This window comes from Photobacterium galatheae, assembly GCF_000695255.1.
In the GTDB taxonomy this organism is placed as follows: Bacteria; Pseudomonadota; Gammaproteobacteria; order Enterobacterales; family Vibrionaceae; genus Photobacterium; species Photobacterium galatheae.
The window spans coordinates 1-57,671 of sequence record NZ_JMIB01000038.1; the positions used below are offsets into that span (position 1 = coordinate 1).

The 57,671-nt window shown below is 46.3% G+C and carries 48 protein-coding genes and 2 pseudogenes (1 of these 50 running past the window's edge); 30 read left to right on the forward strand and 20 right to left on the reverse strand.

What is annotated here, in order from left to right; genetic code table 11:
• The 14 genes and pseudogenes from EA58_RS22065 to EA58_RS17930 form a co-directional block, all read left to right on the forward strand.
• A partial coding sequence (locus EA58_RS22065; RefSeq protein ID WP_036756070.1) for a hypothetical protein occupies positions 1-243 on the forward strand: 243 nt, incomplete at its 5' end.
• Positions 244-484: 241 nt separating this feature from the next.
• Positions 485-1,984, forward strand: coding sequence for a class I tRNA ligase family protein (locus EA58_RS17875; RefSeq protein ID WP_036756073.1), 1,500 nt, complete (start codon positions 485-487; stop codon positions 1,982-1,984).
• Positions 1,977-2,939 carry an LD-carboxypeptidase gene (locus EA58_RS17880; RefSeq protein ID WP_250684727.1) on the forward strand — a complete coding sequence of 321 codons (963 nt, stop codon included), beginning with the start codon at positions 1,977-1,979 and terminating at the stop codon, positions 2,937-2,939. Before EA58_RS17875 ends, EA58_RS17880 begins: the two co-directional genes overlap by 8 nt.
• 16 nt (positions 2,940-2,955) lie before the next feature.
• A complete protein-coding gene (gene moeB / locus EA58_RS17885; RefSeq protein WP_036756076.1) occupies positions 2,956-4,113 on the forward strand; it encodes a molybdopterin-synthase adenylyltransferase MoeB in 1,158 nt (385 codons plus the stop codon).
• A gap of 26 nt (positions 4,114-4,139) precedes the next feature.
• Positions 4,140-4,412: a MoaD/ThiS family protein gene (locus EA58_RS17890; protein WP_036756080.1), complete on the forward strand. Its 273-nt coding sequence runs from the start codon at positions 4,140-4,142 to the stop codon at positions 4,410-4,412.
• Positions 4,413-4,431: 19 nt separating this feature from the next.
• Positions 4,432-4,578 (forward strand): hypothetical protein, encoded by a 147-nt coding sequence (locus EA58_RS21745; protein ID WP_161781074.1) that lies wholly within the window; start codon positions 4,432-4,434, stop codon positions 4,576-4,578.
• Between the two features lies 1 nt (position 4,579).
• On the forward strand, positions 4,580-5,242 hold the full coding sequence (locus EA58_RS17895; protein WP_051642190.1) for a TfuA-like protein: 663 nt from the start codon (positions 4,580-4,582) through the stop codon (positions 5,240-5,242).
• A gap of 8 nt (positions 5,243-5,250) precedes the next feature.
• Positions 5,251-6,291, forward strand: a complete 1,041-nt coding sequence (locus EA58_RS17900) for an asparagine synthetase A (protein ID WP_051642191.1) — start codon at positions 5,251-5,253, stop codon at positions 6,289-6,291.
• Positions 6,292-6,310: 19 nt separating this feature from the next.
• On the forward strand, positions 6,311-8,452 hold the full coding sequence (locus EA58_RS17905) for a hypothetical protein (protein ID WP_036756083.1): 2,142 nt from the start codon (positions 6,311-6,313) through the stop codon (positions 8,450-8,452).
• Between the two features lie 6 nt (positions 8,453-8,458).
• The gene (locus EA58_RS17910; protein ID WP_036756086.1) at positions 8,459-9,775 is read left to right on the forward strand and encodes a YcaO-like family protein; all 1,317 of its coding nucleotides are present in this window, start codon (positions 8,459-8,461) and stop codon (positions 9,773-9,775) included.
• Between the two features lie 27 nt (positions 9,776-9,802).
• On the forward strand, positions 9,803-10,675 hold the full coding sequence (locus EA58_RS17915) for a class I SAM-dependent methyltransferase (RefSeq protein ID WP_051642192.1): 873 nt from the start codon (positions 9,803-9,805) through the stop codon (positions 10,673-10,675).
• 147 nt (positions 10,676-10,822) lie between these two features.
• Positions 10,823-12,532: pseudogene (gene metG, locus EA58_RS17920) on the forward strand (methionine--tRNA ligase); the annotation flags it as partial.
• Positions 12,529-13,539 carry a phosphotransferase family protein gene (locus tag EA58_RS17925; RefSeq protein WP_036756092.1) on the forward strand — a complete coding sequence of 337 codons (1,011 nt, stop codon included), beginning with the start codon at positions 12,529-12,531 and terminating at the stop codon, positions 13,537-13,539. The pseudogene metG and the gene EA58_RS17925, both read left to right, overlap by 4 nt.
• A gap of 24 nt (positions 13,540-13,563) precedes the next feature.
• The gene (locus EA58_RS17930) at positions 13,564-14,976 is read left to right on the forward strand and encodes an MATE family efflux transporter (protein WP_036756095.1); all 1,413 of its coding nucleotides are present in this window, start codon (positions 13,564-13,566) and stop codon (positions 14,974-14,976) included.
• A 327-nt stretch (positions 14,977-15,303) separates the two neighbouring features.
• Here the strand turns inward: EA58_RS17930 and EA58_RS17935 are convergent, their stop codons facing one another.
• From EA58_RS17935 to EA58_RS21750, 7 genes are all read right to left on the reverse strand, one after another.
• Positions 15,304-19,068, reverse strand: coding sequence for a cellulose synthase subunit BcsC-related outer membrane protein (locus EA58_RS17935; RefSeq protein ID WP_081819755.1), 3,765 nt, complete (start codon positions 19,066-19,068; stop codon positions 15,304-15,306).
• Positions 19,059-20,168, reverse strand: a complete 1,110-nt coding sequence (bcsZ, locus tag EA58_RS17940) for a cellulose synthase complex periplasmic endoglucanase BcsZ (protein ID WP_036756098.1) — start codon at positions 20,166-20,168, stop codon at positions 19,059-19,061. Before bcsZ ends, EA58_RS17935 begins: the two co-directional genes overlap by 10 nt.
• Entirely contained in the window at positions 20,165-22,444 is a 2,280-nt protein-coding gene (gene bcsB / locus EA58_RS17945) for a cellulose biosynthesis cyclic di-GMP-binding regulatory protein BcsB (RefSeq protein ID WP_036756100.1), read from the reverse strand. The genes bcsZ and bcsB overlap by 4 nt, the downstream gene beginning before the upstream one ends.
• Before the next feature lie 4 nt (positions 22,445-22,448).
• The gene (gene bcsA, locus EA58_RS17950; protein ID WP_036756103.1) at positions 22,449-25,070 is read right to left on the reverse strand and encodes a UDP-forming cellulose synthase catalytic subunit; all 2,622 of its coding nucleotides are present in this window, start codon (positions 25,068-25,070) and stop codon (positions 22,449-22,451) included.
• 22 nt (positions 25,071-25,092) lie between these two features.
• Positions 25,093-25,866, reverse strand: a complete 774-nt coding sequence (gene bcsQ / locus EA58_RS17955) for a cellulose biosynthesis protein BcsQ (protein WP_051642193.1) — start codon at positions 25,864-25,866, stop codon at positions 25,093-25,095.
• Positions 25,863-26,093: a hypothetical protein gene (locus EA58_RS17960; RefSeq protein WP_036756105.1), complete on the reverse strand. Its 231-nt coding sequence runs from the start codon at positions 26,091-26,093 to the stop codon at positions 25,863-25,865. The genes bcsQ and EA58_RS17960 overlap by 4 nt, the downstream gene beginning before the upstream one ends.
• A gap of 105 nt (positions 26,094-26,198) precedes the next feature.
• The gene (locus tag EA58_RS21750; protein WP_161781075.1) at positions 26,199-26,519 is read right to left on the reverse strand and encodes a hypothetical protein; all 321 of its coding nucleotides are present in this window, start codon (positions 26,517-26,519) and stop codon (positions 26,199-26,201) included.
• A 190-nt stretch (positions 26,520-26,709) separates the two neighbouring features.
• On the opposite strand from EA58_RS21750, the gene bcsE reads away from it, so the two are divergent.
• From bcsE to bcsG, 3 genes are read left to right on the forward strand one after another with little or no spacing between them, the layout of a single operon-like run.
• Entirely contained in the window at positions 26,710-28,161 is a 1,452-nt protein-coding gene (gene bcsE, locus EA58_RS17965; protein WP_161781076.1) for a cellulose biosynthesis protein BcsE, read from the forward strand.
• Entirely contained in the window at positions 28,158-28,304 is a 147-nt protein-coding gene (locus EA58_RS21905) for a hypothetical protein (protein WP_200872202.1), read from the forward strand. Before bcsE ends, EA58_RS21905 begins: the two co-directional genes overlap by 4 nt.
• 25 nt (positions 28,305-28,329) lie before the next feature.
• Entirely contained in the window at positions 28,330-29,949 is a 1,620-nt protein-coding gene (gene bcsG / locus EA58_RS17970) for a cellulose biosynthesis protein BcsG (protein WP_036756108.1), read from the forward strand.
• Positions 29,950-30,814: 865 nt separating this feature from the next.
• Here the strand turns inward: bcsG and EA58_RS21115 are convergent.
• From EA58_RS21115 to EA58_RS17990, 4 genes are all read right to left on the reverse strand, one after another.
• Positions 30,815-32,206, reverse strand: a complete 1,392-nt coding sequence (locus EA58_RS21115; RefSeq protein ID WP_051642195.1) for a S41 family peptidase — start codon at positions 32,204-32,206, stop codon at positions 30,815-30,817.
• 159 nt (positions 32,207-32,365) lie between these two features.
• Entirely contained in the window at positions 32,366-33,361 is a 996-nt protein-coding gene (locus EA58_RS17980) for a DUF2860 family protein (RefSeq protein WP_051642196.1), read from the reverse strand.
• A gap of 105 nt (positions 33,362-33,466) precedes the next feature.
• Positions 33,467-35,104, reverse strand: coding sequence for an ATP-binding protein (locus EA58_RS17985; RefSeq protein WP_036756111.1), 1,638 nt, complete (start codon positions 35,102-35,104; stop codon positions 33,467-33,469).
• A 17-nt stretch (positions 35,105-35,121) separates the two neighbouring features.
• On the reverse strand, positions 35,122-35,859 hold the full coding sequence (locus tag EA58_RS17990) for a response regulator transcription factor (protein WP_235199646.1): 738 nt from the start codon (positions 35,857-35,859) through the stop codon (positions 35,122-35,124).
• A 549-nt stretch (positions 35,860-36,408) separates the two neighbouring features.
• On the opposite strand from EA58_RS17990, the gene EA58_RS17995 reads away from it, so the two are divergent.
• The 9 genes from EA58_RS17995 (at position 36,409) to EA58_RS18035 (ending at position 46,879) form a co-directional block, all read left to right on the forward strand.
• Complete coding sequence (locus EA58_RS17995; protein ID WP_036756114.1) at positions 36,409-37,569, forward strand: MFS transporter; 1,161 nt, start codon at positions 36,409-36,411, stop codon at positions 37,567-37,569.
• A complete protein-coding gene (locus EA58_RS18000) occupies positions 37,550-39,037 on the forward strand; it encodes a non-ribosomal peptide synthetase (protein WP_036756115.1) in 1,488 nt (495 codons plus the stop codon). The genes EA58_RS17995 and EA58_RS18000 overlap by 20 nt, the downstream gene beginning before the upstream one ends.
• A 1-nt stretch (position 39,038) precedes the next feature.
• The gene (locus tag EA58_RS18005) at positions 39,039-40,184 is read left to right on the forward strand and encodes a glycosyltransferase family protein (RefSeq protein ID WP_036756117.1); all 1,146 of its coding nucleotides are present in this window, start codon (positions 39,039-39,041) and stop codon (positions 40,182-40,184) included.
• Between the two features lie 14 nt (positions 40,185-40,198).
• Complete coding sequence (locus EA58_RS18010) at positions 40,199-40,669, forward strand: AAA family ATPase (RefSeq protein ID WP_036756119.1); 471 nt, start codon at positions 40,199-40,201, stop codon at positions 40,667-40,669.
• Between the two features lie 4 nt (positions 40,670-40,673).
• Positions 40,674-41,939: a chorismate-binding protein gene (locus tag EA58_RS21120; RefSeq protein ID WP_051642197.1), complete on the forward strand. Its 1,266-nt coding sequence runs from the start codon at positions 40,674-40,676 to the stop codon at positions 41,937-41,939.
• Entirely contained in the window at positions 41,939-43,096 is a 1,158-nt protein-coding gene (locus EA58_RS21125) for a hypothetical protein (protein WP_051642198.1), read from the forward strand. The genes EA58_RS21120 and EA58_RS21125 overlap by 1 nt, the downstream gene beginning before the upstream one ends.
• 22 nt (positions 43,097-43,118) lie before the next feature.
• Positions 43,119-43,928, forward strand: a complete 810-nt coding sequence (locus EA58_RS18025) for a glycosyltransferase (protein ID WP_036756120.1) — start codon at positions 43,119-43,121, stop codon at positions 43,926-43,928.
• Positions 43,929-43,930: 2 nt separating this feature from the next.
• Positions 43,931-45,421, forward strand: a complete 1,491-nt coding sequence (locus EA58_RS18030; protein WP_036756121.1) for an AMP-binding protein — start codon at positions 43,931-43,933, stop codon at positions 45,419-45,421.
• Between the two features lie 75 nt (positions 45,422-45,496).
• Entirely contained in the window at positions 45,497-46,879 is a 1,383-nt protein-coding gene (locus EA58_RS18035) for an alkaline phosphatase (RefSeq protein ID WP_036756122.1), read from the forward strand.
• A gap of 73 nt (positions 46,880-46,952) precedes the next feature.
• Here EA58_RS18035 and EA58_RS21130 read toward each other — a convergent pair whose 3' ends face one another.
• On the reverse strand, positions 46,953-47,204 hold the full coding sequence (locus EA58_RS21130; protein ID WP_051642199.1) for a hypothetical protein: 252 nt from the start codon (positions 47,202-47,204) through the stop codon (positions 46,953-46,955).
• 282 nt (positions 47,205-47,486) lie between these two features.
• On the opposite strand from EA58_RS21130, the pseudogene EA58_RS18045 reads away from it, so the two are divergent.
• From EA58_RS18045 to EA58_RS18070, 4 genes and pseudogenes are all read left to right on the forward strand, one after another.
• Positions 47,487-47,949: pseudogene (locus tag EA58_RS18045) on the forward strand (DUF417 family protein).
• Between the two features lie 253 nt (positions 47,950-48,202).
• Positions 48,203-48,460, forward strand: coding sequence for a hypothetical protein (locus EA58_RS18050; protein ID WP_036756123.1), 258 nt, complete (start codon positions 48,203-48,205; stop codon positions 48,458-48,460).
• Positions 48,461-48,677: 217 nt separating this feature from the next.
• Entirely contained in the window at positions 48,678-48,926 is a 249-nt protein-coding gene (locus EA58_RS18060; protein WP_036756126.1) for a nicotinamide mononucleotide transporter, read from the forward strand.
• A gap of 435 nt (positions 48,927-49,361) precedes the next feature.
• Positions 49,362-50,048: a DNA-methyltransferase gene (locus EA58_RS18070; RefSeq protein WP_036756129.1), complete on the forward strand. Its 687-nt coding sequence runs from the start codon at positions 49,362-49,364 to the stop codon at positions 50,046-50,048.
• Between the two features lie 49 nt (positions 50,049-50,097).
• Here EA58_RS18070 and EA58_RS18075 read toward each other — a convergent pair whose 3' ends face one another.
• From EA58_RS18075 to EA58_RS18110, 8 genes are all read right to left on the reverse strand, one after another.
• Positions 50,098-51,105 carry a substrate-binding domain-containing protein gene (locus EA58_RS18075; RefSeq protein ID WP_036756130.1) on the reverse strand — a complete coding sequence of 336 codons (1,008 nt, stop codon included), beginning with the start codon at positions 51,103-51,105 and terminating at the stop codon, positions 50,098-50,100.
• 23 nt (positions 51,106-51,128) lie between these two features.
• Positions 51,129-52,061, reverse strand: a complete 933-nt coding sequence (rbsK, locus tag EA58_RS18080; RefSeq protein ID WP_036756132.1) for a ribokinase — start codon at positions 52,059-52,061, stop codon at positions 51,129-51,131.
• Positions 52,062-52,544: 483 nt separating this feature from the next.
• Entirely contained in the window at positions 52,545-53,426 is an 882-nt protein-coding gene (gene rbsB, locus EA58_RS18085; RefSeq protein ID WP_036756133.1) for a ribose ABC transporter substrate-binding protein RbsB, read from the reverse strand.
• A 16-nt stretch (positions 53,427-53,442) separates the two neighbouring features.
• Complete coding sequence (locus EA58_RS21755; RefSeq protein ID WP_161781077.1) at positions 53,443-53,616, reverse strand: hypothetical protein; 174 nt, start codon at positions 53,614-53,616, stop codon at positions 53,443-53,445.
• Between the two features lie 57 nt (positions 53,617-53,673).
• Positions 53,674-54,657: a ribose ABC transporter permease gene (rbsC, locus tag EA58_RS18090; RefSeq protein ID WP_036756135.1), complete on the reverse strand. Its 984-nt coding sequence runs from the start codon at positions 54,655-54,657 to the stop codon at positions 53,674-53,676.
• Positions 54,654-56,159 carry a ribose ABC transporter ATP-binding protein RbsA gene (rbsA, locus tag EA58_RS18095; RefSeq protein WP_036756137.1) on the reverse strand — a complete coding sequence of 502 codons (1,506 nt, stop codon included), beginning with the start codon at positions 56,157-56,159 and terminating at the stop codon, positions 54,654-54,656. Before rbsA ends, rbsC begins: the two co-directional genes overlap by 4 nt.
• Positions 56,160-56,189: 30 nt before the next feature.
• Positions 56,190-56,609 carry a D-ribose pyranase gene (rbsD, locus tag EA58_RS18100; protein ID WP_036756140.1) on the reverse strand — a complete coding sequence of 140 codons (420 nt, stop codon included), beginning with the start codon at positions 56,607-56,609 and terminating at the stop codon, positions 56,190-56,192.
• 446 nt (positions 56,610-57,055) lie between these two features.
• Positions 57,056-57,671, reverse strand: partial view of an alkene reductase gene (locus tag EA58_RS18110; RefSeq protein ID WP_036756147.1) — the 3' portion only. Its footprint extends 458 nt past the window's final position; 616 of the gene's 1,074 nt are visible here — the last part of the coding sequence; its start codon lies off the right edge, out of view — the gene reads right to left on this strand; the stop codon is at positions 57,056-57,058.

Below are 57,671 nucleotides of genomic sequence, written 5' to 3' on the forward strand. Positions count from 1 at the left end.
GAAATGTTCTTTGATGGTATCGATATTCATGGCCACTCCTCAAAAGAGGAGCATAAGATCACAATTGGTTCGTCTGGTCAATTTTCACCTAGCATTGAGCAAAAAATGTTCATGATCTTGCCCTGGTTTGAATGTCATCTGTCTGTTTCGTTTTCTCAATGCGGCCAGAGCTATAGGGTTTCCTTAACACATCGATGTCCAATCCAACTTTTTAAAGTAAAAAATTTTGTGACAAACCTCTGAAATAGGGAGTTTCATTCTATGCAGAATCCTACGAGAAGGGTAAGTTTCAACCTCCATATGCATTTAATTTTATACAAACATGATTCATAATTGTGCGACCCGCTGTAACTTTAAAGCCTAAAATGTGGATGGCACCATTAAAGAATAAAGTTGATGAAACCAAAACAAAACTTAAAAAAGTTCATAGAAAGAGAACTTGAAGTTTGCATTACAGATATTTTCTCCTGGGTGATTTATTGAGATGAATACGAATAAACAGACAGTTGTTACCGCAGCATTTCCGTTTATACCTGCAGAGCTTTGTATCGCCCATATAGCGAGTACTTATTTACCCGCAGATATCTTCCATCGCTTCGAGTGCCTTCGAGGTGTTAACAGCATTCTCGTTTCTGCCACAGATGTACATGGCCTCTTGGCAAAAAAAGAATTGTCTCAGGCTCAAATGTCGAGTCAGGAATTAATGCAAAGCTGGCATCGTCGCTATATTAACGAGTTTAGCATGCTAGGCATTGAGTTCTCACATTACGGTCGAACAGACGCCAAGGCATTAAAAGAATTAGTTTATCAGTCGCTCCATACACTCAAAGAAAAAGGCCTAATAACACAACGTGAAGCCTTTGATTACATGTGTAGCGATTGTGGTGAGATGTTACCTAGGCGCTATCGGTTAGCTGTGAAAGAGATGGCAGCAACAGGCAAAGAAAAGATCGCATATGACGACTTGGACAATGATAACTTACAATGCCGTTTTTGTGGCAGTAGAAACGTAACTAAAAGTAGTAAGCCGCATTGGTTTCTCGATTTACAGAAAGGATTACCCGCAATTCAAGAAAATATTGACAAACAGAAAAATAACCAAGTCAGCACACAGTTAAAAGCAGCTATCTCTGATGGGTTAGCTGATTGGAATATCAGCCGTGATAATTACATGGGCACAAAATTACCCTTTTCTGATGAACAAAGCCTTTACCTCTGGTATGAATCTCTAATAGGTTATTTATATCTCGCTGAGTGTGAAAATAAATACAGTAATTTTGAATTCAAGCACTTTATCGGAAAGAATATTATTTACTATCATGGTGTAGTATGGCCTTATCTATTACACTGCGGTGCCGAACGAAATGATAGTGAAATTCAAATATCAGCTCGCGGGTTTCTAGATATGGAGAAAACTGATAGCACATTAATTGATATCCAATCGATTACGTCAAATTACGATAGAGACTATATTCGATTTTATCTGGCATATCGCACACCGGACTCGCTGTCTGATTATTATTTTAATCAAGAAGACTTTTCGAACACAATAAATCAAATCTTCTGTAATCAATTTGGTTCCTTCTTTCGACGCTGTATTTCCATCTTGAAAAAAAATCAGGTGGAACAAGTTTTGCCGACCGAACTTACAAACACACCTTGGGAAACGCACTGGCCACTGATTGAGAATGCGTTATCTCAAATGCTGGTGCGGTCAGCATTATTACATATACAATCGTATATCAAAGCCTGCGGAACCGTCATAGAAGACATGTCAATCTACCGCACCCCGACCAAAGCATCCTTAGGGCTATTAAGCGATCTCTTCATTAAAGCTTTATTCTTATTGACTCCAATTTGTCCTACCCGAGTCCAGGATTTCAATATTATCAACGGGCTCGATCTGTCACGCTTACGCTCTCACGAAGATTGCGTCGGCCTGCCGCTTAGAAACTCAATGGCAAGGTGGGAAAAAATTGACTAGAACAATACACATCATTGCCCCTGCAAACCCCATGCACAAACTGTCTGGGGAAATGCTTGAGATCGGTAAGCGGCAACTTAATACACTTGGCTTTAATGTACAATACGCCACCAATGCTTTTGCCCATGCTGGCCACACCGCGGGCACCATTGAGCAGCGTGTTGAAGACATTCATGAAGGGCTAAGCGATGAAAACGTCATAGCGCTTATGGCTGTTTTTGGCGGATATAATTCCAATCAATTGCTACCTCACCTAGATTATAACCTAATACGTTCGGCAAATAAGCCTATCATTGGCTACAGCGACATCACATCCTTGATGGTGGGGATTTATAGTCAAACAGGAATCGCTTCCATTCATGGTCCAGGATTTGCCAGCTTTTGTGACCCGAATATTTTTCCAGAAGCATTAATAAGTTTTACTCAGCTTCTACTCGGAAATAACCAGATACAACTACAGCAGCCTACATTTGCCGCGGATGACTTGTGGTATCTCAAGCCCGAATTTGGTCCCCGCGATACTTATGAGCACCCTAACTGGCAAGCTGTCAGACCTGGTAGCGCAACAGGAATTTTGCTCGGTGGGAATCTCGAGACACTCTTAAGTTTAGCGGGAACGGTTTATTTTCCTGACATGCAAGATAAGCTTTTGCTTATCGAGTCCAATCCAGATGAAAAACCAGGGAAATTCGAACGCGAGTTATCTCAGCTTCAACAGCTGGGTGTGCTTTCTGTCGTCAATGGAATTCTGATTGGGCAATTCAAGAAAGACTCCGCATTAACTTCACTTCAACTCATGACCGAAATTTTCGAGCGAGTCATGCCCGATAGTAAAGTTCCGGTTTGGATGAATATTAGTGCCTCCCATGTGGATCCGATTTTATCCTTACCAATAGGTAAAGAAGTATTAATTTCGGATGAGAAATCAGTCTGCTCATTATATATTTCACCATGAACATAAGGTCAGTTCTATGCCATTCAGCCAAAAAGAGTTGTTGAGATATAGCCGACATCTAGCTTTACCGGAGGTAGGTCTAGATGGACAAAGAGCGTTAAAAGAAGCGAAAGTCTTAGTCGTTGGAACCGGTGGATTAGGAAGCCCTATACTGTTGTACTTAGCGGCTTCAGGTGTCGGTACTATCGGACTCATTGACTTTGATACGGTGGATGAAACAAACCTACAGCGACAAGTTCTCTTTGATATGAACAGTGTGGGAAAAAGCAAATCTAGTGTCGCTAAAAATAAACTTGCTGCACTCAATCCCTATATCACAGTCAATGAATACAATACTGCAATAAATTCAGACAATGCCTTAGAGATAATCAAGTCTTACGACATTGTCGTCGATGGCACTGATAACTTTACGACTCGATATTTGGTCAACGATGCATGCGTACTTTTAGGCAAGCCGTATGTCTATGGCTCTGTCTTTCGCTTTGAAGGACAAACTGCCATATTAAATGCTCCCATGGAAGATGGCAGACGAGGCCCCTGCTATCGCTGTCTGTTCCCCGAACCACCTCCTGCTGATTTAGTACCAAACTGCTCAGAGGGTGGTGTACTCGGTGTCTTACCGGCCATGATCGGCAGTTTACAGGCAACTGAAACTATCAAGCAAATTTGCAGCATTGGTAAACCTCTATCACGTCAGCTGATGCTCTACAGTGCCCTCGACTTAGATTTCAAAAAGGTCAATATGGTGAAGGATGCGTCCTGTGCGATTTGCAGTGAACATCCAGTGATTACAGATCTACAGCCTATTAACCTGAGTTGCCAGGTTGAGACTGAAGATGAAACAGTATCTTTGATTACAGGTTCAGCATTACGAAAACTGTTAGAGAAAGGACAGCCAGTTCAGTTGTTAGATGTTCGAAACGACGATGAACGGAAGATGATGCACATTGGCGGCCGACATATCCCTCTCGATAAACTCGAGATGATGACAGCGGCAGATTTAAAATATTTTGATAAACAAGCTCCGCTGATCGTCTATTGCACCGCTGGTGCAAGGAGTAAAAAAGCCATCATCCAGCTCCAAAAGCTAGATATCTTCTCAGAATTATACTCATTGCAAGGTGGCTTGTTGAGATGGATATCAGACGTAGACTCAGCCCTGAGTACCAGTTAATAAAATCGAAAGAAGAGGAATAGATTATGGCAATAATCCGTATACCTACAACGATGCAAAAATATACCCATCATGCAGTTACTGTCGAAGTTCAAGGTGAAACAGTACAGGCTGCTCTGGAGCAACTTGTTACAATTCATCCTGAGCTTAAACAAATAATTTTTTCAGATAACAACCAACTAAAAGGCTATCTCAACATTTTCATTAATGAAAAAAATATTCGAGAAGCAGAGTATCTGAAAACTAAAATTTCAGATGATTTAGAATTACTTTTATTACCTGCGGTAGTCGGTGGATAATAATTTAAGGAGAACTTCGATGATTGAGAAAAATAAGAAACAAGAGCACGTAGAATCTGAAGATCAGGCGTCACATATTGATGAAAACACGCAGGTGGCTGAAGAACAAGATGATACTTTCTCTCCGCTAGAAAGCGGGCCAGAGACAGCACTATTCTGGCAATAAAATGACTATTTTTTTTATTGGCCCAAGTTTACCTAACCATAAAATAAAGGAGTTGGTCAATGAAGACGTTGACATTAGACCACCGATTCAAAGAGGAGATTTGGATGGAATAGAAGTCTCAGATGGTCCGGTTTGTATCATTGATGGCGTTTTTCATAATTCGTTAGCAATAACCGCCCGTGAGATAGCCAAAGCATTACAGAAGGGAGTCAAGATCTACGGCTCGTCCAGTATGGGAGCACTACGAGCAGCAGAGTGTGCTCCAATTGGGATGAAAGGGGTTGGCCAAATCTTCGAACAATACCAATCAGGAGAATGCCAATCTGATGCAGATGTTGCGCTGACTTTTGATCCAATCAGTTACGAGAACATCACTAATCCGTTGGTCAACGTAAGATATGGATTCACACAAGCACAACAAGCTGGCGTGATTAATCCCAATCAACTGGTTCAACTCATTCGATTGGCAAAGGGGATTCATTTTACTGAATTAACCTATGAGCGAGTGTTCGAATTAGCCTCTCTTTATTGTGATGCGCAGAACATAGAGTATTTGAAAAAATTTATTCAGGAAAATCAGTTAGCGCTAGATCTTAAAAGAAAAGATGCTTTGCAATTAATTGCGATTATTAATAGTGAAATTAACTTTTCAGTAAATAGTTAGGGTAATATATGTTATTAAGTAATCATCTACATGACAGCAATCATCAACCACCACAGACTTGGAAATGTCCTCAAACTCATTACCTTGCAGCCTTTGATAAACGATGGTATTCGCAACTATTGCATATACAGTCTGAGATCAACTTCCTAACGCACTCCTTTTACCGCGAACAGAAAATGACCAGTGTGATGTTACCAATCACGACCGGTTCTATCTCCAGCCCAATGGGGCTTGGAAGCGATTCACTCCCCGTTCAAGTGGAAATTGCAGGTAGGCCGACATACCTCGCCGATTCCATGCAGTTCATGTTGGAGTATGCTTTACGCTACTGCCCAAATGGCGTCTTCTATATGATGCCTTCCTTCAGAGGCGAAAATGCTGATCAGCGCCACCTATGCCAGTTTTATCATTCAGAGGCAGAAATTTGTGGCTCGCTCTCCGATGTCATGGGCCTCGTAAACTCTTACTTACACTACCTCGTTGAAGGAATCAGCCCATTAATCAAGCAGTTTGGCCAAGAAAATGGGTTTGATACTAGTCATCTGGATCATTTCATTGCTCTCTCAAAAAATATTCCTTCCATACGTTTTTCAGAGGCCGTACGCCAACTCAACTACGCCCCCGAGTTTGTTGAAAAGCATGAGGCAGGCTTCTACATCCTCACCAATGCGGGTGAGCGGCAACTGATTACAGACTTCAAAGGCCCTGTCTGGGTCACGCACATGCCCTCGTTGTCCGTGCCATTCTATCAAGCTGATGACCTTGATGATGAGTATTCTCTGTCTGCGGATCTCTTAATGGGTATCGGTGAGACTGTAGGCTGCGGCCAACGCCATGACTCTGCCGAGCATGTCCTAAATGCCATGGCACGCCGTGAAGTGGCGGCTGAGGATTATGAGTGGTATGTGGAAATGCGCAAAGTAAGACCGTTACAAACCAGTGGGTTTGGTATGGGAATAGAGCGATTCATTCTATGGTTGATGAATCATAATGACATTCGTGATTGCCAACTGGTTCCACGGTTCAACCAAGTGAACTTTTTACCCTAATCGGAAGGAGTTCACGAACATGGTACGACAAGCGGCAATCATCTTGATTGTAGAGCAGCCTTCAGAGGTAGGCTTAGCCTACCTACTCGCTGCACTATCTCACCAGACCCAAAAAAGCAAGTTGGTTCTGCCAGTGATGCATGAAAGGACAAACAAGTTGCTACAACGCAACTTGGATTTTATGAAACTCGAATATACCGAGATGAAACTAGCATCATTTCTTGCGTCAGAGACGGTTCCAAAGAACTTGAAGGAACGTACTGAGCACTTGGATGCGGCAAATCAAGGCGACCAAATAAGACAGGCGTATGAAATTGCCTTTAACCGGAAGTTGGCGACTGATGCAGTGGGTACAGACCAACCGGTATGTGTCGGTGTTGGTGAAAGCGGGCTGCGCTCTGCACTACAGTATGCCTTATTGACTGAGCGTATCGTATGTCACGTACCCGATTATAACGCGCTGACCAGTGACTGGTTCGCTCGTATCGCTTCTGCGCAAAGTCTATTTATTTTTCCAACAGAGACGTTTTCCATTAAGCACCTGCATCAATTGATGGCTGCAAAAGAGCAGAGCGCGCCAAACTGTCCGATTAGTTTTGCCTATCCCTTTGGAGGGTTACAACAGGACGCCATGCAACTAAAGATGGTTGTCGCAATGTCGTGTGAGTTACCGGCCAATAGATACGTTCATACCCTGTTGCCGTTATCATCACGACGGCAGTCTGTCGAAATTGGTAAGTACAGGATCTCTTCAGGGCATGGAGAGCCTAAAGAAACTGAATGGCTACAACAAGCGACGAGAGCCTTGATCACCATGCCGCACTCCAATGGCGTGAATATGTCTCTTGGCCACGCCGTATTATGCGCCAGAAAAAAACGCGAAGTGAATAAAAAAGCTATCGCGGTACACCCTTGTTTCAAGAGCGAACTATGTAATCGCGACAAGCCAGGGGCCATACACTTGTCGCCGACTGAAATTCCGGCGTCACTCGTGATGAGCTACACCTGCTGGGGAGTAGTTTTAGCAGGGGGAACGTATGACACAGACTATACGTTAGCCGCTCAGTTTGCCCTATCACCGTATACGTCGGTCTTGATCACTACCTACACAACAATCAAACTAGACTCAGAAGCCCCCCTTCAATTCTTACAGGATTATGAATCGGGGAATAAAATTGGCGACACTGTTTTAAGGTTTAATCAGCGTCATTACGCGTCTTATCGGGATGTCTTGTCCGCATTGATAATATTTGGAGATCCCGAATACTCACAAGCCGGCTCAGTCAACCAGGAAGATCTCGCGCAAGCGGTTACCGCTGTCAAAAACGTTCTGCAGCTTGACCAGCACTCCAGCACACCTCTTATGCCTCATTTATTTTCAACGACGCACCTCGACTATAGCCGGGCTGTCGGGCAGTTGACTCATGCCATTCCTATAAAAGCAGTATCCTATTCAGCTACTGCTTTACAACAGGCAACCGAAAGTTATTGGGCTGCAGCAAAGTGCTTAGCCGCACGTGCCACAACCCAGCAGAGTCAACCTCGCGATATCAAACCAGTTGAAAACTATGCACGCGAAGCGTTATTGAATTTTCATGCGGCATGGTGTGATCTTTACCTTGCCATGATTCATCATCTCGGTGGATACCTACGCCTTCAAACCGACAAGGTCTATGTTTATGCAGGCAGTGGTGAAGGTACAAGTATTTGTCCTTACTGCAAGGGAACCCTGAATGTCAATCGAGTGCATTTGGCAAATGAGCCACAACAGATGCGCCTCTTACACGAATGCCCAAATTGTGCGACGGTGTTGGATGCTGTCGGGGAATGTATTTCAGCTGAAATACAAGGCCATAGCCACTGCTCTGTCAAAAGCCCATATGATATGGCATTAACCCTGCAGCTGAGGAATAAAAAATCAGGTAAAAAACAACTCACCTGTATCGCGGTAATAGAACCTTTCATCAAGAATGGTCAAAGTGAACTTGCAGTTAGCAAAGCGCAAACGACTCTGCACGAAGAACGCCTGAGTTACCAGATTAGCTTGCCTGAACTTATCCTACCCTCTCATTACGTATGTGGCCTTCATACGCTCAATGTGTTGGTGTTAGTAGAAGACGAAGTAGTGTTGCTACGTAGACCTATTTACTTAATAGATTAAATCATTATGACGAAGCAAGTAATATCCACGAAGACGCGCATTACAGCGCAAGACCTCCTGGCCAACTTTACTCACTTGGCAAAGGAGAACGGGAAAAAGTGTAATCCTGCGGCACATTATCGTACCGTACCATTTCATGAAACCATCACGCGTCTAAGACCATTTATGCCTTTGGCTGGCATCACACGCGTTGCAGATATTACTGAACTGGATAAATCTGGCATACCCGTTTTTCAGTGCGTACGTCCGTTAGCGATGGAAGATCAAGACACTTTTACTGTGTTCTCGGGCAAAGGCATTGACAAAGCACAATGTGAAGTATCTGCCATCTCTGAGGGCATTGAACGATATTGCGCGGAAAGCCAGAATTATCCTCAATCAAAGTTCCAGTTTTCCAGTTATAACACGCTGAAAAAAAAGTTTAAGGTTATCCATCCTGCGCAATTTCATTGCCCGGAATCAGCAAAATTTGATCCCGATGAAACACTGGAGTGGGTGTCGGTTTCCAACTTAATGACCGGAGAATCAGTTTACGTAACAGCAAATGTCGTGTTCTATCCGTACCAACCTAAACAAGGACGGGCTCTCTTTCGCTATTTCACGACGGGGCTTGCAACGGGAAATAACTATCATGAGGCTATCATACATGGTCTTTATGAAGTGATTGAGCGTGATGCGGCAGCACTAAATAAAATTCTTAGACAATATCCTGTGGTGCCTAACGAGTCGATAGAGAATCCTGACGCACAGCGGATCATCTCTGAGCTCGCCGAAAACGATGTTGATGTCATTATCCGTTATATTACACAAGAAGATATACAAGTACCTGTCTTCGCTGTCATCTGTGAAGATAAAAAAGCCTTCGACCCACTCTTTATTAACGGCGGATATGGATCAAATCTAAATAAAGATATTGCCTTGCTCAGCGCACTCAATGAAGCCGTTGCCTCTCGTCTGGGAGCCATCAGTGGCGCACGAGAAGACCTCGAAAAATTCGAAAAAAATCGCGAGTTTCAATATCAACAATTTAAACAGAAATACGCATATTGGTTTGATAAAAATTCGCGAGTAATTCACTACCAAGACATACCTTCCGTACAGTACAAAAACTGCTTAGAAGATATGACACATTTAATGAATGTGTTATCACTTGCTGGTTTTCAGGACATCCTATTAGCAGACCTGAATCATGCAGGCTTTCCGCAGCCAGTCGTGAAGATGCTCATCCCGGGCGTGGAACGATACTCCTTCAAGATGGAATGTATAGGTCAACGAGCCAAAGATAACTATTACAAAATCTATGGCAAACAACTCATTTCTTAAGTCATGACATAAAACATGAGGTTCAGCATGATCACAACAAACAAACCAGTTTATACCAAAGCAGAAATCGACGAGATGACTTATTTCGATCTGATCGGCGTTGTAAGAGAGACCAATCGCCCGCCAGGTGGTGCTCATAGTATTAGGCGAATCGCTCAAAGTGCAATGCTTAATCCACAAAGTAAAGTCCTTGAGGTAGGCACCAGCACCGGTTTTACCGCGATTGAACTGGCACGAATTTCAGGGTGCCATGTTTATGCTATAGATATTAATGAAGAAAGCCTCGCAGAAGCTCGTATACGTGCTAAACAATACGGTGTAGAAGATAAAGTCACATTCTGTAAGCAAGATGCAACAGCAATGGCGTTCGAACATGAAAGCTTCGACATGGTCTTCTGTGGCAACGTCACCTCTTACATGGATAATAAAGAAAAAGTCATCAGTGAATATTGCCGAGTATTAAAACCAAACGGTTACGTTGCGGCTATCCCGATGTATTACATCGATACTCCGACCACTGAGTTTGTTCATCGAGTTGGGAAAGCCATCGGAGTCAACCTAACACCAAACTATCGACAAAATTGTTTAGATTACTATCAAGTCGAGCCGCTAGACATTTGTTGGCTAGAAGATTACCAGTTCGACAACATTGAAGAATCTCAGGTTACCAAATATGTTGATGAGCTAACACAACGAGAGCATTTATCCGCACTGGATATGCCAGCCTCAGAGGCGCTGACTAACAAATATTCTGAATACATGCACTTGTTCAGAGAAAATCTGGCAATGATGGGTTTTACTCTGATCCTACTGAGAAAAGAACCAGTAAAGATAGATAAAGAATTATTTACTTCTACGATGATTGTGCAACCGACAGCACGCAAATCGAGCGGAAAGTAATAAGTCGCGAGGCGCACCTAATGCGCCTCGTACATCCAAGGCAAGTCAGTCATTGAATTGAATCACGACCAACAATTGAAATGTAAACCAACTCAGAAATTGAGGTAATACCCCAGCTCTGACGGAGGATACTCACATGAAAAGGAAAAGAACGCTATGCCACGATTCCTCATAACAAGTGCACTCCCCTATATCAATGGAATAAAACATCTGGGTAACTTAGTTGGTTCCTTATTACCTGCTGATGTCTACGCGCGTTACTTGAGACAACAACAACAGCAAGTCTTGTATATCTGTGGTACCGATGAGCATGGCACACCTGCCGAGCTTGCAGCGACAGAGCATGGTTTGTCGACAGAAGACTATTGTAATAAATTGCACGACCTTCAACGCGATATTTATCAACGCTTTCATATTTCATTCGATTACTTTGGTCGTACATCGTCCAAAGCAAATCACGAGATTACTCAATCCATCTACCGGGATTTAGAGCAGCGCGGCTTCATCAAACAAAAAGCAATAGAACAAGTCTACTCAATTGAAGATAAACGATTTTTACCTGATCGTTATGTCGAAGGGACATGCCCTCATTGCAGCGATGAAAAAGCGCGCGGCGATCAATGCGATGGCTGTGGTCAACTGCTTGAACCATATGAGTTAATCGACCCTCATTCGGCCATCACGGGCAGCAAAGATCTCATCATCAAGCAAAGTAATCACTATTTCCTTTGTCTTTCCAAATTACAGCAAGATGTCGGCGCTTGGGTAGACAGACACAAACATTGGTCGCCTCTGACTCAAGGTATCGCCAAGAAATGGTTGCAAGAGGGGCTACAAGACCGCTGCATCTCACGCGATTTAAATTGGGGCATCCCTTTACCTACAGACAACAACGAAAAAAAAGTGTTTTATGTCTGGTTTGATGCGCCAAATGGCTATATCAGCATGACCAAAGAGTGGGCAGAAAAACATGCTCCCGATTCCTCTGCCTGGAAAGATTGGTGGACCGAGTCCGACGATGTGCACTATACCCAATTCATGGCGAAAGATAACGTTCCATTTCACACTATTTTTTGGCCAGCGGTACTCATGGGAGCAGAAAGTAACTATAAACTCGTCGATAACATTAAAGCCTTTAATTGGCTATTGTATGAGGGTGGAAAATTTTCGACTTCACAAAAACTTGGTGTCTTTATGGATGATGCTCTGGAGCTGTTTCCGGCGGATTATTGGCGCTATTACCTCTTGAGCAACGCACCTGAAAATTCCGATTCAAGTTTCACTTTTCAACATTTTTCTAAAGTCATCAATAAAGATCTCGCTGACAACTTAGGGAACTTTGTGTCTCGGGTTTCAGCGCTGGTCTCGAAATATTTTTCCGGTCAAATCCCAAAAGAGCAGCTCGCAGCTTACACATTCCCTGTGGAGATGAAGGTGCAAGTTAAAGAACTACTGAAAGACATCAACGACAATTATCAACAATGTAACTTTCGACACCTCATCAACTGCTTAAAAAAACTCTACGCCTTGGGCAATGAATATATTACAAAGGCTGAACCCTGGAAAATATTAAAAAATGATGAAAAGGCAGGAGCAGACATCTTGAGCACATGTCTGATCCTCATTCGAATCATGGCGGTTGCTAGTGCTGCCGTGATACCTACAACAAGTGAAAAACTTTTTGCTGTGTTGCAGCTTACCCAACGTCCTGATGCTCTAACCATTCAGGATGAGTCGCTCTTCGCGACCGTTGACACCTCAATTAAAACCGACAAAGCATTGAAGTTGTTTGAAAAAATCACTGATAAACAAGTCGAAGATCTTACTCAACGTTTTGGAGCAAAGAAATCATCATGAAATGTACCTTCCTAACCTCAGCAATATTTAAACAAGCCATGCCAGATTGGCAGATAAAAGAAATGATCAGACTAGATATAGAGTCAGTGAATGACAACTATCGAGTATTAGCCAAATCAAAGACGAGTGAACAGCAATTTTTCATGAAGTTAATCGCTGATACTGAACGAGCGACTCCCTCGTTCGAACCCTTTATGCATGAGCTATTGGATGGCAAAGTACGCCATATCATCCCAATGACATGTGCGGGAGAGGCAAGTGGTCAGCACTATTTCATCACTGAATATATCCCAGATACCACAGAGTTACTCCATGCGCTAGAGCCAAATGACCATGCCGCTCATTGGACGAATTGGTCTGAGAAAATTGTCACATTTATCGAAGACTGCGCGACACTGACGCTGCCGTCGGGTTACGGTTTTATTGCTCAGGAGGCACGAGTTGGCGCATTAGCCAATTGGCAAACTTTCTTAAACAAAAACTTGGAAGGTGTGGGTGCCAAAATTAGCGAAATCATTACAAAACATGGCGATAGAATCGCACCTTATTTAAGAACGCTACATGCCCAAATGACACATGCGGTTGCTGAAAACTCAGACCACTGGCTTAGCGTGAAGCGATGTTTTGTCCCCATCGATCTCAACTTAAAAAACTTCCTCGTGCGAGGGGAGCAATTGTACGCCATTGATCTCGAATCATTCGTTATCGGTGACCCGTTGTTAGCCTATGGGGAATTTATGGGGCACACGCACAAGACACCTTTCGCTGAAGCCTTCGCGGCAGCACAGCCACCGTGGACACCTGAACAAGAGAAACAAATTCACTTCTATGCATTACTCGCAAATCTGAATGTATTTTGCTTCGTTGCCTCAAGCTTGGATAAAGGTGCTGACTTAAACAACATCAAACCTTGGGGAAACCCCAACTCATTTATCACGCTTATGCAAGAGCATTATCAAACTTGTTTTGGTGAACCGTTGCCCGAAATAGTGCAGTCCATCGCATAATCTGTTCTTAACCAGAGAGTACCAATGAGACCATCGACGACGTTCCGAGTTCGCGCTGCCCTAAAAGAGTTGTCATTTACTGGTAACTACGTCTCGGCGCGTCTATTTGATATGTTCCATATCATCTGCGAAGGAATCATCGTCGCCCAGATTAGCAACCATGCTGTGGCTGCAATGGCAGTAGCCACCTCTTTAACCCGCCTATTACGCGCGCTTAGTTACGGAGCATTCAGCGGAACCAGCCTACAAATCGCGGAGGGGATTGGCCGAAAAGATAACCAGACAATTTCAACGGCCCTAATTCAGGGAGTAATTATCACCTTGTTTGTGTCCCTCGCTTGTGGCGTGGTCTGCTTGCAAAGCGACACGCTGTTCATGCTCATGGGAATTGAGGTGGAGATCGCCCATTCGCTCCGCGACTATCTCTTCTATTACGCTTTCAGTATCCCATTCTTCTATCTCAGCTTAATCGGCCTGCAATTGTTTTTGGCCTTTCGTGATACGCATAGCGTTATGATCGTCAATGTGGTTTACCACGCAATCTGCATCTTCCTGCAAGCGGTTCTAGCACTGGGTTTGTTCGGCTTCCCTGAGTGGGGGATGTTAGGCATGGGACTAAGCTACCTCTGTGCATCGGTGATTGTTTTTTTCATCACCGGGTTGATTTTAACGCACGGACACCTTTATCAAGATATTCAGCTGCTCACCGTCACTCGGAAAAGAGCAACCCAAAACATGCTCAGCCATGTACTCACCGGAAGCAAACTCTCCTTAGCGGGCATCATTGAGTGGATTTCTCAATTATCTCTCACGCTACTGGCAGGGCTAAACGGCGCTTACGCCATGATCGCACAACAAGTCGCCTTACAGAGCAGTATGGTGATTATCGTACTTTGTGTCGGATTTACCAATGGACTGTCGGTATTATTGCGTAAGCTCCTATCTCAGGACGAGGCCGGAGAAGAGCCCGATAAGCACGCGAGATACACAAGAGATGTTGCAAATGTAGCGATTGCCGTCGTGGCAGGGAGCACGGTATTGGCGAGTTTGAGCTATATCTTTGTTCCTAAGGTCTTCATTGATTTGTTCGCTCACAAGTCAGTTCAACATGATCCGAATCTCATGCAACTCTTGGTGAACGTCATGTTGATCACCAGCTCTAAGCTTTTCTTCGATATGCTAAGAACCATTATCGGAAATGGCGTCTTAAGGGGTTACAACGACCTATCGATACCGCCACTCATTACTTTGGGCTATTTTGCGGTGATAGGCGTAGGGCTCGGTGGGTTATTAACATGTGTCTTGGACTATGCTGTTGAAACCTTATTTATTATGCAATCGATTGCATTTTTGGCGATTGCCCTACATCTATTCATGCGCTGGCTTAGGCTAGCCCCAGCGCACGTATTTACAACCTACCATCAATCACAACATTAGGTGAGGATAAAACTTCAGAAAAATCCCTTGCATAGCAGAATCGATTAACACGTGACAACGACACATGTCGTGATACAAAAACCAGATGAGCGATGGCTCTTTTTCCCGCAGTTCCAGATTGTCGTTGATGCAGTCCGTCAGTCTTATTGACGTGAAAGTTGGGCTATATCTTTACTCGGTCTGATTCAGCCCCAATGACAGACGAATCTCCAGCAACGGGTATTGCTCATCAAAGTTCAGAGTTTCTTTGCAATATCTCCAAGGCGGTCATCCGTGATAAATCACAGACCAAAAGAGCGCTTTCGCGCTCTTTTGGTTCTTTTCTTCTCAGTCGAAGTCACTGTACAACTGCGGCACCGCCGGCGGGTATTCAATCGGCTGCCAGCGATCGCTGAAGGTGTATTTCATGTAAAGCATCAAATGATTCGGTTCGTAAAAATCTGAACGTTGCAGATCCAAAGATGCGCCCAGATACCAGCGTTCGCTGATCCGCTGCTCGATGGCACCTTCCAGTGAATACCCAAAACCACCGCCGGTACTGGCTTCTCCGGCCGATGCATACGGCGCATCTTCTTTTGACCAGGAGTGAGAGAGGGAACCACCGACCCGATAAGACAGGCTGTTGCCGTAGCGACCGTAATAATTCACAGGCAGAGACAACGAGACATAACGCTGCGGACTGTAATACCCGCCGCTGCCCAGCGTATATTCCCCCAGATTTTTATCGTAATGGAAATACAGCAGGTTGGTGCCGAGACTCAGGCGCTGATCATCTGTGGCAATCAGCTTATAGTATGCGCCTCCCAGCACCGCCAGACGGGTATTATCCATGACATTTTCACCCGTCATCTGATGATACTGAAGGCTGTTCCAGAAGCCATATGGCCCGCCGGTATCCCAGCTTGAACTGAGTTTGATCCCGGTACGGACCACACCCCCCCATGCCGTCCCTGCCGGATCGCTGACTCCATCCGGAACCTGCATCCCGGCATAAGACAACACAGTGCTGGTTTCAGGACGCCGGGATGCCGTGACTGAAACACCAAAATCTCCCAGCTCGTTGTCAACCGTCACCCCGCCAACCCAGGTGCTGTGATCAAAACCCAGCGGCGTGGTACCGATATCCGCCGTCCAGTTTTCAGCCTGCCAGCCCAAGGCCAAAGCCATGCCGGATGCCTGGCTGCGAAAGGCATCGGAATCGACCGAGCGGCCCGTCTGCTTCTCAAAATAATCCAGATGGTCGGAATCAACATGGACATAATCTGCCCGCAGCAATAAATGCCCGTTCCAGTCTTCCATCGGAATTCGCGCTTCTATCGGGATCTGACTGGATGTGTTCTTACCATCTCTGGCACTGTAATCCCAGCCGATGATCACATGACCATCGCTGCGATCACGCAGACGATCGATATCCGCCTTCACATTCCGGGTCAGCCAGTTATCATCCGCATCCTGATACAAGTCGCGCAATTCGGGGGATGCCTTGCCTGCCGCCGCATCCGGACTTTTTTCGATCCGGTCAGCATTGAGCGCCTGATAGCCCCGCTGCTCTGCAAGCGCCCACTGCTTGTTCTCCATGGCGATTGCCATAGCATTGCGATAATCCATTGCATCGGCATCGGCGCGCAAATCCAGTTCCAGATTCAGGGCATCTGCTCTGGCTGTTTCTCCCTGTGCATTCATCACCGGGGCAACGGCCATCAACTGCCGGGCCGACAAGGTGGCTCGTTTGACAAACAAACGTTGAGAGGCCCGCTGATAAGCCTCGCCATGACCGGAAAGCGCTGCGGCCTGTAAAACACCCGCCTCCGCTTCGGTCTGAAACGGTTCTGGTTTCCCCAGAATTTGCTGATACAAGGTCAGTGCTGTGTCGTGTTGTCCCTGAGCCAGCCTGAGGTCGGCTTCCGCCAGCACTCGACGGGAATGCAGTTCGTCCAGCCCAGCGAGCCATGACGCATCCAGTTCACCTGCCAGCCGTTGCTGGCCTTTTTCTGCCAGCCACGGATCAAAATCGCTGAATTTCGCCAGCGTGATCATCAGTCCGCCATAACTGAGCTGGGCCGATTCAGACCACTGCGCGTCCGGCGTCATACTACGATACATTGTTTCAGCCCGCTGCCGCTCGCCCAAATCTGCCCAGACCACTGCCAGACGGGTCAGTACCTCGGGCTGATCTGCATATTGCTGACTCAGCGCATTAAGCTGCGAGCGCACCACTTCCGGATGCGTCTGATAGCGATCAGCGATATCAGACAGCGACTGGTTCAGTTGCAACCGGGTCAGATTTCGTTGCATCGCGTCTGTTCGCTGAGAAATCGGGACACGAGAGAGCACAGTGACCGCTTCCGAAAGTTGGTCCGCCTGCGCTAAATACAGCGCATAAGCGAACTGCATCTCCGGATCTGTCGTCGCGGCTGACCAGTGACGCATCAGCCTATCTGCCTGCGCCCGTTTCCCGACCGCGACCAGCGCATCAGCAATATCCCGGCGCTGCCAGGCCGAGGTTGGATTCAGGGTCAGCAATTCATTCGCATAACGTTCCGCAGCGGGTAAATCCTGACTGACGAGCGCCTGATTGAGCTGCTGTACGGCAAGCTGAGTTTTCATCTCTGACAATCGCTCTGACAGCAGATGGCGCTGGCGCGGAGACAACCCCTCAACAAAGGCAATCGCCGCACGCAGGCCACCCTGTGCCTCGCGCACATTCACCCGGCCTCGCAGTGCGGTTTCATTCCCGGCATCACGCTGAAGTGCCTGCTGATAGGCCTGATCGGCCGCTTCGAATTTTTGCTGCGCCAGTAACAGCGCGGCCAGTTTGTGATAGGCATAGGGCGCACGGTCATCTGCCGCGATGGCTTTCCTGTAGGCCCGATCGGCCTGAGCCATCTGGCCGTTGTCTTGATGAGCATCGCCATCATCCAGATAAGCCCAGTAAGAAGCCGTTTCGATCAGCGACTGCCATTTCCTGACGTGATCCGGATCATTATCCAGCGCTTGCGCCTGCTGAAAAAAGCGCAATGCTTTTTTCTGCTGGCCCTGACGCAGATACACCATGCCCAGACCGCCCAGAATTTCCGGATCCTTGGGTCGTGTCGTCAGCGCATACGTCAACTGACGCTTCGCCTGTTGATCCTGACCATTCTCCAGCAATGCCAGGCCCCGTCGTTTGGCCTGATAGGTGGGATCTTTCCGTAATTCCTGCTCCGTTTTCCAGCGTACCTGTGCGTCCTGACTGGCACGCTGAATCGCCATATCCGACGGATAATAACTGGCGACGATAGCATACTGATCGGCCACGGCCTGAGAAATCGGCAGTTGCTTCAGCGCTCGCAACCAGGCTTCAGCCGCGACAGGACCAATATCCGACCGCAGCGCCAGCTGGCGGTAGGTATTCAGCATCCAGGGATCGGCCGGGTCACGTCGCCGGATATGATTCGCCAGCGCCAATTGAAAGCCAGGCACGCCCGGGTACGCTGCATTCAGTTGCTCCAGCCCTTGCTTTACTGCGTTCCAGCGCTCCCTGAGATTGCCTTCCACCTGAAGATATTCAAGCTGCAGTTCCGCCGAAGGCATGCCGTTGGGGAAAAGCTGACGATATGCTTTCAGCGCTTCAGGATAGCGTCCGGCATGAGCCAGCAGGCGCGCCTGCTGTAACGCGGCTTTTTGAGGGCCATGAATCGCGATCAGATCGTTCAGTGCCGCCCGTTGCGACGAACCGACTTTCAGTTGATTCACGATGGCCTGGGCCTGATCCGGCTGTTGCTGCTTCAGAAACAGCCGCGCCTGATAATACAGACCTTCCGGCTGCTGGCTGTCGATGGCAAACAGGCGCTCCAGGGCACTGACCACAATGTCGTCCCGGTTCAGCGCCGTTGCCAGCGCAATCTGTTCCACCAGAAACGCCACCGAGTCGACGCCAACCAGCGATGTCGAAAGACGAACCGGTGTGACCGGCTGATAAACCTGCTTCAGTTGCGCCGGTGTCAGTGGCGTGTCCGGTACAATGCCCGCCAGTGCCATCTGGCTGACAAACAGCGACCCGATGCTCAGAGTCACCAGCCGGTGTTGACCCGGAAATCGGTTTACTGACATTGATTCGTCCATGCCGGCTCCAGTTCCCCGTTCAAACCAAAACGGTAACGCTGCTGATGCCAGCCCAGCCCGAACATCGCCAGTACATTATCGTAATAGTGATCATCGGTTTTACTGACGCGCTGTTCAGATGCGCGCTTGGCCTGCTCAGCCAGCAACACAGGTTCATTTGAGACGGCCAGCAACGGCAGCAATGCTGCCGAGAAACCCGCACTGCCAGCACTCTGATAACGTCCGTTTTGCGCATTCACTTCGCGGGGTGGCGCCGAGAGCTTTGCGGTCGCGGCAACCATCGGCTGCATGGCTTTCACTAATTTGGCTTTGTCGTTCGAGTCGTCATTCAGCATCCCCGCCCACAGGTAAGTCCGGATCGCGTTATAGCTGCCTGTCGTCCCGGTCTGTTGATCGACTGAAAACTGGCTCTGACTCAGCGTCGCCCAGTCCGGGCTGAAACCGACGGGCATGGTCTTCAGAATCATCGCCAGACTGGTTTGATACATCGACGACCAAGCATGGTGCGGATAGAGATCCCCCATGCGCTGGATCAACTGAAGCGGGACATAACTCGGATTGACTTTGTAACTGTCATCACCAAGTTCAAACCCGGCAACACCGGGTAACAGCACCGTGCCCATACCTTCGATGTCCACGGTTTCTTCCCGCAGGATCCGGATTGCCATCAGGTAAGCCAGCGACTGATAGTAATGGTTGTCCCACAGACGTCCGGCTTCAGCCAGCGTGTAGGCAATCCAGAGATCAGAGTCCGACGCCGGATTGGCGTCCAGCACACCAAAACGTCCCGAGGGCTGACGCCCCCAGAGCCAGGCCGGTAAACGGGCCGTCAGATCCCCTTCCGCCAGTTGGTTCTGCGTCCAGTTCAGTAAAGTCGCGAACGTGCGCTGATCGTTGGCGACCAGCGCAAAAAACAGTCCGTATGACTGACCTTCAGATGTGGTGATCTGACGCGCATCGCTGCCGTCAATCACCCGGCCATTTACAATGTAAATTGACTTGAACTCTTGCCATGCCGGCCAGTCGCACGTGGCTGCCCAGCTTGTTCCCTGAAACATCAGGCACAGGAGAATCATCAGCTTTTTCATTCGTTTCCTTCTCCTTTTGCCAAACGTCTGGCCGCAATTTTACGCAATATCCGCCACAGGAAGATGGTCACAATCACCACCAGCAAAGCCGCCAGACTGGCCACCCACACCGGATGGTTTGAGAAGTGATACCAGACCAACTGCCACACCGGCAGCTTTCCGACATAATAGCGTTCACCCACATTGTAGCTGGCGACTTCCTGATTTCGCAGGATCACCACAGAACCCGACATGAACTCAACTTTTCCGGCATCAATCAATGCCTGATCGACCAATTTCAAAGCCTGAGGACTTACGGCCATCACAGTCACCAGACTGCGTTTTTTCGTAAACGGTGACGCCATCCCCGTTATCGCAGCAAACGCACCGCCAGCCTCAACAGAGACCAACTCCGCCGCAGCCTGATTGCCTGTCGGTGCAGCCAGCCAATTCATACCCAGAGATTGTTCATTTCTGCCCGGCAAACGGATCTGACGTTCCCCGGCCTTCACCACCAGATTGACCTGATCCCGGTCCAGCGCAGCACGGCTCAGTTCAGGCACAACACCGATACTGAGAATATCTTTGTCCTTCAGTCGCTGACTGTCCCACTGCTGGGTCAGTGTCACATTGATTCCGGGATATCCGGCATCGGCACCCAAACGTCCCATCACATTCAGGAAAGTCTGCAATGCTTCACGGGAAGGCGATGCCGATAAGACCACAGCCGTATCCGCCAGATCGGCCATCCGGGTAAACGGGAAACCAGATGTGGCAAAGGCACGCATGTTCGGCATTTCGATGTAATGCGGGAATCCACTGAAATCAATGGTCGAGCTGCCATCGATCACCGCATATTGTTTGCTGGGCTGAGTGACCTGACAGTTGCCTTCGGTCACAGAAGCGAAACCGAATTCAAACTCAATTTTATTTTTGCTGCCGACCTTAAACGCAGGGATCCGAACCCGATCGCTACCGCTCAGGATGCCATCGTCCAGCAAAGGTACCCGGATGCGTTTGGATTCGCCTCCTTTTCCTTCCGTCGTCAGATTAAACGCCTCAACAAATTCATCGTTGATTTTCAGGCTTAAACGGGAACCTGAGTTATCTGTCATCGGCGGAGAATAGCGGTAACTGAGATCCATCGGGATCCCCCGACTCTGCCAGGTGAACAGATCCGGGGCCAATTGTAAATTCAGGTTGATCGGTGCCGGAGCACGCCCTTCCACCTGAAGCTGATTGCGCTGTGCCACCAGCTCAGAAAACGCAACCGGACGCGAGGTATCCACCCAGTTTGGCGCATCATAAGGTACTCTGGGTCTGACCTGCTTCACTGCATTGATTTTCGCCATCGGGCCCGTGAGCAATTGGGTGCCCAGCGCCAGCCCCTGTACGGCTGTATTCAGATCCTGACTGTCCCGGCCAATCACCAAAAGTAGCTTGGCAAAAGGATGGGTGGGATGGGTGATCATTTGCAGTCGCGGGCCATCGGTATCCGGAAAATCGCGCAGAAACTCAGGCTTGTTGTCGTTGGTCACGAACACAACCGCATGCTGCCCGGGCAAGGTGTCAAAAGACAATGGAAACTGGGCGCCACGCCACTGAGACAGCGCGCCAAAATGAGATGCCAGCACCCCGGCTGCTTTGATTTGGGCCAGATCAAAGTGCTCCCCCATCACCACGGGCAGATTCAGTCGCGTGAAATCACGCGGGTCAAAAAATGGCGCTGGCAACAGACTCAAATCACTCTGAACCCGGGTTTTCTGAACCATCAACTCGACATGACTGCTCTGGCTGATTTCAGCCCAGATACTGGCATCATTCGGATTGGAGCAGGTTTTGTGGGTATTGCCGATCAGTTCAAACCGAATCTGGTTATAGTTACTGAAATAACGGGCATCCAGCGGCATTGCAATCGACATCTTCTTGCCCTGCTGCCCATCCGTAATCGGCACCACGCCCATCAGTTCATCATTCAGATACACCTTGATGTGAGAAACCAGCGCCAGCAGCGCCGGAGAAGGCGTCACATCAAAATACAGGTTTCCCTGCGCAATCACTTCATCCAATCGGGAGCCGAAACCAATATAGGCATTCGCTTCGCTGCCCTGAATCCCGATGGAACCGTGAAAACCCAGCTGTGAAAATGGCAGCTCGCGTTTGGTGACCGCAGATAAAGTCTGCGGGGCCGCAGAAGCAATCGTACCCGCCAATGTTTCCTGTGCGCCTGCAACCGCAGACACGCCTATGCCAATGAAAATAGCCGACAGTGTTTTTATTGTTTGATTCAGTTTCATTCTTTTAAGTCCTGTTTGGGACAAAACGAGGTCTGAGAGACCCGATCACATCAATGACCGATAAGACAAGTTGTACAACAGTCGCAAGGACTTTGGGGCCGTGCCGGATCAGACGCCGGTAGCCGTCGAGTCCCACCTGAAGCACCGCCTGCATGCTCGACAGCGGCTTATCCGATGCATAAGACTGCTGCCACTTCGACCAGGTATCGGCACGCGCGAAAGTGCACTGCACATAGTCAATCCGTTGTTGTGTGCTCAGTTGATCCAATTGCAGGCCGAGCATCCCCTCCCGGGCAAAGGCGATGACAGCCGGGAACACAAACGACTGGTTGCCGCGACTCAGCACAATCGCCAGTTTCTGTGCCGCCAGCGCTTCCAACTGCCCCTTGTCGTCGTCAGCCAGCTGAATCCGCATCCCGCCCAGTGAGAAGTCTTTCAACACAGCCTGAAGCAAATGGCCGGAATGCAGTCGGATCGCTACCGGCATCGACACCTCAACCCGGTGATCGCGGCGCACTTGCTTGGCTTCAACCGCAACAGCCACGGCAGCACCAAGGATCAGCAGGTTGTAAAGTGTCCAGATGAGGTTCACCAGCACTGTGGTGAACTCATCTGCTGGCCCCCAGCCTAATCGGTAGACACCCACGCCAAGACCCAGCACATTCAGCAGCACCAGCACCAGATAGGGCCGTGAAATCACCCAGTCATAATGGGATGCTTCGACCAGCCCACCTTTCGCGGTGACGTTAAATTTGCCCTTATGCGGCGCAAACAGCGCTACTGTGGTCGGGCGGGCGATATACCAGGCCAGCACGGTTTCATACACTTCCCCCCAGAAGGAGTAACGGTAATCGCCCTGCATCCGCGAGTTGGTCATGCTGGCGTGGATCATATGTGGCAGCACGTACAGCACAATGGCCATCGCCGGTGCATAAATGATGTATTCATGCAGCAACAGGAACGCCAGCGGTGCGGTCAGGAAAACCAGCCGCGGAATCCCCGAAAGAAAATGCAGCATGGCATTGGCATAACAGAGTCGCTGCGACAGCTTCAGCCCTTTGCCGGTCAGCGGATTATCGACCCGGAAAATCTGTGCCATCCCACGTGCCCAGCGAATCCGCTGGCCAACATGAGCAGACAGCGTTTCTGTCGCCAGACCGGCTGAAATAGGCTGTTTCAGGTACGCCGAGTGATACCCCAGACGGTGCATTCGCAACGAGGTATGCGCATCTTCAGTCACAGTTTCCACCGCAATTCCGCCGACTTCTTCCAGCGGGGCACGGCGAAGTACCGCACAGGATCCGCAAAAGAAGGTGGCATCCCACAGATCATTGCCGTCCTGAATCAGGCCATAAAAAAGATTGCCTTCATTCGGAATATTTCGAAAATTCGACAGGTTCCGCTCAAATGGGTCTGGCGAAAAGAAGTGATGCGGCGTCTGAATCAGCGCCAGCTTTGGATCCTTAAGAAACAGTCCCATCGTGAGCTGAAAAAACGCACGGGCCGGAATATGGTCACAGTCAAAAATTGCAACATACTCACCGCTCGATTGTTTGAGCGCATAGTTGATGTTGCCCGCTTTGGCATGCTCATTGGTCGGACGGCGAATATAGTGCACCCCGACTTCATCGGCAAAGTCACGAAAACTGTCCCGTTTCCCGTCATCCAGAATATAGATATTGAGCTTATCCTTCGGCCAGTCGACACCCAGCGAGGCGTACACCGTAGCGCGCACCACATCCAGATCTTCATTGTAGGTCGGGATCATGACATCAATCGTCGGCCAGGATTTTACCTCTGCCGGCAAGGCAACCGGCTTGCGGTTCAGCGGCCAGATGTTCTGAAAATAGCCCAGCATCAGCACCAGCCAGGCATATGTTTCAGCGAGCAGCAGCAGGCTGCCCAAACCCAGCGCCAGCGGCTCATCCCAGTTCAGGGTAGACGTATACCGCCACCACAGGTAACGGCAGGAAGCCGTCACTGACAGAATAATCAGTAACAGCGTCGGAAAATGGCCGGGCATGCGCCGGAACATCATCGCCAGCGCCCAGAGCAACAGCACAAAAACCGTTTGTGCTTGCAGGCCGAACGGTACGGTAAAGCAAATCAGGGCCAGCACCACCACAGCACACAACAGCAGAAGATTCACCACGCTGCCCATGCCGGATTCTTTTAAAATCGCTCGGAACGCTTTGCTATCGCCTTCTGTCGCCTGCTGCTCCAGCCATTGGACAACCAGACTGAAACGTTGCAACGGCAGATAAAACAATTGACCCAGCCCGTGATAAGCCCGCCCCAGCCACGTCAGCAACCGATCTTTGAGATCCTGAGGTGCCTGCTGCCTGACACAAAGCAGCCACAGACTCTGGATCAGAAAACGGATCGGATCCAGCCAGGTAGGCGCTGCAAAGTTGATCTGCGGATAATACACAAGTGGCAGTCGCCATACCGGCACACCAGCCACGACCGGCTTCAGCAGCACAAAGGCAACAAGCAGCCAGCACCCGAGCACAAGGTGCCCCAGCATGGTTGCCGGTTTGCCACCTTCACGTTCGAAAACCTGTTTCTGAACCTGAAACTGATCGGCCACCCAAGTTTTAAAAATGAGATTGAAGACGTTCAACATAACTCAATGTTCGGATCAGGAATCAGTTCGACGACAGCAGCGCAATACACCAGAGCGCCAGCGACTGATAATCTCTGGCCGCCTGACTGCCCGGTGAATAGTGCTGCACTGTCGTCAGGTTGGCGACACTGTCCATCAATGCCATATCCCGGTGTAAAACAACCGGAGATAACTGCGAACCCAGCTCATTTTTCATCACCAGCATGAAATCACGGCTGAGTTCTGTTTCCGGCTGAAACTGATTCAGCACAAACTTCAGGGGGGCCTGATGATCAGTGTCTGCGAATGCCTCAAACCTGCCCATATGGTGTTGAAGCAGGCTATAAGAAATCGCATCGGGCATCAGAACCACGAGCACCAAATCAAATTGATCAGATGGATTCAATTCGGTCAGCCATTGAAGGTCACTGAGCACTAAATGATAAAGCTGCCAATGCTCCCGCTCCTCGCCACGTTTCACCCGGGTCAGTGATGAAAACAGTTCAGAGAGGGACGCCTCTCGCTGCGCGATGAAACGTTTCAGTAAAGGCTGATTGAGTTGCCCAAAAGGCAGAAATGCCACCCCATGCGGGCTTTCGAGGCCAGACGCATGCCAATCTCCAGCCGCACAGATACGGCTGGCCCAGCCATCTGTATCACTGAAAGGCATACCCAGATGCAACCGGAGCACATTGACGGGATCAGCATCAACCACCAGCACATCTTTCTGCACATGCACCAGAGACTGTGCCAGATTTGCTGTGACTGTATTTGAACCCGCACCGCCCCGAAGACTCACAATCGCGACGCGTTTCATTTGATGTTCACTGGGTTCTGTTGACGGCTGTGTCGATTTTGCAACGCACGACCAGACGGCTCAGTCGAGGACTGAGGCTGAGCTGACAATGTCGGGTCTCCCCGAAAGATGAGCCATTTCCGCTTTGCATTGGCATAAGTCTCATTTTCCGTCATCTCAATATAATCACGGTGCGGCATTTTATAAGACGCATAGATAGCATCAATATCTTTGGCTGGCACGGTCACGAATGATCACCACTTGTAAAAATAGAAACGATAAAATCACACAGGAATCAATGAGAATGATTCCCGAAATCAATCAAGCATTCATTTTAATTTTTTTGTCTTTTATTAACTTTTAGAACACATATTTCTTAAAAAAATCACACAACGACATCCTGTCTTCAAAGCTAAAAATTGACGCCATGAAGAAATAGAGACCGGATATTCATCATCATCTTTCAAATAATTATCTATAGAACCAATCGATAAGCAACCGTTCACACAAAAAATCAAATGAATATGAATAAAAACATATCCATACAGGTTGACTGCAATCTGAGAATAGCGATGATAAAAGAAACACTTCTTTAAAAGTTTCACTTTTTGAGCAGATTCTATATGATCTGCGTTTATTTTTGACACACTTTTCTTGATGTCTGAATCAGGCATCTCCAGTCATCACGCCTTGAACAAGGCACATTCTGGCTGGGATGACGCAGTATTGGTAACATTTATGTCTAATTATCAAGGCACGCCGCCTATTGAAAAAAAAGAAAAGCGTTCGGTTTATGTTAATTTATTTGGGCATAAATCTGCTGCAACCGATTACCTGATTTTGACAAATAAACATAATCAAAACATGACTTTCACATGCCTGAATGATAAAAACAGCTTTTATCATGGCCTGAGCGATGAAATATTACCTGAATTCACCGAATCGCTAAAGCGCAAAGGGAATCGCATTTATTTCCTGACAAAAAATATCTCTGAACGTTCACTGAATGTTGAAAACATAATTCAGGATATTTTTCGTATTCGCATGCCGAAGCAGTCAACGTTGACGATACTGATTCCTGATATCCTGCTGGTCAATCTATCGCAGCAGCGCCTTGGCAACCTGCTCGAACAGCTCAAACAAGATGCAACGGCGCGGAATATAACGATCGCGGTGTGGCTGTATGGTTCGCTGGCCACCTCACTCAAGCCAGCTCTGATGACGTACAGCCATTTGCTGGCCGGGCTGGCAACCCTGACAGCGGTCAGCCCCAATAAATATCAGTACCACATTGCTTTCTGGGCCAACCGCCAAGGTGTCCGGGCCGATGAAACCTGCCTGATGAACCGGGAAGCCGCCGGAGAATTCATCGTCCTCCCATCGTCCAAAGCTGCCAGTACATCGCGCATCAAAACGGATGCGGCTCAGTCTCACATTGTTCTGAGCAAAGAAGCACTGAATGACAGAGAGCAGCCAACCGAGCCATTAAAGCTCATGCCTTCCAACCAGGCTGCACTGAACGAATCCGAGTATCCGGGAAGCACAACGCTGATTCTGGGGTGTGACTCACCCGGGATGATCCGCCAGCTTGCCATCGATTGCTACAGGTTCAGACAAAAAAACGGTCCCCAGCCGAACCTCATCATTCGGGAAACGCGTCAGTGCCTGCGATACAGCGATGAAGCATTTCTGCTAAAAGCTGGCGTGAATTTGATCGTGCCGCATCATCTGCCTTTTGCCCGACTCATGAGTCAGGCTGAAGCCATTCAGCATCAAGTGCTGGTGCGTTCGCTGCCGGAAGACATAGAAGCACTCTTGTCTTTCGATTTGCGCTATGAAAACCGGGGTTATCTGGAGAATCAGGCATTTTCCCAGTACTGCCATCAGGTCATGCAACGTTCAACGCCATCTCAGCTCAGATTCGCCCTTGTGAAACTCAGTCTGTTGCCCGGCATGACAGCAGATGAATGCCTGCGGCTGTGTCATCTCCGGCGAAACGGCGACGTGGTGACAGCCTGTCATGATGCGCTTTATGTCCTGTTCAGTGCAATTCGCCAGACCGATATTCACACAGCCCTGAACAACATTTTTGATTTTCCGGTGCGAGATCTGTTTCGCAATGTGCGGATCATCCACAGCCATCACGATACTGAGCAGGAATTGAAAACTATTGTCGAGCAGGCGGTCTGTGTTTCTGCTTCCGCAGAACATATCTCGATGGAAGCACATCAGGTTTCCGAACGCTCTGCCGCACGGCCTGAGGTCGTTTCGCTGTTTGCCGTGTCTAAACCCATTCAGTTACAGGGTGAATCATGAATGTTGACGACTTTCTCCTGACCGCCGGCATCAGCCTGCTGATTGGCCTGATGCTGGGCTATTTCGGGCGGAAACTGACCACCCTGGGGAAACGGATCTATCGGACCCATTTCAGACGTTCCCACTACTTTGAACAAGACTAACAGAACAAAGACATACGAAACGCCCATGACGACCCAATTGACTTCCCGCCCCGCTCAGCCCTTACAGGGGCTGGGTTGGTGGAACATTTATTTCATCCTCAAAATCGCTCTGTTCCTGCAGGGAACGATCGACTTCCACCCGCTGGAAAACTTTGCGCTGGTCGTCTTTCTGCTTTTACCGCTGAAAGCCCGTGCACTGCATGTTCTGCGTCTGGTCATTGCCATTCCGGCGGCTGCCTGGCTGATGCATGACGATTCCTATTTGCCCCCACTGGATCGGCTCTGGGCTCAGGCAGGTCAGCTCATGCAGTTTGAAGGCAGCTATCTGCTGGAACTGCTGGGCCGGTTTATCTCTTTTCAGACCCTGCTGGCACTGTTTGCCGTGGTTGCCGGTTATATCCTGCTCGATCGCGTCTTTCGGGTCTCGGTCATTGTGGTCGCAGCCCTCGTCTTCATCAGCCTGCCTTCAGCCAACGTGCCGACCGCGGTTGCTCAACCGGAAAGACAGACTGTCAGCGAGAAGACGGTGACTTCAGTGACATCCCCTGCTGGCACCGATGATGCGTCGCTGAACACTTATCTGTCCGGCTTTTTTAACACCGAAGCCAAACGGCAAGTCCTGTTTGACAGCCCAGCGCAAAACGAAGTGCCTTTTGATCTGCTGCTGCTGAGTCTCTGTTCTGTCGCCTGGGATGATATCGAAATCGCCGGGCTGTCTGATCACCCGTTATTCAAGGAATTCGATGTCCTCTTTGATCAGTACAATTCGGCCACTTCATACAGCGGTCCGGCGGTGATCCGCCTGCTACGTGCGAGCTGCGGTCAGGAAACGCACAGCCAGCTGTTCTCGGGCGCACCGTCACAGCAATGTTATCTGTTTGATAACCTGAAAAAACTCGGATTTGAAGAGAATCTGGTGATGAACCACGACGGGGTGTTCGATAACTTCCTGCAACTCATCAAAACGGATGGTCAGGTCAGCGCCGATTTGATGCCGCAACAGGGCTTCACACCTTATCAGAAGGCCTTCGACGGCAAGCCGATTTACCGGGACCGACAGGTACTGGAAGATTGGTTCACACACCGGCAAGCTGACCACAGTGAAAAAGTCGTCACGCTCTACAACACGATTTCTCTGCATGATGGCAACCGGATGATTCGTGGTGATGCTTCGACCAGCATGGCCAGCTACAAAGCACGGTTGCAGCACCTGCTCGATGATCTGTATGCCTTCTTCCATACCCTGAAACAGTCAGAACGCAATATCGTGGTGGTCATGATCCCGGAACATGGTGCCGGGATGAAAGGGGACCGGATGCAGATTTCCGGCATGCGTGAAATTCCGTCTGAATCAATCACCCATATTCCGGTTGGGCTGAAAATCTTTGGCAAGGATATCGTTCGCACCGGTGAACCCGTCCACGTGACTGCGCCAGCCAGCCATCTGGCCCTGTCGCAGCTTATCAGTAACGTCCTGGCACAGAATCCGTATCAAACCGGACGCTTCGACCCAGCCAGCCTGATCAAAAATCTGCCGGAAACCCCTCGGGTTTCACAAAACGAAGGTTCAACGGTTATCGATGTGAATGGCAAACCATATGTCTCACTTGACGGCAACAGCTGGTCGGCATACCCGGCCCACTGATATCTGTTTCTCCGTTTTCTCATGCCATCCCACTTCCTTCTGTCATCCCCGCGCAAGCGAGGAGCCAGTGACTTTCAAAGATAAACTGCGCGAAAGATGAGAGAATAAAATAAATCCGGTCGATTGCTTTCATCTCGTGCACAGTGGATTCCCGCCTTCGCGGGAATGACTATAATTGGTTGATTTTTAAATAAAAACATATCAGTTTTTATCGAAGGGTTTATGTCGGAAAGACAGGCGCAAGCGGGGAGCCAGTGACTTTCAAAGATAAACTGCGCGAAAGATGAGAGAACAAAATGAATCCGGTCGATTACTTTCATCTCGTGCACAGTGGATTCCCGCCTTCGCGGGAATGACTGTAATTGGTTGATTTTTAAATAAAAACATATCAGTTTTTATCGAAGGGTTTATGTCGGAAAGACAGGCGAAGGCGGGGAGCCAGTGACTTTCAAAGATAAACTGCGCGAAAGATGAGAGAACAAAATAAATCCGGTCGATTACTTTCATCTCGTGCACAGTGGATTCCCGCCTTCGCGGGAATGACTGTAATTAGTTGATTTTTAAATAAAAAACATATCGGTTTTTATCGAAGGGTTCATGTCGGAAAGACAGGCGAAGGCGGGAAGCCAGTAACTTTCAAAGATAAACTGCGCGAAAGATGAGAGAACAAAATGAATCCGGTCGATTGCTTTCATCTCGTGCACAGTGGATTCCCGCCTTCGCGGGAATGACGATAGTTGATTGATTTTATTTAAAAATTATAAATTACATCGAAATATTCGTGTAGAAAAACAGGTTTCGTCGAGCAGCACAACACGCCTCGTCCTGCCTCTCATGACGGCGTGTTGTGCTGAAATTTTCTCTCTCAGAACCCGTAAAACACCAGTTCATAAGCAGGGATGAATTCATGGGCTGACGTGAACTCTGCCGAGCATTCTGTGGGTAGAATCCCCGATTTGTCGAGACGATTTCCATTCATATCCACCAGCCAGAATTCGGGCACAGACACCCCAAATGAGTCGGACAATGCCACATACGAGGGTTCTGCGTAAGCTCCCTGTGTCGCACTGCCAAAATGTTTCACCTGTGGCTGTGTTTTAACGGCCAGGGCCAGAATCTCAGCAGCACCGGCCGTATCCTGATTCGTGACCAGATATACCGGCTGGTGATATTGCACCGAACCTTCAGGTTTGATGGTAACAACGCTGACAGAGCCTCCCGGGCGTTCAAAGCCAAAGACGGGCATCTCAGTTGTAAAAAAGCGTTCGGCAATCAGTTGTGCTGTCAGGTAAGAGCCGCCGGGATTTCCGGTCAGATCCAAAATCAGCGCTTGGGTGTGCTGCAGATCCGTCAGAATCAGATCCAACTGCTGCCTGATCTCCGCTTCATTTTGCTGATTCAGATGGCTGACCAGCATTACCCCGATGTTGTCCTCAGTTTCCCCCCAGTAAAACATCGGATGCTCACCATCCGAGGACTTCAGCGACTGCATCAGCAGGTAATGCTCAACAGCCTGCAAATAAGCATTTTTATCACCGCTCTGTGTCGCGATGCTCTGCGCCGCTATCGGGTTCAGCCAGGCCTTGCCTGGCAAAGTTTCCCCAGTCGCCTTCCGGTGAAAATCAATCGGCTGACTCAGAAAAGAAGATCGGCGATACGGTTGCGTGATGTCACCATCTTTGTGTACCAGAACCTGAAACATCGACAACGAACCCAGCATAGCTGTGACATCTTCCGGCACAGGCTCCGAGGGATTCATACGTTCAGACAAAACCGGGTTATTTTCAATAACCGACCAAACCAGCGCCGTTTCATCACGCACAACGTTCAGTGCCCGGGCTGCCAATGTGGCAGGTTTTACAATCAGTTTCACCATGTCAGCGTTATCCCGACCACCGGAATCTTCTGCCCATAGCCTGAAGATGTATGTCCCGGCCATCGAAATATCAGTGACTGTCGCTTGTTCGCGATCACCATTCAGGATATTGACGGGCTGAGGGCCAGACGCCAGGCTCCAGCTCACCTGACGAATATCATAGATATCGAGGTAACTTTTCACTTTGCCCTGAAGCGTGATGCTGTTCACCGGTAAAGTCAGCACCTGGTCCCGACCCGCATCCACGGTCGGTTTGGTGAGCTTTTCACCATCCTTCGATAAATCATCGGAACCACAACCGAAAAGCATCGTGGTGATCCACAGCAAACTGCTCAGAACCAAACGGCTCAGAACATAGGGGCGTATCGGGGAATTTTGCATGGCAGATTCTCTCTTCATTCCACTGAAAAACAGATCATGACTTGGCTCAATGCAGATTAATGCCAGCGTTCAATATTCGCTGTTGTGATCGTTAGACCGTGTGTGACACTTTGTGACCACCTCAGACGCAGTGACGCGGCTCTCCTGAAGCCAATGGTCTCAGAATCGATAGCTGATCCCCGCGGAAATAAAATGGGAGTCCGTCTCATAAAATTTGATATCGCTGTTGCTCTTTTCCAGCCCACCCAAAACATTCAGCCCCAGATTTTCATTCCCCAGCAACCCCTGATACACGTAAACCAGCGTGGCATTGAGCCGGGTTGTATCCCTTTTCTTACCGAATACCGGGTTGATCCCGTCGTAATCTTCATCGCTGTACTGGAACGTTGTATAAAACCCGTGACGGTGGTAATTCAGGTTGATTCCCAACTGATACCCTAAAGCCGTAAAGTCATTCGCAGCCCCATCTGCATTGCGTTCGGTGTAGATCAGACGGGGAACCAAAGAAAGTACACGATTCACAGGCATCAGCAGTTCTGCAGACCCTTGCCGGAACCGGCTCTCCCGCTGCAGTTGCTGACGCTGCGCATCGCTGAGCATCAGGCTCTGACCGGAAAGATCTTCGCCATCCAGCTGATAATCAACAAAGCCATAACGCAGGGTCAGGGGAATTGCTGAAGCCGTGAAAGCCAATCGGCCACCATGCGTGGTTACGTCGGTTGTCTGACGTGCAACCCCGGTCAGGAAAGGATCTTCCCAGGTTTCATTCAGACCCGGCAGTTTCGGAAAATAGGCCAGTGTGAGTTCACCCAGCGCAGGAAAAACTTGCGTCACACCCAGCTCAGCCTGAAGCTGACCTTCAGCCACCTGATCCTGACTTTGTCCGATAAAAAACTGCGTTTGTCCGGATGGAAGGGTATATTGCAGTCGGCCTAAGGGCGCAATCTCAGTATCATCCGTTGTCTTTCCTGAGTTATTCAGATCCTCCGTCACGGCATTCTCATCATGGGTATTGAACTGAGAGCGCTGGTGAATGGCAAACCCATTCAGACTGATTTCACCGCTCCAACCCGGTCGCTTAGAATCTGGCCCATTCGCCAGAACATGGCCTGAAAGCAGCCCTGCAACGAACAGGGCAATCATTGGTTGTTTCATCGTTTTTCCTCGTCAGATAAGCATGTCTGGCACCCATGCTAAGTAACTGAGAAAAAACAAAACAGGCCATGTCTGAGACGGTTTGTGACCAAGTGAGACAAGCGCTCAGACGGCGGACTCCTGCGCTGCTTCTTTCGCGGAAACCGGCTGTACTGTTGCTTTCAGCGCGACCGGCCAGCGCAGTGTAAATCTGGCGCCACCGAGGGCAGCGTTATCGAGTGATACACTTCCCCGGTGCGACAGAAGAATTTGCCTGACAATCGCCAGCCCCAGGCCGTGCCCCTGCCGGGTATCCCGCTGCTGATTATCCACCTGCGTGAAAGGATCAAAAATGCTTTCCCACATCGACGCCGGTATGCCGGGTCCATCATCTTCAACCGTGAAAACCCAGTCATTCTCCTGCCGTTTCAGTTCTAGATGAATCTGACGAACAGCAAAACGTCCGGCATTATTCAGCAGGTTATTGAGCACACGCACCATGGCTCTTTGATCGACCGAAAAGCACTGTGTTTGCAGGGAAGAGGGAAAAGAGAAACTGACCGTCAGATCAACCAATTCTTCCTGAAGCAACTGAACTTCATGCTGAAAAATCGGAACCAGCCGACAAGATGAAATCTGCACCATCTGGCTGTTCACACTATAGCGGGAAAGCAAAAGTGTTTGGTTGATGAGGTGGTCGAGATCATCAATACTTTTGTGAATAATTTTCCGGTAGTTTTCTTCCTGATCTTCCCTGATATCTCGATTAGAAAGCATTTCAAAGGCAAAGCGAAGCCGATAGAGGGGCGTTCGTAAATCGTGGGCGATGGCATTCGTCAGTTCCCGGTGGCCATTAATCAGCTTTTCAATGTTATCTGCCATTTTGTTGAAGGCATTGCCCAGTTGGGCAATCACAGACCAACGCGAAACTTTACCCCGCTGGCTCAATCGGCCCTCACCAAAGTCATCCGCGGTTTTTGCCAGTCGCTTTAAATCACGCCAGAGCGGATACAGCCACAAGAGTAACGCACCAGAAATGGTCACGAGAAAGAGTAATATCACACTCAATTGCAATTGTTGCTGCGTGTTCTGGCTCTGCACATCGTGGATACTAATAAAGTAATCATCATTAAGACGGGTATAGAGCAGCGTACTGCCATCATTCTGTGTATGGCCAACCACCTGACCATTCAGTAACCGCCGTTTCTCTGAATCACTGAATGTGACTTCGTCGGTCTTCACGAGCCTGGCCTCAAATGGCCGGTCAACTGAGACGGAATTCAGATAAGCTGGCCACTGCGTTTCAGGTAAGCGCAACACCGAACGCTTCAGGATATACAGCGCACCTTGTGACTGAATCGCGATCAGCTCATTCTCAGACAGATTCATGGCATAAAACAAGACCCACTGACTATCTGCAATCTGCTTGAGCAGCGCAGTGGGATCACTGAATGCCATCGCCAGTTCCCCCTGATTGAACCGGCTCAGCACTTTTTCATCCCCTGCGTACTGCGCCAAAGGCACCAGCTTTAGCTGAGAGCCGAACTGTTCGCTGAGATCATCAATATAAGCCTGCCACTGTGCCTGAGGCCGATTCACTAAGTCATCATGAATCACCAATAAGGTGTCATCGTATACCTTGGCATAAAACGCGTACATCATTCGCTCACTCATGTAACTGATCGGGCCAAACCCAGTGGGTACGATGAGAAAAAGCAAAGGGAGAATGATCGCCAGCCAGAGAAACGCAAATGCTTTAATCATCAGATGCAATCCATGCTTCAGTGACCCGACATACAGAGCTGGTAACCAATGCCACGGATCGTTTTAATCAGTTGCGGGTTTGCCGGATCGTCATCCAGAGACCGACGCAACCGGGAAATTCGCCGATCGATGGAACGATCCAGCCCGTCATATTCATAACCACGAATTTGCTGCATGATTTCTTCACGTGAGACCACCTCGCCCGACTGCTGGGCCAGCAGATAAAGCAGCTCAAATTCTGCCGTCGTCAAATCAACCGACTGATTTCTGAAAAAAACAGTGCGACGATGAAGATCAATATGCAGCTCACCGACAACCAATGATTCTACCCGTTCTTCACCTGTATTTCGCTGCATCCGCCGGAGCAAGGCCCGGACTCGGGAAAGCAGTAAACGAGGCTGAACCTGCTTAATCACATAATCATCGGCGCCGAGTTCAAGACCCATCACCTGATCAATGTCATCGTCCAGAGCGGTCTGCATCAAAATCATGCCTTTATAGTCTTCCCGTACCAAGCGGCAGACATCCATCCCCGACATGCCCGGCAGCATGATATCGAGAATCACTAAATCCGGATGTTTCTCCAGAATCTGGCTGACTGCATCCTGACCATTGCCGACCGTCAGTACCCTGAACTCATGCGTTTCAAGAAATTCACGAATCAAACTGGCGAGTTCCTGATCATCTTCCACCAGCATAAGGGTATATTTTTTATCATCCCCGCGTACCTGCTGCATTTTTCTTACCTTCACCATGTATCCCTATCCTGATGTTATCGCAGGCCAGTTGCGCACCTTGTGACAGTTTGTGACTGATCACGAAAGAAATTCATCAATAACACGTCACTAAATAAATTCAAAATATCATAGGAATTTTAATGCAACATGTTGATTTTTCCTCTTTTTGTACTGATGAACCTGAAATCACGCAATTCCAGATTCAATGTAGTCGGACGACACAATCCTGGCGCATCGCAAATGAACAAAAGGTTTTGTAAATTGCAATACCCATGTCCGGTACATAGCCTCCGAAAATGCACAGAAGCAGTTTTGAGTCCTGAGAGATCATTCCCAAAATCTATCAAAGCCTTCTTCAGCCACTGATAAAAGCGATGAATAACAAATGGTTAGTTTACTTATTTTGCGACGAAAATGTGACACAAAAACAATCTGATCGATATTTAACCAAACAGACACTTTACAGTGTGACCAAACACACACAACCAGACGCATAGGCTACTAAGTGCTTATTGAGTGCCTTATCCTCCCAGCCATTCAAATTAATATTCATTTTGTAGAGATTCCATGAATTACGCGAGTAATAATTCCAAAGCGCTTCTTGTAAAAATGGTAGTTACAAAATCAAAACTATTTGTACTTGGCTATATTACTCCAGTTTATTTAAATCAATTAGGTTTCTCCTTTCAAAACATTTCATTTTATATTGCTTTTATCAGCTTAACACAGTTGGTACTCAACTATTTCTCATCATTTCTTGTGGACAGAAATGATGTAGTCAAAATATTCATCATAAACTCACTTTTTCTATTTTTTTGCAATATCCTTTGGATCTTTATTTTTAATGAAAAATTAGGGGCATTCTTACTTGGAACAATAAATACACTTGCTGCAATGCAAATGATATTTATTGTAAAAATAGGAAAGCAAGAAATTGAAAATGACAAAGTCATGTCATTTCTTTCCACTGAAGGAATGATAAGCAATAGTATCACAATTGCCCTACCTGCTTTATTAGGACTAATGGTATTAGATAAAGAAGTCTCAATCATCATTCCATCTACTCTTCTAATCGTAGCAGTCATGGACATTGTCTTACTGACTATCACTAAATTTAAAAGGACAGAAAAAACAGGAAATAAAAGCATACTAGATTTCAGTCACATGAAAGAAGTTTTCAGAATAAAACCAATGTTTTGGTTTCTGAAATTTGGATTTTTCTTCAATTCTTTTGAAGCTGTTTTCTCTTTTTTCCTTATCAAAGAGGTTATCACTCGAGATGATGTATCAGGTTTTTTCATTACTATAGTTGCAATCGTTGGATCCGTAGGTCAATTAATTGGGTCGACATACTGTAAATATATAAGAATTGACTTATATAAAAATCGATTTTTTATTACTTTTTCAATTACATTTTTACTATCAGTCAGTCTTTATTTAGATGACATTTACTTACTTTCATTAAGCTTACTCTATGTTTCGATAATAAAAAGCATTTCTAATTTATTATTTTGGGAATCAAGACACAGACTTGTTCAAGGAAAAAATTACGCTAAGGTTTCAACTTCATGTAGTTTAATTTTCAGAGGAGGTAGTGCTATCTCAATGTTTATTTTCCCTGCACTAATCCTGAATAGTTCGCCATACGTAATAATTATATTTGCAGTCTTCATGACAATCTTAAGCTTTTCGAAAATAGAAGGAATGTATGAACATCAAACTCAATAATGTAACTCTGAGTAATACCACTGATATCCATCGTGTGTGTGAATTAAACATTGAGGGAGAATCTATCTCTGTCATCAGTCTAAAGTGGGGAGTTTCGAAGACCATTCATGCGTTAAAAGAATCGGAAAGACAGAATAACTCGACTATTTTTATCAACCATCAGGTTCTCTATGAAGAAGTAACAGAGAATCAGATGAGCGACATAAAAGATATCATTAAATTCAATCACGTGAATGTTATTCAGTCAGTTATTACAAAGGTTTTTCAAGACTGCCTCGATAATGTATCGCTCCAAGAAAGTGACGATTTTTTTGAAAATGGTGGCCATTCTCTTTCAGCAATGAATCTAGCAGAAAAGCTCACACTTAGTTTAAGAGTCAATATTGACCTTGTAGACATATATAGATACAGAACACCGAAAGTACTAGCAAAGAGTATTACGGAGAAATATTTTGAGATCAAACAACTTATTCTTTCCGCCTTTCAATCAGTGTTAGGTGATCAGAAAATATCAGATAATGATGATTTTTTTATCTCAGGTGGGCATACATTTCAAGCTAGTCAACTTGTTGAAAATCTTCAGTCAGATACTGACATTAATATTAATCCCTATCATCTTTTCAGATATAGAAGCCCGGCAGCACTCGCCTCATTCATATTAACCAGAGATCATAATAAAGAAAATTTAAAGAATGTTGTCAATATGGGTGGAAAGGGCCATAAATCAATTTATCTGGTTCACAGTATTAATGGCACTGTTAAGAATTTTGAACACTTGGCCACAGAACTAACAGTACATGGTGAAGTCTTCGGCATTCAAGCTTCAGGCCTAAGACGGAATGAAGCTGTTTCATCAGATATGGAATTCATGATTTCAAACTATCTTGAGCAAATCCTTAATATTGAAAAAAGAAAAGAAAAAAATATCATCACTGTTATTGGTTACTCCTTTGGCAGTTTTGTTGCCCATGAAATTGCTTGCCGACTAGAAAAGCAAGGTTACATCACCAAACTAGTATTAATTGACATTGATGTTAAAGAATTAAATACACCTTGGGATTTAATGCATTATATTGACATTGTATATTCTACGGAAGGACTTGTTCTTGATTTAAATCTATATAAAAATAAGAATCAGAAAGAGTGCCTTGAAATTCTTCATCAAGATGGCATACGAAAAAAAATATTCCCAATATCAATCGATTATCATGCAATAGAAAATCAATTCAAAATTCGTCAAGGATGTCATGACGCAATGAACAATCATGTCATGTCCACATTTAATGGCCATGCTCTTTATATTTCGGCAGAAGATAGTAAGTTCGATAATTCAGCTAACGACTGGCATCATTATATCAATGGGACACTCCTTAAAAAAACATGTTCTGGTGACCATTTAGAAGTACTTTCAAATAAAAAATATGTGAAAGATGTAGCTCAAGAAATTATTCAATATATGGAGTTTTAAGTTGAAAATATTATCTATCCTAAACATATCAAACATTGATGACATCAATTGTGATTCTGGTTTTGTCTTTCAATGCCTCATGGCAAAGGAAGCAAAGCAACATAATTTTTCATTTTCTTTAATCGGACCAGATATTCCTGCATTTAGGGAGGTCGATTTTCCTGGAGAGAAAATCTATTTAGATATTGGGGGAAGCAAGTATGAATCGAGATATAAATTTCCATGGGATGAATTCAGCAGAATAATTGATGAAGTCAAGCCAGATACAATATTCAATAATCAAATTGAATATGCACCAATAATTCGAGCTATTCTGGAAACAAAACAGCAAGATTGCCAGATATACTCATATATTCATTATTTACCCGTTGAGCCTAATGGTGATAAGTTCAATATTGATTCAGCAATGAGTGGAAAGAAAATTTCAGAAACACTACTAATGAGTATTGTTTCTGGTGTATTTTCTTCAGATAAACTATTCATTCAAAGTAACTTTGCAAAAGAGCTCATGCATAAGGTGCTAGAGACATACAATATGCAACACCTCTCATGTAAGGTTTTCATCTCTCCACCTCCTGTTGATTCAAGGATGGTGAAATCGGATAAATTGCGCCGCAGAGAGATCATCTATAATCATCGTTTATATAAACATTATGGGACTGAAGAGTTCATTGAAAAAATTTCTCTTCTCAGTGAGAAAACTAATTTTACACTGAAAGTTTGTGACCCAATGCCGTCGCGTAGTCGTGAGCGAAATAGACTTGACCCGTATGTTTCTCAGATAAAATCTCACATTCAGGAATTACCCTTCAGTGAAATATTTAATGAAGGATACAATCGGGATAAATATTGTGATCAGATCTTATCTGCACGATTGGCAATTGCGAGTTTCCGTAAAGGTGCTGTTTGGTCGATGAGTGTTCTGGATTGCCTGTCACTTGGTACCCCTGTGCTTGCACCTGATATTGCTTGTTACAGAGAACTTGTTCCTGAATCCATGCTCTTCAGAAATGATCAAGAATTCTTTCAGAAAGCGGAAAAAATACTTAACTGTGAAGAAACATTTCATCAAATGTCAACGGAAGCCGTTGAATGGTCTAAAACATTCAGTGCTGAGAAAACATTTCATCAAACATTCTTAAACTAATTAAAAATATTCTTATGTCACAACTGTATATGCTCTGCGGCTTTATAGGCAGCGGAAAGACGACTTATGCTAAAAAGATAGAAAAAAATGAAAAAGCCATTCGATTTTCCATGGACGAGTGGATGATACCGCTTTTCGGTGAAAGCATGTCACGGATTGAATTTCATGAAAGGCATTCATTTTTTGAAGAGAAGTTTAAAGAAATAGCAATTCAACTTTTAAACAATAATCAAAGTGTAATATTTGATTTTGGCTTTTGGACGAAAGAGCATAGATCAAAGTTTTATGAATGGGCAAATGAAAACGAAATAAACATAAAGAGAATATTTCTATCAACTGACATGAATACATGTAAAGAAAGGGCAATAAAACGCTCCGAATCACATTCAAAAAACAGTTACATAATTACAGAAAGCATGTTTAATGAATTAAAGAAATTATTTGAAAAACCATCTGAAAATGAATATGACTTAAGGATATCTTAATCACATGAACAATCAATACACACTATTCGAACTCGCAAAGTCAATCGAAAAAAAATATAGTCATGATGGATTTTTTATCTATCACGATGGCAATCACTTACATTTAGCACTGGGCGTTAAACGTAGTTTTTTCCTTGATCATCAAACAAAATCAGACCCATTCTCGCAAATTGAACAATGGTGTTTAAAATTAAATACAGATGAGTATGCTTTTGGTTACCTATCATTTGAAGCTTGTTGCGGGATTATCAATGAATACCCAGAATACTTACATAATGATGCGATATTTTTTGTTCCCAAAGAACATTATATTCTGGATAACTTTGAAAAAATGTATCTTGAAAGCCTGCTTTCTGAAAGTCCACTTCTGATTTCTCTCCAAGAATCAATGACGCAAAATAAAAGAACTCTTTCTGAATCTCAAGTGGAAAATGTGCTCCTAAATCATAAGAATGAGTATATTTCCTCTGCAAGACATGCCATTAATGACATGGAATTGAATTCACTTGAAAAAATGATCCTTTCAAGAAAAGTTCCTGTAAATGAGGATGTTGACTTTACCGAAAGTTTTGTCAATGGCTATCTAAATTCAATTTGGAATCGCTCATTCTATATGACATTAGGCGATGTTCAAAGTTTTGGATTTTCTCCAGAGATATTATTCAACTCTGATTCAACCGGACATATATCTACAAATCCTCTCGCTGGTACAAGAAGACGGGGAAGAAATGAGAAGCACGATCAAGAAATGGCACAAGAATTAAGAGACAGTGCTAAAGAAGTCAAAGAACATGCCATGTCTGTGTTGTTAGCACAGCAAGAATTGGCAAGGGTCTGCAAACCAGATTCTATTTCAATTACAGAATTCATGGAAATTAAAAAATATTCATCAGTGCAACACCTTTCATCACGAGTCAATGGTGAACTCTCACCATCACGTTCTATCTGGGATGCAATGAGAGAAATAGCACCAGGGGTCACTGTATCTGGCATTAACAAAGAAGAAGCTATCCGCTGTATTCTTGATCTGGAAACACAGCAGAGAGGAATTTACTCAGGTGCTGTTGGTTTTGTCAAGGGAGACGGGAAATCTGATTTTACCTTACCTATTCGGTCAGTGTTTAAATACTTAAACCAAAGCTATGTACAAGCTGGTGCCGGTTTAATCCCAGAGTCAAATCCACAGGAAGAGTTTTTGGAAACATCCAATAAATTAAAGTCAACATTGAATTACCTGTGTATTAATAAAAAATGTGCAGAAGAAATGTGATGGAAAAAACTATTCTCTCTGTAAGTGTGATGACACATCCCACAAGAATTTATTTCGCCAATCGAATCTTAAGATCATTAGGAGATATTGATGCACAAATGGCTGTCGACCCTGACCCTTGGGGGTCAAACTCTACAATTCGCACTGCAACAGTGGCATGGCGACAAATTTCAAAGCTATCGACACATCATTTAGTACTTCAGGATGATATTAAGTTAACAGAGGACTTCATTCACAATGTAAAAAAAATTGCCGAACGTTTTCCTCAACATCCAATCGGATTTTACGCAAATTCTTCAAGCCGAAACGGCATGTCCATTCGGCTTGCCGTCATGCAAGGTTGCAACATCGTAAAAGCGGTTCCTGAATATTCTCCATGTCTAGCCATCCTAATGCCACGAAAGCTGGCTGAAGAATTTGTCCAATTTTCATCACGAGCAGCTAAAATCGGCGATGCTGATGATGATGTTATGCGATTGTTCTTAACGACGATAGAATACCCACTTCTACTGAGTGCACCGAGTCTTGTTGAACATATAGGACACCAAAGCTCAGTCGGAAACAACTTTCAAGGCAAGAGAATTGCTTCTTGTTTTGTCAATGAATCACCTAGAGATTGGTTTGATCATCTTAATTTATCTCAAATAAACGATCATATGATCCCACACTATTCAAGAAGTAAACTCTGTCTATATAAAAATATTCGAGAAGAATGGCAAAGTAATAAAGCAATCGGCAGTCAAAATCACAACTGGAAAGAACTCAATATTGAACATAACTTGAAAATACTTGGGCTCACCCCCCATGAATTGATTCATCTGTTTAATATTGACCTACAAACATGGAATACAGATATAGCAGAAAGAATTATGAATGATTTCAATGCTCATCAAGTTTGGCACTTTTGGTTGATTGGGTTCATTATCGGCTCTCGCTACCTTAGCAAAAAGGTATCTCTACAAAATTCATCACAGAAACCATATCAATATATTTTGATAAAGAAAGCAATTGAAACTATCACGATGCAGATTTTTCCTATCGAGCAAAATGAAATCGCTAGTGAGTATCAATATCTGCTGCCATTTATCTATCGAGCAATTTATGTCGGCCAAACAGAAATGAATGGTTTGATTAATTACTCTGATTGTAGTTCATGAACATTTGGCAAGGTCATAATCAATGAATCAAATTAAATATAATGCGTCTGTTATTATTCCAACATATAATAGAGTGAACTTACTTCGAAAAACTCTACAAAGCCTTGTCAGCCAAACCCATAATCGCTTTGAAGTGATTGTCAGCGATGATGGTTCTTCTGAAGATAATTTGGAACTAATCAGGTCTTTTGAAGGTCAGCTTGAAATAAAATTTATTTATCATCAAGATACAGGATTTGCAGTGGCCAGAGCCAGAAATCTTGCAGCAAGCATCGCACGTTCTGATCTTCTGATCTTCATTGATACGGGAGTTATTCTTCCGCCAGATGCAATCGAACGTCAGTATCTTTATCATCAAGAAAATGCAGGTGCGCTCATCGGAATCGTTCACGGTGATTTACATTCATCCCAACACGATCATAATCATGAAATTGACCCAGATGTAATCGATGAGAGAATTGCTCAGTTTTCGAAATATGGTTATGACCTATCCGTTCTTCCTTGTCCGTGGATATTTTTCTGGTCATGTTATTTATCCATAAAAAAACCTCACTTTTTACAAACCGGAGGCTTTGATGAGTATTTCACCTCATGGGGAGGAGAAGACGTCGAACTTGGGATCAGACTTCATAAGCAAGGCATTCACCTTTGTGTCGATAAAAATATCGAAGCCTTTCATATTCCACACGAGCGTCAGGAAAAGTTAAATATAAAAACAGACAAAGAAAATAGAGAATACATCATTTCAAAACACCATGACTTACAGAACATTCATTTATTGAGACAATATGGATCACGAGTCATGAATGATATTGCAATGAGCGAGGATTAATCATGTTAGAAAGTACTATTATTAACACAATGAATAATCATGCTGAAAAAACAGCCTTAATCTATGGAAATAAAAGTACAACTTTTTCTGAGGTGAATCAATTTACCTTATCAATATCACAACACCCAGCGGTAAACGACAACGAACGTATAGCTGTTATCATGGAACAATCAGATCTCTGTGCCATGACAATTATCTCACTGATTTTACTTGGGAAAACAGTCATACCATTTGATAAAAAAACATCTTTAAATCGGATGAAAAAATTAATCAATAGTCATGACACCTCCCTTGTGATCACTGATTCATCTTTAATTTCTGATGTTAAATCCACATTTGACAATATGAATATTTATAACATCAGCACACTTGATTACTCAAATATTGAGCACATTTCATTTGATGTTAAACCGAAAGTAAAGAGTTCATTTATTCTTTTTACTTCGGGTTCAACAGGTATGCCAAAATCGGTATCAATTAAGAACGTTGACATTCTTAAATATATTCAATTTTGCCAACACGATTATCAAATTCACAGTGATGATGTTTTAATTAATCATGCACCATTTGGTTTTTTGCTTTCATTCTTTGAATTATTCTCTGCCTTCATCACAGGAGCAACACTGGTTATACCAACTGCATCTGAGCGTTCAAATCCAGTACTCATAAATGACTTATGCTCCCGTCATCATGTTTCTATTTGGAATTCTGTACCCTCATTACTGCGCATCTATCAAAAGTTTGACTTCCTTGAACCTCTAACCAAAATCAGGTTATTAATGTTTGCAGGTGAAGCAATGGAGGATAACTTACTTGAAAAGTTACGGGGACCATTTCCAAACGCGACCTTCATTTCATACTATGGTACAACTGAAACGAATACCGCATTTAAAGCTAAGATATATCCCGGAGTTAAAACAGAACATGTTTCATTTGGTTTCCCTCTACCTTATGTGAAGTTTAAAATTGTTGATATTCACAATGAGCATAAAGAAGTGAAAGAAGGGCATCTATTAATCTCTTCCGATACGATGATGGATGGATATCTCAATCAGACTGATGACGACAGTATTGTGAAACTTTCAGATGGAAATCAATACTACCGTAGCAAAGATATTGTAAAGCTCTCTGAAGATGGACTCATCTATGTTGGTCGTCTGGACTGGACAATCAAAGTCGCTGGCAACCGTGTTTCTGTCGTAGAAGTAGAAAATACCATCAATCAGCATCCTAACATTTCTCAGGCCGTTGTTATTCCTGTTCAAGACCCTCAAATCGGAAACAGGCTAGATTGTATTATTGAGTTCAATGGAAACAAAAAAATTGAAAAACAAATTTTAATTGATTTTTGCAAGGAACATTTAAATTACTATGCAATTCCTTCACAATTCATGTGTTCCTCTGAACCTTTTCCGCTCAACAAAAACCAAAAAGTTGATCGAAATTTGGTTATTGAAAATTACAACCGTGATATTTATCAAATGATAAATTAATTAACGACAGTATAGTGAATATTGACATGAGTATGGATTGCTCATGTCATCTATTTAAATTATGAGATATTTATAATGATGAAAAAAATTATACTCTTCTTTTTTATAAGCATTCTACCTTTCCCTACAATATCTTCTCCGTTAAATCATAGTTCTCTTCAAAAAATTTCACCGCCCCAAAACATCATTATTTTTATTGGTGATGGTATGGGGCTAGGACAAATTGAAGTCGCCAGACAGTTCGAATATGGTAAACATGGTTCACTATTCATCGAGTCTTTCCCTCATGTTGCTTTAATCAAAACTCACTCTCACGATAACCATGTGACTGATTCTGCCGCTGCCGCGACTGCAATTGCGACAGGTGTGAAAACCAATAACCATTCGGTCGGTATTGACCCCAATGGTAAAGAAATAGACAGCATTCTTGATGACTTTAAGAAATCAGGCCGTAAAGTCGGTATAGTTACAACCAGTACAGTCACAGATGCTACACCAGCTTCTTTCACTGCCAGTGTTCACGAACGATATCAAGGTCAACCCCAGGTCGCACGACAGCTTTTGGCCAGTAATTTTGATGTTATCCTTGGTGGTGGAATGAAGTACTTTGGTGCCAAATACCAAAATGGTGAGAATTTGATACCTCAATTTGAAAAGAAAGGGTACACATTTGTTCAAAATGAAAAAGAACTTGGGAATATATCTAATTCAGAAAAATTAATTGGTCTGTTTCATCAGTCATTCCTCAATTTCAATTTAGATCGACAGATGTTGGATACTCAAGAACCAACATTGTCGTTAATGACAACAAAGGCCATCCAAGTATTAGAGAAATCTGAAGATGGTTTTTTCTTGATGGTTGAATCAGGTCGAATTGATCATGCTTCCCACAGCGCTGATTTTACAAGCCTATGGAAAGAAATGATTGAATTTGATCGGACAATTCAACAGACTTGGGAGTGGAGTCAACAGAAAAAAGACACATTAATTCTTGTTTTATCTGACCATGAGACAATGGGGTTCTCTGTAACCGAACCAATGGATATTCAGAAACTAAAAAATATCTCTGCATCTACCACATATATAGCATCAGTTTTAAATCAAACTTCTCAAGAATTCCCATATCAGCCAGCGTCTGTAAAATCCATTATCAAGAAATATTCGGGTATCGATATTCATGATGAATTAATATTTAAATTAATTCAAAACATGACAAATGAGCAAGGCGTTCTAATTCCTGAGTATAAAGTCGGGTGGGAGATCGGTTCACTGATTGCCAGTCAGCTCAATGCAGGAGTTTTAGACAGACGTGTCAGATACCAATCCAGTACAGGAGGCCACACCAGTAACATGGTCCCATTATTCGCATATGGTCCAAACTCTCAGTTATTTCATGGTGTACTAAATAATACTGATATCCCGAAACTTATACGTTTATTAATGAATTTACCTTCATAAAGGCTGATGATATAGACCCGAATCAAAAATATTACTTTTAGGTTATAAAAAACCCCAACCATGTGTTGGGGTTTCATGTGATTTGCTCGTTAGGCACATATTTCAACACGGATGTAGCTATGCAGGATGCAGGTCGCTCACACTGCCAGCTATCGTATTGATCACCAATCTGCATTTTTGTTGCAGACAGTTTCTCGACATCGTCGTCAAACCGCCGGGTACCATTCCAGGTTGGTGTGATATAAACCTTTTTGATGTCTTTGATAGATTCAGCACTGAATACATCCTTACTTTGAAAATCAAATGGCTGATACACCAGCTTCATCTGACCATTGATTAATTTCCACTCACATTTTGCATCATCAGTAAATAAAGCATTCTGTTCTTTTCCGGCAAAAAGTATTCAACGTCACCCTGAAGGGTGAACGTCTTATCTTCACGATGCATTCGCTAATTTATTGACAGATAACACCTAAAAAAGGGTTGAGTCATTCAGATGAATCGCGCAGAACTGAAACCAGAACTGAAATCAGAAAAATGAATTAGAGTCTGAAATTTTAACGACTGGCAATGGTCTTCTTGAACACGCTGAATAAAGGAGTCAACGATGTCTGTCAATACACCACACAACACAAGAAACATCGGCTATACCCTGGGCACAGCCGGAGTCATTCTGATTTTACTTTGGCTGGGCCTCTATAAATTTACCCCAACCGAGGCCAAAGCCATTGAACCGCTGGTCGCCAATCATCCGCTCATGAGCTGGCTGTATCAGGTCCGTGCAGGCGGTCTCGAATCTTATCGGGCTGACTGAAATTCTGGTCGCTATCGGGCTGCTCATTGGTTTCTTTCAACCGCAGGTCGCATTCTGGTCTGGGGTTGCGGCCTCAATCATTTTTGTATTCACACTCAGCTTTATGCTGACCACCCCTAATGCCTGGAAAATTTCTGACGGTATTTTGATCCCGAATTTCTTTTTGTTTAAAGACATCGTTTTTCTGGCAATGTCCATCAGTATCACTGAAAGGGCAAAGCAATCTCTGCCAGAACAAATTTTAGCAGAGCATTAACATGAATGATTCCGGTTGAAAATAGGGGAAATCCCCCTGTTTTCAACGCTGTGAATCAACACGCCCCTTAATCATCAGCATGCATACCAAAACCACGAAGTACGTCGCAAATACATCTATCTCCCATAGCCACTCACAGACAAATATCTCACTATAATGGCTTAAATGTAGTGATTTCATTCAATTCATATCACCAAATTTCCTCTATTCACTTTTTCTAATACAGAAAGAATCAATATCATGGGAGTGATGTATGGACAGTTTTACCTCTCTTTTCCTCTGGGCATATCTGGCACTTGGATCTGTCGCCACCCTTTATGCTGTCTTTTACTTTTTCTTGTCGGGATTAACTATCTTTGATCAGGGCAAAAAGAAAAATATGCCGCTGCGATTTAAGTGCAGCTATGTCTTTGTCATGTTTCTCATGATGCCAATCTTTTATTTGATCTTTATTGAAGAAATTCTGGCGTTGTCTCGCTATTTCAAAGCAAACAAGCAAAGTATGGCGTAATCCGCCCGCTTCAGAAAATCATCTCTTCATACAATAAAGCAAGACAGGTTCCCGAACGTTCGGGCCTGTCCTGCCTGATTCATCCCCGCCAGTTCTGTTGTCCTGCCCTTGCGCCTCTGTTGCCGTGTAGTCTACGGGCATTACCTGTTTTTCTGTCCATCGACCGCACCGTCTATACTCTGTAATCTCACCCACAATCACGGGCAATGGGGAATGCATGCCTTATTTTCAGTACTATGGCATCGACTGGATAGCAATGGTTCTGACATTTCTGGCGATCTGGCAGATTGGCAATCAGAACCGAATCGGCTTCATCCTGATGATATTCGGCAATGCCTGTTGGATTGCAGTTGGCTACCTGACAGACAGCATGGCGATGATGATCGCCAATCTCATCTTCTGTCTGCTGAATGTGCGCGCCATTCTCAAATGGTCAAAAGCAGCGCATCAACATTCCCAGGAATAGATTTCTACTTTGGCAATATCCCATCTAAGATCATGTGCATGAAGCCAAAGACGACAATTTTAGACAAAACTTTTTCAAGGATGACTAATTTCGCATCAATATGCACATTGGTTTAATGCGTGTGATTTGTATCAAGGAGTGATCAAATGAAGTGTAGCTGTTGTGATAAAAAATTGAATAGTGGCATGGTTCATAAGTGTGACCCGCAGACTGGCCAGCAATTTAAATCATGCCCACACTGCTCATTTGCAAATGGCCATGAACATGTCTTTCATCCCTATCCTGCTTCATTTGGGAAAACTCCTGCCAGAGTCACTGCAAGAAATCCTGACGGCGACCAGAGCTACTGTTATGATTGTCGAAGATTAGATAAGGGCATCCCATCTGGAACTTATCTTCAAGGCCGGACTTGTAACTCACTAGTGTAATAAATTAATGCTTCTATTTCATGATGATGCTGTGAATTGGTTATCAACGCTCGCTGATGCGAGCGTTGATTTATTAATTACAGACCCACCGTATGAATCCCTAGAAAAACATAGGAAAATTGGTACGACAACGCGGTTAAAGATGAGTAAATCATCAAGTAATCAATGGTTTGACATTTTTCCGAATGATCGATTTGAAAGCTTATTTCATGAGATATATCGCGTTCTAAAAAATGGTTCTCATTTCTATTTATTCTGTGACCCTGAAACAATGTTCATCGCGAAACCAATCGCAGAAAAAGTTGGTTTCAAATTTTGGAAACCTATCGTCTGGGACAAGATAAATATCGGAATGGGTTACCACTATCGTGCACGTCACGAGTACATCTTGTTCTTTGAGAAAGGGAAGCGAAAGCTCAATGACTTAAGTATCCCTGATATTTTAGAATATAAACGTGTATTTAAAGGTTATCCCACTGAAAAACCCGTACCACTGCTGGAGCTGCTTATAAAGCAAAGCTCCAATCCTGGTGAGTTAGTCGTTGATCCTTTTTTTGGCTCTGGCTCCACACTATTAGCCGCAAAAAACTTAGAGCGTGAATATCTGGGCTGTGATAAGTCCCCTGACGCACATAATTATTTTCACAGCAGATTGAATGAGGCAAACGAGTCAAAGTACTACAGGCCAGGCTGAAACACCGGCATGGCAGCTATGGCTATTACTTTCATAGGATAACTAGAAATCACTGAACCAACACCCGCACACTCTGCCTTTCCACCAAAGTCGGTTCGAGTTGTACGACCTGCGGTTCGGTGATTTCTTTATTGATGCGTTTCAGCAGCGTTTCAACGGCGGCCTGACCAAGACGGTATTTCGGCTGGTGAATGGTGGTCAGGGAAGGGGTCATAAATTTCGCAATATGAATGTCATCGTAACCGATAATGGAGAGATCATCCGGGATACGGATGCCTTTTTCATTTGCCGCGTTGATGACGCCCATCGCCATCATGTCGTTACAGACGAAAATGGCACTGGGCAAAGTCCCGCTGGCGTACATCGTGTTGAAGGCGTCGTAGCCACCTTCACATTCAAAGTCAGACTCAATCACCCAGTCACGATTAAATACCAGACCCGCTTCATTCATGGCACGTTTAAAGCCCTCGTAACGGATTTGTGCCTGATACTTGATCAGCGGGCCAGTAATACAGCCGATGTCCCGGTGTCCGCAGTCAATCAGATACTGAGCAGCCAGATAACCGCCCTGATAAGAATTATCCTGAATCTTGTCGCTGGCAAATGACATGGGGCCCCAGTCCATGACCACGACCGGGATATCCGGGTAACGGTCGAATACTTCAATCCGCTCCCCTTCCAGCGTCGAACACATCAGCAGCAGTCCGTCGACCCGTTTTTGCAGCAGGGTGTCAATGGAAGCTTTCATGCGTTCGTTGTCGCCTTCGGTATTACACAGAATCAGGTTGTAGCCCTTCTGGTAGCAACTACGCTCAACGCCTTTCACCACCTCACCGAAAAAAGGATTCGTTGAGGTGGTGACCAGCATTCCGATGGTCTGCGTGCGGTTCACCTTCAGGCTGCGGGCTAAGGCTGAGGGGGCATAATTCAGCGCTTTGGCAGCATTGTTGACCCGCTCTGCAATTTCATCGCTGACAAAACGGGATTTGTTGATCACATGGCTGACCGTCGATGTCGACACGCCTGCGAGTTTTGCGATGTCTTTCATCGTCGCCATGGCTCTCTCCTTCCCTGTTTATTTTACTCAACGATTGCGAAACGTTCCGCCAGAAACACATTCACCTCTTCCCGGGTCGGAATCGAGGTTTGTGCGCCAAAACGCGTCACGGAAATGGCCGCCGCGGCATGGCCAAACTGAATGGCTGATTCTAAAGACATCTCTTCCAATAAACCAGTCACGAACGCGCCATTGAAAGTGTCGCCCGCCGCCGTGGTATCCACCGCATCCACTTGGTAACCGGGAATCAACTGACCCCGTCCGTTCTGGCTCAGCCAGACGCCTTTTGCCCCCAGTGTGATCAGCACGATTTCAATGCCCTTCCGGTGTAAGACGTCCGCCGCACGCTGAGCAGAGACATTGTCAGTCACCGTAATACCGGTCAGTACTTCTGCTTCTGTTTCATTCGGTGTGATCACATCCACACACGACAGCAGGCTATCGGGCAACGCACGTGCCGGGGCCGGATTGAGGATCACATTGGTCTGATGCGCTTTCGCTTCCTGTGCCGCTTTTTCGATCCCGTCCAGTGGCGTTTCCAGCTGCATCAGCAAGAACCGGGCTTCACGAATCCGCGTCAGATCCGGTTCAATCCGTTCAGCCGTCAGACAATCGTTGGCTTCAGGCGACAGGCAAATTGTATTTTCACCGCTGTCTGAGACCTGAATCATCGCAATGCCAGTCGGACAGTTTGGCTGCATTTTCACACCGGCGATATTGATACCGTCACACTTAAAACGTTCACGGATGTGGATACCGAAAGCATCGTCCCCAATGCAGGCAATAAAGCCGGTGTCTGCCTTTAACCGCGCAGCCGCCACAGCCTGATTCGCGCCTTTCCCGCCGGGAATCACCTGATAATCACGTCCCTGTAACGTCTCACCCGGACGGGGAAAAGCGGGTACCCGAAGGACATGGTCTGCATTCACGCTGCCTAAAACCACTAATTTATTCATCGCGTTATCCTGAAAATTCTGTACCGACCCAAACACAAGGCTTTGCCATTTGGTCAAAAGACAAAGCGTTGTGTTCAACTCACGTGCCTCTGGTGCTGTTTCCACTTGCCAATTCTGTTACCTCATATTCGTCACGACCTCATCATTTTCACTCACTTCGCTATTTCCACTAACCACCTTTCCGCTCCCCTGTCTTTCCCGCATCCCTCCATCATTTCCGCATCCCTCCATCATTTCCGCATCCCTCCATCATTTCCGCATTCCCCCGTCATTCCCACCCCCCCCCGTCATTCCCGCGAAGGCGGGAATCCACTGAGCACTGAATCAAGGGCATCTGGCGGACTGAATTTGCTCCCTCATTTTCCATACAGTCTGCTTTTAAAAGGCGCTGGATCCCCGCCTTCGCGGGGATGACAGAATGAAGCAGGGTGACAGAAGGAAGCTGGATGACAAGAACACTGTAAGATCAAGTGATCACCCAAATTACAGCTTCGCAACCACTTTCAGTGGCACCGGAATGTACTTTTCAACTTGCTCGCCTTTCAGGACTTTCACCGCCGTTTCCACGCCCAGCGCACCGATTTGATCCGGCTGCTGTGCAATGGTCGCTGCCAGCTTGCCACGATTTACGGCTGCAATGCCGTCGTCTGTGCCGTCAAAGCCAACAATCATCACTTGCTTACCAGACGCCTGAACCGCACGCAGCGCGCCCAGTGCCATTTCATCATTCTGCGCAAACACAGCCTGCACATCCGGGTTCGCCGCCAGCAGGTTCTCCATGACATTCAGACCTTTGGTCCGGTCAAAATCCGCAGGCTGGCTCGCCAGCAGATCCATCTGACTGCCTTGCACCGCTTTCATGAAACCCTCACCGCGTTCACGGGCCGCAGACGTTCCGGCAATACCTTCCAGCTGAATGACTTTGGCCTTTTCACCCACTTTCTCCATGATGAACTTGCCCGCCATTTCGCCACCGGCCACGTTATCCGAAGCAATATGGCTCACCACCTCACCCCGGCTGGCACCACGGTCGAGCGTCAGAACCGGGATCTTGGAACGGTTCGCCATCCGAATCGCGTTCGATACCGCATCAGAATCCGTCGGGTTGATCAGAATAGCTTTCACACCGCGAATGGTCAGATCTTCCACATTCGACAGCTCTTTACTCGGGTCATTTTGCGAGTCCAGCACAATCAGGTCATATCCCAGTGCTTTCGCCTTTGCTTCTGCACCGTCTTTCATGGTCACGAAGAACGGGTTGTTCAGCGTAGAGACCACAATCGCCAGCGTGTCCTGCGCCTGAGCAGACACAGAAACGGTCGAAGTAAGCAGTGCAGCAGAAATCAGGGTTGCCAGTTTTTTCATCGTGATGATCCTTTCATTATCGGAATGTAGGGTATTGGACTGTGTCACTTGCCTGCTCCGCGATACAGACTTCATTCACATAAGTCACAGGCTCAATATTGATCTCAACAGATGAGAACTGAACCAGAGTGATTCCTGCAAATGAAATCCATAAGTATGTACGCAGAACTTTTACTTGTAGTTTTTTCATCCTTGCCTCCGAATATCCCTGTGACGTTGCACGCCACAGGTCATTCAGCGACGTGCCTTACTTGTTTTTATTGTCCACCAGCACAGCCAGCAAAATCACAACTGCTTTGGCAATCATCTGGTAGTAAGAAGAGACATCGAGCAGGTTCAGGGCGTTATTCAGGAAGCCAATGATCAGCGCACCAATCAGGGTGCCCATAATCCGGCCCTTTCCGCCCATCAGGCTGGTGCCGCCCAGCACCACAGCCGCAATGGCGTCGAGTTCGTATCCCATGCCCGCCGTCGGCTGTGCCGAAGACAGACGTGAGGTCACAATGATGCCCGCCAGCGCAGCCAGCAAACCACAGATGGCGTACACACCGATTTTCACCCGGTCCACATTAATCCCGGACAGACGGGTCGCCGACTCATTCCCGCCAAGCGCATACACATAGCGGCCAAAACGGGTGTGATTGAGCAGATACCAGGCCGCAGCAAACACTACCACCATCAGCCAGACCGGCACGGGAATGCCCAGCGCATAACCGGTGCCAAACCACGCAAAAGCATCGGCGGTATCGGTAAAACCGGTCGAGATCGGACGCCCGTCGGTGTAAACCATGGTCACACCACGCAACAGCGTCATGGTCACCAGTGTGGCAATAAAGGCCTGCACTTTCCCTTTGGCAATAATGATCCCGCTGACGGCTCCCAGCGCAGCCCCGGCCAGCAAAGCGGTCGGCACCGCAATCAGAACCGGCACTTCTATTGCAATCAGGCTGGCGGCAAACGCGCCGCACAGCGCCAGCACTGAGCCGACACTCAGATCGATTCCTGCGGTTAGAATGACCAGTGTCATCCCGACAGCGATAATGGCGTTAACCGAGGTCTGGCGCAGAATGTTGAGAATGTTATCTGCGGTGAAAAAGTTCGGATTCAGAAAAGACACCACTGCAATCAGTAACAGCAGGGCAATCAGCGATTTCTGCTCGATCAGCCAGGCTTTACTGAACCACTTTTTCTCGCGGGCTTCGGTGGGTTGACTCAAGGTTTTGGTACTCATGCTGCTTCCCCGTTCATCAATTTGCCGACAGCACAGGCCAGCAGTTTTTCCTGATCGGCATCTTTGGCATCAAATTCGCCGCTGATCCGGCCTTCATGCATCACCAGAATCCGATCACTCATCCCGAGCACTTCCGGCATTTCGGAAGACACCAGAATGATGCTCATACCTTCAGCTTTGAACTGATTGATCAGTTGATAAATTTCTTTCTTCGCACCGACATCGACGCCCCGTGTCGGCTCATCCAGAATCAGGACTTTCGGTCGGGTCATCAGTCCTTTGGCAATAGCGACTTTCTGCTGATTGCCGCCCGACAGATTGCCGATGATCTGATCCCGACCCGGTGTTTTGATGTTGAACAGACGAATAAAATCATCCACAGCCATCACTTCGTCGCCATGCTGAATCTGAATCCCTTTGCTCAGCTGCGCCAGCGCACACAGAGACATGTTTTCTTTCACCGACAGACCCAGCACCAGACCATCGCCTTTGCGGTCTTCCGAGATATAAGCGATGCCATTGGCCAGTCCGTCCAGCGGGCTGACCGGATTGATGGTTTTGCCGTTCAGATTGATCACGCCCCGCTCACTTGGCAAGGCACCGTAAATCACCTTCATCAGTTCCGTCCGGCCTGCGCCCATCAGACCAGAAATCCCCAGAATCTCACCGCGTTTGAGGGTAAAACTCACCTCGTGCACGCCGGAACCGGTCAGGCCGATGACTTCAAGGCAGGTCTCGCCATGTTGAACCGCAATGCGCGGATACTGCTCTTCCAGTTTACGGCCGACCATCATTTCAATCAGACCGTCTTCGTTGGTGTCTGCCACTGGGCATTCACCAATGAATTTACCGTCCCGCAGCACGGTAATGTCATCACAGATGTCGAAAATTTCTTTCAGGCGGTGCGAGATATACACGATGCCGCAGCCTTGCGCACGCAGCTCATGGATCACCGCGAACAAAGAAGCGGTTTCGGTATCGGTCAGCGCGTCCGTCGGCTCATCCATAATGATGACCTTCGACTCGAACGACAGCGCCTTGGCAATCTCGACCATCTGCTGCTCACCCAGACTCAGGTCGCCCAGTAAGGTTTTCGAGCTGTGTTTTACATTGAGCCGGGCCAGCAGTCTGTCGGCTTCATCGTACATCCGACCCCACTGAATCCGGCCCAGCGGACCGGTGAATTCACGACCGAGAAAGATATTCTCGGCAATCGTCAGTTCAGGGATCAGGTTCAGTTCCTGATGGATAATACTTATGCCCGCCTGCTGGGAATCCCGCGGCCCTTTAAAGGCTGCCGACTGTCCCTGATAGTGAATGCTGCCCGCGTCTTTGCTGTAGATGCCGGTCAGAACTTTCATCAGGGTCGATTTCCCGGCGCCGTTTTCCCCCATCAGCGCCATCACCCGTCCCGGATACACATTCAGGCTGGCTTTATCCAGCGCCTTCACGCCCGGGAAGGCTTTTTCAATCTCACTGAGCTGTAAAATGGCTTGCGTCATACGCCGTCCTCAATGGTTTGGTTGCAGGGGTCAGAACACCACGCCGGCCTGAAAAATCACGTTCGCATACGGGGTGCATTCCCCGGTTCGGACCACAGCCCGACTCTGGTGCGTCCGTTGCTTGAAGGCTTCGTGAGACAGGTAGGTCACCGCGATTTCGCGGCCCATACGTGCCTGCTCTTCCTGAAGCAACCCCATCAGCGACTGATGAAGCGCCGGACTCACCTGCTGAAACTCTTCTGCCATCACCACGCCTTCAATCTGCGATTCAGACAACAGCGTGCAGACAGTCTCAATGAAACCGGGCACGCCATGCGTCAGCGCCAGATCGATCCGCTGCACCTGATCCGGCACCGGCAACCCGGCATCACAAATCGTCACTTCATCGGTATGCCCCAGCGTCGCGACCAGATAGGACAACTCGGCGTGCAGGAGAGTACTTTTTTTCATGCTTTCAACACCTTACTTAGCCCTTGTTTTACCCTTGAATGAACAATCACTGGCTTCTTGTCATGAAACAGCCAGAAAATCTTCTAACGTCGTCAAAATATCGGTTTATCTGCCAAAAATAGGCAGTGATGTGTTTTCTGTATCCTGTCTTTTTTATGATTGGGAAAACTCATCGAAACGTTTCGATGAATTCTAATCCACTGAGATTTCTTTGCAGCAGGTGAAAAGTTGAACTGTGATTGGGATCGTCAGATCTATCAGTAACAGGCGTAAAAAAGGTGACCGGAATCTCAGTGAGCCGGGGAAGACCAACCGTCGTTTGCAAAAAAAAGCAGAGACGTTTTCGCCTCTGCTTCTGTGGATGTCATGCAATGAATAGGTTGGATGAGTTGATCTGGAATTCAGCCTGTCAGGCTTCTATCAGAACCAGACTCAGATAACGGCGCTTAAGCAGAAACCTCGGCAGTCAGCGTCGGATAGTCGGTGTAACCTGCCGCACTGCCGCCATAGAAAGAAGCCGGATCTGCATCGTTCAGCGGTGCGCCGGTTTCAAGGCGCTCAACAAAATCCGGATTGGCCAGAATCATCATGCCGTAAGATTCCAGCTCAGCCAGACCCGCATTGAGATCACGGCCAATGTCATCCCGCGGACGGCCCGGACGGTTCAGGATCAGCGTGTGCTGCCAGCTATCCCGGATATCACGCAGCAGTGGCTCATTGCCCTGATGCATGATATGCAGGTAGGCTAGCCCCAGCTTGTTAAGTTCAGCCACCAGATAACGGTAAAGCGCCGGGCCTTCACTGCCCTCATCAATACCCCAGATGGTGGTACCCGGTGACAGACGGATCGCCGTTCTGTCGGCCCCGATTTCCTCTGCAATGGCCGTGGCAACCTCAATCGCGAACCGGGCACGGTTTTCTATCGAACCACCGTATTCATCGGTCCGAGTGTTGGCACTGGGCGCGAGAAACTGCTGAATCAGGTATGCATTGGCCCCGTGGATCTCCACGCCATCTGCTCCGGCTTCAATGGCCCGACGTGCGGCAAAACGGAAGTCTGCA

Bases quoted from the DNA above. Each gene is read 5' to 3' on its own strand.
- EA58_RS17910 (WP_036756086.1), top strand. From the start codon at position 8,459: ATGACGAAGCAAGTAATATCCACGAAGACGCGCATTACAGCGCAAGAC.
- rbsC (WP_036756135.1), bottom strand. From the start codon at position 54,657: ATGAGTACCAAAACCTTGAGTCAACCCACCGAAGCCCGCGAGAAAAAG.
- bcsB (WP_036756100.1), bottom strand. From the start codon at position 22,444: ATGAAACTGAATCAAACAATAAAAACACTGTCGGCTATTTTCATTGGC.
- EA58_RS18060 (WP_036756126.1), top strand. From the start codon at position 48,678: ATGCCTTATTTTCAGTACTATGGCATCGACTGGATAGCAATGGTTCTG.
- EA58_RS17895 (WP_051642190.1), top strand. From the start codon at position 4,580: ATGACTATTTTTTTTATTGGCCCAAGTTTACCTAACCATAAAATAAAG.
- bcsE (WP_161781076.1), top strand. From the start codon at position 26,710: ATGACTTTCACATGCCTGAATGATAAAAACAGCTTTTATCATGGCCTG.
- bcsA (WP_036756103.1), bottom strand. From the start codon at position 25,070: ATGTTGAACGTCTTCAATCTCATTTTTAAAACTTGGGTGGCCGATCAG.
- bcsG (WP_036756108.1), top strand. From the start codon at position 28,330: ATGACGACCCAATTGACTTCCCGCCCCGCTCAGCCCTTACAGGGGCTG.
- EA58_RS18030 (WP_036756121.1), top strand. From the start codon at position 43,931: ATGTTAGAAAGTACTATTATTAACACAATGAATAATCATGCTGAAAAA.
- EA58_RS18000 (WP_036756115.1), top strand. From the start codon at position 37,550: ATGAACATCAAACTCAATAATGTAACTCTGAGTAATACCACTGATATC.
- EA58_RS18010 (WP_036756119.1), top strand. From the start codon at position 40,199: ATGTCACAACTGTATATGCTCTGCGGCTTTATAGGCAGCGGAAAGACG.
- EA58_RS17890 (WP_036756080.1), top strand. From the start codon at position 4,140: ATGGCAATAATCCGTATACCTACAACGATGCAAAAATATACCCATCAT.
- rbsA (WP_036756137.1), bottom strand. From the start codon at position 56,159: ATGACGCAAGCCATTTTACAGCTCAGTGAGATTGAAAAAGCCTTCCCG.
- EA58_RS18070 (WP_036756129.1), top strand. From the start codon at position 49,362: ATGCTTCTATTTCATGATGATGCTGTGAATTGGTTATCAACGCTCGCT.
- rbsK (WP_036756132.1), bottom strand. From the start codon at position 52,061: ATGAATAAATTAGTGGTTTTAGGCAGCGTGAATGCAGACCATGTCCTT.
- bcsQ (WP_051642193.1), bottom strand. From the start codon at position 25,866: ATGAAACGCGTCGCGATTGTGAGTCTTCGGGGCGGTGCGGGTTCAAAT.
- EA58_RS18075 (WP_036756130.1), bottom strand. From the start codon at position 51,105: ATGGCGACGATGAAAGACATCGCAAAACTCGCAGGCGTGTCGACATCG.
- EA58_RS21750 (WP_161781075.1), bottom strand. From the start codon at position 26,519: ATGCCTGATTCAGACATCAAGAAAAGTGTGTCAAAAATAAACGCAGAT.
- bcsZ (WP_036756098.1), bottom strand. From the start codon at position 20,168: ATGAAAAAGCTGATGATTCTCCTGTGCCTGATGTTTCAGGGAACAAGC.
- rbsD (WP_036756140.1), bottom strand. From the start codon at position 56,609: ATGAAAAAAAGTACTCTCCTGCACGCCGAGTTGTCCTATCTGGTCGCG.
- EA58_RS17935 (WP_081819755.1), bottom strand. From the start codon at position 19,068: ATGTCAGTAAACCGATTTCCGGGTCAACACCGGCTGGTGACTCTGAGC.
- EA58_RS18025 (WP_036756120.1), top strand. From the start codon at position 43,119: ATGAATCAAATTAAATATAATGCGTCTGTTATTATTCCAACATATAAT.
- EA58_RS17995 (WP_036756114.1), top strand. From the start codon at position 36,409: ATGAATTACGCGAGTAATAATTCCAAAGCGCTTCTTGTAAAAATGGTA.
- EA58_RS21130 (WP_051642199.1), bottom strand. From the start codon at position 47,204: ATGAAGCTGGTGTATCAGCCATTTGATTTTCAAAGTAAGGATGTATTC.
- EA58_RS21745 (WP_161781074.1), top strand. From the start codon at position 4,432: ATGATTGAGAAAAATAAGAAACAAGAGCACGTAGAATCTGAAGATCAG.
- EA58_RS17980 (WP_051642196.1), bottom strand. From the start codon at position 33,361: ATGAAACAACCAATGATTGCCCTGTTCGTTGCAGGGCTGCTTTCAGGC.
- EA58_RS18035 (WP_036756122.1), top strand. From the start codon at position 45,497: ATGATGAAAAAAATTATACTCTTCTTTTTTATAAGCATTCTACCTTTC.
- EA58_RS17925 (WP_036756092.1), top strand. From the start codon at position 12,529: ATGAAATGTACCTTCCTAACCTCAGCAATATTTAAACAAGCCATGCCA.
- EA58_RS21115 (WP_051642195.1), bottom strand. From the start codon at position 32,206: ATGCAAAATTCCCCGATACGCCCCTATGTTCTGAGCCGTTTGGTTCTG.
- EA58_RS17915 (WP_051642192.1), top strand. From the start codon at position 9,803: ATGATCACAACAAACAAACCAGTTTATACCAAAGCAGAAATCGACGAG.
- EA58_RS17900 (WP_051642191.1), top strand. From the start codon at position 5,251: ATGTTATTAAGTAATCATCTACATGACAGCAATCATCAACCACCACAG.
- moeB (WP_036756076.1), top strand. From the start codon at position 2,956: ATGCCATTCAGCCAAAAAGAGTTGTTGAGATATAGCCGACATCTAGCT.
- EA58_RS18050 (WP_036756123.1), top strand. From the start codon at position 48,203: ATGGACAGTTTTACCTCTCTTTTCCTCTGGGCATATCTGGCACTTGGA.
- rbsB (WP_036756133.1), bottom strand. From the start codon at position 53,426: ATGAAAAAACTGGCAACCCTGATTTCTGCTGCACTGCTTACTTCGACC.
- EA58_RS21755 (WP_161781077.1), bottom strand. From the start codon at position 53,616: ATGAAAAAACTACAAGTAAAAGTTCTGCGTACATACTTATGGATTTCA.
- EA58_RS21120 (WP_051642197.1), top strand. From the start codon at position 40,674: ATGAACAATCAATACACACTATTCGAACTCGCAAAGTCAATCGAAAAA.
- EA58_RS17930 (WP_036756095.1), top strand. From the start codon at position 13,564: ATGAGACCATCGACGACGTTCCGAGTTCGCGCTGCCCTAAAAGAGTTG.
- EA58_RS21125 (WP_051642198.1), top strand. From the start codon at position 41,939: ATGGAAAAAACTATTCTCTCTGTAAGTGTGATGACACATCCCACAAGA.
- EA58_RS17985 (WP_036756111.1), bottom strand. From the start codon at position 35,104: ATGATTAAAGCATTTGCGTTTCTCTGGCTGGCGATCATTCTCCCTTTG.
- EA58_RS21905 (WP_200872202.1), top strand. From the start codon at position 28,158: ATGAATGTTGACGACTTTCTCCTGACCGCCGGCATCAGCCTGCTGATT.
- EA58_RS17905 (WP_036756083.1), top strand. From the start codon at position 6,311: ATGGTACGACAAGCGGCAATCATCTTGATTGTAGAGCAGCCTTCAGAG.
- EA58_RS17990 (WP_235199646.1), bottom strand. From the start codon at position 35,859: ATGGTGAAGGTAAGAAAAATGCAGCAGGTACGCGGGGATGATAAAAAA.
- EA58_RS17875 (WP_036756073.1), top strand. From the start codon at position 485: ATGAATACGAATAAACAGACAGTTGTTACCGCAGCATTTCCGTTTATA.